Origin of the sequence: Caballeronia sp. LZ033 (assembly GCF_031451265.1) — a bacterium.
Classification (GTDB): Bacteria; Pseudomonadota; Gammaproteobacteria; order Burkholderiales; family Burkholderiaceae; genus Caballeronia.
This window is the reverse complement of record NZ_JARUXQ010000002.1, coordinates 749,958-806,535: the sequence shown is the minus strand read 5'-3', so window position 1 is coordinate 806,535 and position 56,578 is coordinate 749,958. Positions and strand designations below refer to the sequence as shown.

At 63.8% G+C, this 56,578-nt stretch carries 51 protein-coding genes and 2 pseudogenes (1 of these 53 running past the window's edge); 21 read left to right on the top strand and 32 right to left on the bottom strand.

What is annotated here, in order from left to right; translation table 11 throughout:
- Window positions 1-66 (bottom strand): annotated as a pseudogene (locus QCE62_RS19205) (cupin domain-containing protein); its annotated part reaches 167 nt to the left of the window's first position; the annotation flags it as partial.
- Between the two features lies 1 nt (window position 67).
- Here QCE62_RS19205 and QCE62_RS19200 point away from each other — a divergent pair.
- The 3 genes and pseudogenes from QCE62_RS19200 to QCE62_RS19190 all read left to right on the top strand — a co-directional run.
- A pseudogene (locus tag QCE62_RS19200) lies at window positions 68-214 on the top strand (LysR family transcriptional regulator); the annotation flags it as partial.
- A 431-nt stretch (window positions 215-645) separates the two neighbouring features.
- On the top strand, window positions 646-1,629 hold the full coding sequence (locus QCE62_RS19195; protein ID WP_309922897.1) for a DUF1852 domain-containing protein: 984 nt from the start codon (window positions 646-648) through the stop codon (window positions 1,627-1,629).
- 26 nt (window positions 1,630-1,655) lie between these two features.
- Window positions 1,656-2,684: a methionine synthase gene (locus QCE62_RS19190; RefSeq protein ID WP_309921784.1), complete on the top strand. Its 1,029-nt coding sequence runs from the start codon at window positions 1,656-1,658 to the stop codon at window positions 2,682-2,684.
- A gap of 42 nt (window positions 2,685-2,726) precedes the next feature.
- Here QCE62_RS19190 and QCE62_RS19185 read toward each other — a convergent pair whose 3' ends face one another.
- The 8 genes from QCE62_RS19185 to QCE62_RS19150 form a co-directional block, all read right to left on the bottom strand.
- Window positions 2,727-3,560: a hypothetical protein gene (locus QCE62_RS19185; protein ID WP_309921781.1), complete on the bottom strand. Its 834-nt coding sequence runs from the start codon at window positions 3,558-3,560 to the stop codon at window positions 2,727-2,729.
- A gap of 52 nt (window positions 3,561-3,612) precedes the next feature.
- Window positions 3,613-4,710, bottom strand: a complete 1,098-nt coding sequence (locus tag QCE62_RS19180) for a redoxin domain-containing protein (RefSeq protein ID WP_309921779.1) — start codon at window positions 4,708-4,710, stop codon at window positions 3,613-3,615.
- A gap of 212 nt (window positions 4,711-4,922) precedes the next feature.
- Entirely contained in the window at window positions 4,923-6,407 is a 1,485-nt protein-coding gene (locus tag QCE62_RS19175; RefSeq protein WP_309921776.1) for an FAD-dependent monooxygenase, read from the bottom strand.
- A gap of 101 nt (window positions 6,408-6,508) precedes the next feature.
- On the bottom strand, window positions 6,509-7,534 hold the full coding sequence (locus QCE62_RS19170) for a fatty acid desaturase (protein WP_309921774.1): 1,026 nt from the start codon (window positions 7,532-7,534) through the stop codon (window positions 6,509-6,511).
- Window positions 7,535-7,710: 176 nt separating this feature from the next.
- Window positions 7,711-9,042 (bottom strand): LLM class flavin-dependent oxidoreductase, encoded by a 1,332-nt coding sequence (locus QCE62_RS19165; RefSeq protein ID WP_309921772.1) that lies wholly within the window; start codon window positions 9,040-9,042, stop codon window positions 7,711-7,713.
- A gap of 120 nt (window positions 9,043-9,162) precedes the next feature.
- Window positions 9,163-9,771, bottom strand: coding sequence for a cytochrome c (locus tag QCE62_RS19160; RefSeq protein WP_309921769.1), 609 nt, complete (start codon window positions 9,769-9,771; stop codon window positions 9,163-9,165).
- Complete coding sequence (gene soxC, locus QCE62_RS19155; RefSeq protein WP_309921766.1) at window positions 9,764-11,080, bottom strand: sulfite dehydrogenase; 1,317 nt, start codon at window positions 11,078-11,080, stop codon at window positions 9,764-9,766. Before soxC ends, QCE62_RS19160 begins: the two co-directional genes overlap by 8 nt.
- 163 nt (window positions 11,081-11,243) lie before the next feature.
- Complete coding sequence (locus tag QCE62_RS19150) at window positions 11,244-12,602, bottom strand: LLM class flavin-dependent oxidoreductase (protein WP_309921762.1); 1,359 nt, start codon at window positions 12,600-12,602, stop codon at window positions 11,244-11,246.
- Between the two features lie 226 nt (window positions 12,603-12,828).
- On the opposite strand from QCE62_RS19150, the gene QCE62_RS19145 reads away from it, so the two are divergent.
- Window positions 12,829-13,656 (top strand): MetQ/NlpA family lipoprotein, encoded by an 828-nt coding sequence (locus QCE62_RS19145; protein ID WP_309921760.1) that lies wholly within the window; start codon window positions 12,829-12,831, stop codon window positions 13,654-13,656.
- A gap of 47 nt (window positions 13,657-13,703) precedes the next feature.
- On the opposite strand, the gene QCE62_RS19140 is transcribed toward QCE62_RS19145, so the two are convergent.
- From QCE62_RS19140 to QCE62_RS19130, 3 genes are all read right to left on the bottom strand, one after another.
- Window positions 13,704-15,152 (bottom strand): aldehyde dehydrogenase family protein, encoded by a 1,449-nt coding sequence (locus QCE62_RS19140; RefSeq protein WP_309921757.1) that lies wholly within the window; start codon window positions 15,150-15,152, stop codon window positions 13,704-13,706.
- Between the two features lie 18 nt (window positions 15,153-15,170).
- Window positions 15,171-16,262 carry a tartrate dehydrogenase gene (locus QCE62_RS19135; protein ID WP_309921754.1) on the bottom strand — a complete coding sequence of 364 codons (1,092 nt, stop codon included), beginning with the start codon at window positions 16,260-16,262 and terminating at the stop codon, window positions 15,171-15,173.
- Between the two features lie 95 nt (window positions 16,263-16,357).
- On the bottom strand, window positions 16,358-17,293 hold the full coding sequence (locus tag QCE62_RS19130) for a LysR family transcriptional regulator (protein WP_309921752.1): 936 nt from the start codon (window positions 17,291-17,293) through the stop codon (window positions 16,358-16,360).
- A 153-nt stretch (window positions 17,294-17,446) separates the two neighbouring features.
- On the opposite strand from QCE62_RS19130, the gene QCE62_RS19125 reads away from it, so the two are divergent.
- Window positions 17,447-18,331 (top strand): NAD(P)-dependent oxidoreductase, encoded by an 885-nt coding sequence (locus tag QCE62_RS19125; protein ID WP_309921749.1) that lies wholly within the window; start codon window positions 17,447-17,449, stop codon window positions 18,329-18,331.
- 14 nt (window positions 18,332-18,345) lie between these two features.
- Here the strand turns inward: QCE62_RS19125 and QCE62_RS19120 are convergent, their stop codons facing one another.
- From QCE62_RS19120 to QCE62_RS19105, 4 genes are all read right to left on the bottom strand, one after another.
- Window positions 18,346-19,329 (bottom strand): SMP-30/gluconolactonase/LRE family protein, encoded by a 984-nt coding sequence (locus tag QCE62_RS19120; protein ID WP_309921746.1) that lies wholly within the window; start codon window positions 19,327-19,329, stop codon window positions 18,346-18,348.
- Window positions 19,330-19,363: 34 nt separating this feature from the next.
- Entirely contained in the window at window positions 19,364-20,659 is a 1,296-nt protein-coding gene (locus tag QCE62_RS19115; RefSeq protein ID WP_309921744.1) for an MFS transporter, read from the bottom strand.
- 78 nt (window positions 20,660-20,737) lie between these two features.
- Window positions 20,738-21,694 carry a hydroxymethylglutaryl-CoA lyase gene (locus QCE62_RS19110; protein ID WP_309921742.1) on the bottom strand — a complete coding sequence of 319 codons (957 nt, stop codon included), beginning with the start codon at window positions 21,692-21,694 and terminating at the stop codon, window positions 20,738-20,740.
- A gap of 116 nt (window positions 21,695-21,810) precedes the next feature.
- On the bottom strand, window positions 21,811-22,944 hold the full coding sequence (locus tag QCE62_RS19105) for a LysR family transcriptional regulator (RefSeq protein WP_309921740.1): 1,134 nt from the start codon (window positions 22,942-22,944) through the stop codon (window positions 21,811-21,813).
- A gap of 10 nt (window positions 22,945-22,954) precedes the next feature.
- On the opposite strand from QCE62_RS19105, the gene QCE62_RS19100 reads away from it, so the two are divergent.
- The 6 genes from QCE62_RS19100 (at window position 22,955) to QCE62_RS19075 (ending at window position 27,824) form a co-directional block, all read left to right on the top strand.
- The gene (locus QCE62_RS19100; protein WP_309921737.1) at window positions 22,955-24,109 is read left to right on the top strand and encodes a CoA transferase; all 1,155 of its coding nucleotides are present in this window, start codon (window positions 22,955-22,957) and stop codon (window positions 24,107-24,109) included.
- Entirely contained in the window at window positions 24,106-25,011 is a 906-nt protein-coding gene (locus tag QCE62_RS19095; protein WP_309921734.1) for a DUF2520 domain-containing protein, read from the top strand. Before QCE62_RS19100 ends, QCE62_RS19095 begins: the two co-directional genes overlap by 4 nt.
- Window positions 25,012-25,245: 234 nt before the next feature.
- Window positions 25,246-26,199 (top strand): SMP-30/gluconolactonase/LRE family protein, encoded by a 954-nt coding sequence (locus QCE62_RS19090; protein WP_309921731.1) that lies wholly within the window; start codon window positions 25,246-25,248, stop codon window positions 26,197-26,199.
- Between the two features lie 34 nt (window positions 26,200-26,233).
- Window positions 26,234-27,181 carry an MFS transporter gene (locus QCE62_RS19085; protein WP_309921728.1) on the top strand — a complete coding sequence of 316 codons (948 nt, stop codon included), beginning with the start codon at window positions 26,234-26,236 and terminating at the stop codon, window positions 27,179-27,181.
- A 6-nt stretch (window positions 27,182-27,187) separates the two neighbouring features.
- Window positions 27,188-27,556, top strand: a complete 369-nt coding sequence (locus QCE62_RS19080) for a hypothetical protein (protein ID WP_309921725.1) — start codon at window positions 27,188-27,190, stop codon at window positions 27,554-27,556.
- A 133-nt stretch (window positions 27,557-27,689) separates the two neighbouring features.
- The gene (locus QCE62_RS19075) at window positions 27,690-27,824 is read left to right on the top strand and encodes a hypothetical protein (RefSeq protein ID WP_309921722.1); all 135 of its coding nucleotides are present in this window, start codon (window positions 27,690-27,692) and stop codon (window positions 27,822-27,824) included.
- A 153-nt stretch (window positions 27,825-27,977) separates the two neighbouring features.
- On the opposite strand, the gene QCE62_RS19070 is transcribed toward QCE62_RS19075, so the two are convergent.
- Complete coding sequence (locus tag QCE62_RS19070; RefSeq protein WP_309921719.1) at window positions 27,978-28,922, bottom strand: LysR family transcriptional regulator; 945 nt, start codon at window positions 28,920-28,922, stop codon at window positions 27,978-27,980.
- 103 nt (window positions 28,923-29,025) lie between these two features.
- Between QCE62_RS19070 and QCE62_RS19065 the strand changes: the two genes are divergently transcribed.
- The 3 genes from QCE62_RS19065 to QCE62_RS19055 all read left to right on the top strand — a co-directional run bounded on the left by QCE62_RS19065 (window position 29,026) and on the right by QCE62_RS19055 (window position 30,826).
- Window positions 29,026-29,760 carry an SDR family oxidoreductase gene (locus tag QCE62_RS19065; RefSeq protein ID WP_309921716.1) on the top strand — a complete coding sequence of 245 codons (735 nt, stop codon included), beginning with the start codon at window positions 29,026-29,028 and terminating at the stop codon, window positions 29,758-29,760.
- A gap of 8 nt (window positions 29,761-29,768) precedes the next feature.
- Window positions 29,769-30,386: an NADPH-dependent F420 reductase gene (locus QCE62_RS19060; protein ID WP_404987407.1), complete on the top strand. Its 618-nt coding sequence runs from the start codon at window positions 29,769-29,771 to the stop codon at window positions 30,384-30,386.
- A 215-nt stretch (window positions 30,387-30,601) separates the two neighbouring features.
- The gene (locus tag QCE62_RS19055) at window positions 30,602-30,826 is read left to right on the top strand and encodes a hypothetical protein (RefSeq protein ID WP_309921713.1); all 225 of its coding nucleotides are present in this window, start codon (window positions 30,602-30,604) and stop codon (window positions 30,824-30,826) included.
- 258 nt (window positions 30,827-31,084) lie between these two features.
- Here QCE62_RS19055 and QCE62_RS19050 read toward each other — a convergent pair whose 3' ends face one another.
- The 4 genes from QCE62_RS19050 to QCE62_RS19035 form a co-directional block, all read right to left on the bottom strand.
- Window positions 31,085-31,735 (bottom strand): TetR family transcriptional regulator, encoded by a 651-nt coding sequence (locus QCE62_RS19050; protein ID WP_309921710.1) that lies wholly within the window; start codon window positions 31,733-31,735, stop codon window positions 31,085-31,087.
- Between the two features lie 29 nt (window positions 31,736-31,764).
- A complete protein-coding gene (locus tag QCE62_RS19045; RefSeq protein ID WP_309921707.1) occupies window positions 31,765-35,055 on the bottom strand; it encodes an efflux RND transporter permease subunit in 3,291 nt (1,096 codons plus the stop codon).
- 10 nt (window positions 35,056-35,065) lie between these two features.
- Window positions 35,066-36,247, bottom strand: coding sequence for an efflux RND transporter periplasmic adaptor subunit (locus QCE62_RS19040; RefSeq protein WP_309921705.1), 1,182 nt, complete (start codon window positions 36,245-36,247; stop codon window positions 35,066-35,068).
- A 77-nt stretch (window positions 36,248-36,324) separates the two neighbouring features.
- A complete protein-coding gene (locus QCE62_RS19035; protein WP_309921702.1) occupies window positions 36,325-37,884 on the bottom strand; it encodes an efflux transporter outer membrane subunit in 1,560 nt (519 codons plus the stop codon).
- Window positions 37,885-38,303: 419 nt separating this feature from the next.
- Here QCE62_RS19035 and QCE62_RS19030 point away from each other — a divergent pair, with 419 nt between their 5' ends.
- On the top strand, window positions 38,304-38,636 hold the full coding sequence (locus QCE62_RS19030) for an HdeA/HdeB family chaperone (RefSeq protein WP_309921700.1): 333 nt from the start codon (window positions 38,304-38,306) through the stop codon (window positions 38,634-38,636).
- A 31-nt stretch (window positions 38,637-38,667) separates the two neighbouring features.
- Window positions 38,668-39,144, top strand: coding sequence for a cupin domain-containing protein (locus QCE62_RS19025; protein WP_309921697.1), 477 nt, complete (start codon window positions 38,668-38,670; stop codon window positions 39,142-39,144).
- A 57-nt stretch (window positions 39,145-39,201) separates the two neighbouring features.
- Here the strand turns inward: QCE62_RS19025 and QCE62_RS19020 are convergent, their stop codons facing one another.
- Both QCE62_RS19020 and QCE62_RS19015 read right to left on the bottom strand, forming a co-directional pair.
- Window positions 39,202-40,638 (bottom strand): MFS transporter, encoded by a 1,437-nt coding sequence (locus QCE62_RS19020; protein ID WP_309921695.1) that lies wholly within the window; start codon window positions 40,636-40,638, stop codon window positions 39,202-39,204.
- 231 nt (window positions 40,639-40,869) lie between these two features.
- Complete coding sequence (locus tag QCE62_RS19015; RefSeq protein ID WP_309813674.1) at window positions 40,870-41,766, bottom strand: LysR family transcriptional regulator; 897 nt, start codon at window positions 41,764-41,766, stop codon at window positions 40,870-40,872.
- A 105-nt stretch (window positions 41,767-41,871) separates the two neighbouring features.
- Here QCE62_RS19015 and QCE62_RS19010 point away from each other — a divergent pair, with 105 nt between their 5' ends.
- Both QCE62_RS19010 and QCE62_RS19005 read left to right on the top strand, forming a co-directional pair.
- Window positions 41,872-43,017 (top strand): TauD/TfdA family dioxygenase, encoded by a 1,146-nt coding sequence (locus tag QCE62_RS19010; protein ID WP_309921693.1) that lies wholly within the window; start codon window positions 41,872-41,874, stop codon window positions 43,015-43,017.
- On the top strand, window positions 43,004-43,888 hold the full coding sequence (locus tag QCE62_RS19005; protein ID WP_309921690.1) for an isocitrate lyase/phosphoenolpyruvate mutase family protein: 885 nt from the start codon (window positions 43,004-43,006) through the stop codon (window positions 43,886-43,888). The genes QCE62_RS19010 and QCE62_RS19005 overlap by 14 nt, the downstream gene beginning before the upstream one ends.
- A gap of 36 nt (window positions 43,889-43,924) precedes the next feature.
- On the opposite strand, the gene QCE62_RS19000 is transcribed toward QCE62_RS19005, so the two are convergent.
- From QCE62_RS19000 to QCE62_RS18970, 7 genes are all read right to left on the bottom strand, one after another.
- Window positions 43,925-44,338: a VOC family protein gene (locus QCE62_RS19000; RefSeq protein ID WP_309921687.1), complete on the bottom strand. Its 414-nt coding sequence runs from the start codon at window positions 44,336-44,338 to the stop codon at window positions 43,925-43,927.
- 28 nt (window positions 44,339-44,366) lie between these two features.
- A complete protein-coding gene (locus QCE62_RS18995; protein WP_309921684.1) occupies window positions 44,367-45,689 on the bottom strand; it encodes a dihydroorotase family protein in 1,323 nt (440 codons plus the stop codon).
- 2 nt (window positions 45,690-45,691) lie between these two features.
- Entirely contained in the window at window positions 45,692-46,732 is a 1,041-nt protein-coding gene (locus QCE62_RS18990) for an alpha-hydroxy acid oxidase (RefSeq protein WP_309921681.1), read from the bottom strand.
- Entirely contained in the window at window positions 46,729-48,276 is a 1,548-nt protein-coding gene (locus QCE62_RS18985; RefSeq protein WP_309921679.1) for an amino acid ABC transporter permease/ATP-binding protein, read from the bottom strand. The genes QCE62_RS18990 and QCE62_RS18985 overlap by 4 nt, the downstream gene beginning before the upstream one ends.
- A gap of 78 nt (window positions 48,277-48,354) precedes the next feature.
- On the bottom strand, window positions 48,355-49,239 hold the full coding sequence (locus QCE62_RS18980; protein WP_309921676.1) for a transporter substrate-binding domain-containing protein: 885 nt from the start codon (window positions 49,237-49,239) through the stop codon (window positions 48,355-48,357).
- A 2-nt stretch (window positions 49,240-49,241) separates the two neighbouring features.
- On the bottom strand, window positions 49,242-50,351 hold the full coding sequence (locus tag QCE62_RS18975) for a hypothetical protein (protein WP_309921673.1): 1,110 nt from the start codon (window positions 50,349-50,351) through the stop codon (window positions 49,242-49,244).
- Window positions 50,352-50,417: 66 nt separating this feature from the next.
- Window positions 50,418-51,563, bottom strand: a complete 1,146-nt coding sequence (locus tag QCE62_RS18970) for a porin (protein ID WP_309921671.1) — start codon at window positions 51,561-51,563, stop codon at window positions 50,418-50,420.
- Window positions 51,564-51,791: 228 nt separating this feature from the next.
- Between QCE62_RS18970 and QCE62_RS18965 the strand changes: the two genes are divergently transcribed.
- Window positions 51,792-52,721 (top strand): glyoxylate/hydroxypyruvate reductase A, encoded by a 930-nt coding sequence (locus QCE62_RS18965; RefSeq protein WP_309921668.1) that lies wholly within the window; start codon window positions 51,792-51,794, stop codon window positions 52,719-52,721.
- Between the two features lie 5 nt (window positions 52,722-52,726).
- Here the strand turns inward: QCE62_RS18965 and QCE62_RS18960 are convergent, their stop codons facing one another.
- Window positions 52,727-53,491, bottom strand: coding sequence for an alpha/beta hydrolase (locus QCE62_RS18960; protein ID WP_309921666.1), 765 nt, complete (start codon window positions 53,489-53,491; stop codon window positions 52,727-52,729).
- A 197-nt stretch (window positions 53,492-53,688) separates the two neighbouring features.
- On the opposite strand from QCE62_RS18960, the gene QCE62_RS18955 reads away from it, so the two are divergent.
- Together QCE62_RS18955 and QCE62_RS18950 are read left to right on the top strand one after the other, a co-directional pair.
- Window positions 53,689-54,513 carry an aspartate dehydrogenase gene (locus QCE62_RS18955; RefSeq protein ID WP_309921663.1) on the top strand — a complete coding sequence of 275 codons (825 nt, stop codon included), beginning with the start codon at window positions 53,689-53,691 and terminating at the stop codon, window positions 54,511-54,513.
- A gap of 25 nt (window positions 54,514-54,538) precedes the next feature.
- Window positions 54,539-55,486, top strand: coding sequence for a VOC family protein (locus tag QCE62_RS18950; RefSeq protein ID WP_309921660.1), 948 nt, complete (start codon window positions 54,539-54,541; stop codon window positions 55,484-55,486).
- A gap of 8 nt (window positions 55,487-55,494) precedes the next feature.
- Here the strand turns inward: QCE62_RS18950 and QCE62_RS18945 are convergent, their stop codons facing one another.
- Window positions 55,495-56,487, bottom strand: coding sequence for a LysR substrate-binding domain-containing protein (locus QCE62_RS18945; RefSeq protein WP_309921658.1), 993 nt, complete (start codon window positions 56,485-56,487; stop codon window positions 55,495-55,497).
- Between the last annotated feature and the right edge of the window lie 91 nt (window positions 56,488-56,578).

Here is a 56,578-nt window from a genome sequence, read left to right as displayed (position 1 = left end):
CCGGAGGACACCAGATCACGTCGCCCGCGCGCATCTCCACAATGGACCGCCTTCACATTGCGTCCAGCGCCTCGAAGAGATCGAGAGTGAACTTGCCGCAGTGATCGAAACGCGCGACAAGCCCGCCGGGACCATTCGCATCACCGCCACCGACTATGCAATCGATACGATTCTCTGGCCGCGCATCGCTCGCGTGTTGCCGGACTATCCCGACGCTCACGGCTGCATCGTTCACTGCAAGCCGGTTCAGCGGGTGGATGTGATTGAGTCCGTTACGTGCGCGCGGGCCGAGCAGACCTCGGCCTGTCGCATTGAGATGTGCGGGCACCCGATCGCCGGTCGCCAGCACGCACTTCTGGATGGTCGGGACGCCCACGCTCTCGATGAGCCTGATCGTTGCAGAAAGCTCGCGCGCCCGTACCAGCCTACCGGGCTGCTGCTCCAGCTTCTCGACCGCGTGACGAATCCACCACGCCCCCATCCATGAACAAATTTGATGCTTGCATGAAATAAATCCATTTTTATTCATGCGTCTTAAACTATATCATCGCTGCCAGTCAGTTCCCTTCTGAAGAGATGCGCGAAGCATTGAACCAGCAACGGACAGATGCGGGTTTCAAATCAGAAATCAGGGTGCAGGTCACGATGAGTAAAGAGATCAAATTTGCCATAAACAGCATCCGCTTCGATGAAGACTATCATCCTGCGGACAATACGCGAATCACGACCAATTTTGCCAACCTGGCGAGAGGAACGAGTCGCCAGGATAACTTGCGCAATACGTTCACGATGATCGACAATCGTTTCAATGCACTGGCGCATTGGGACAATCCTGAAGGTGATCGGTATTCCGTCAAGCTGGATATCATTTCCGTGGAGATGGACCTTGGCGGTGAAAGCAGGTCGAATGCGCTGCCTTTGATCGAAATACTGAAAACGAGCATTCTCGACCGGAAGACCCATAAGATCATCGAAGGCATCGCGGGCAATAATTTTTCGTCTTATGTGCGGGATTATGACTTCAGCGTGGTATTGCTGGAACATAACAAGAGCCGGACTGGCTTCAGCACGCCCGACAATTTCGGCGACCTGCATGGGAACCTGTTCAAGAGTTTCATCAATTCACGCGCTTACAAGGAGCACTTCGCCAAGCCGCCCGTGATATGCCTCAGTGTTTCGAGCAGCAAGACGTATCGGCGGACTGCGAACCGGCACCCTGTACTGGGCGTCGAATATCAGCAGGATGCCTACTCCCTGACGGACGAATATTTCGAAAAGATGGGCTTGAAGGTTCGCTATTTCATGCCCGCGAACAGCGTTGCGCCTCTGGCCTTCTACTTCACTGGCGATCTGCCTTCTGATTACACCAACCTCGAACTGATCAGCACCATCAGCACGATGGATAGCTTCCAGAAGATCTATCGGCCCGAGATCTACAACGCGAATTCTCCGGCAGGAAAATCCTATCAGCCCAGCTTGAAACACCAGGATTTTTCCTTGACTCGAATTGTCTACGATCGGGAAGAACGTAGCCGGCTGGCTATCGAGCAGGGACGGTTTGTTGAAGAGCAATTCATCAAACCTTACCAGGCCGTCCTCGAGCAGTGGTCCGCTGACTACGCTCTTTGAATAACAACAACGCAAGATCGTCTACCGTGAAAAAACTGCTACCCACCTCCACTGCCGGCAGCTTGCCCAAACCCTCCTGGCTTGCAGAACCCGAGAAACTCTGGTCACCCTGGAAATTGCAGGAACAAGGCTTGATTGAAGGCAAACAGGATGCCTTGCGTTTGTCGTTGCAGGAACAGCAACATGCGGGCATCGATATCGTCAGTGATGGCGAGCAAACGCGCCAGCATTTCGTGACCACGTTTATCGAGCACCTCAGCGGCGTCGATTTTGAAAATCGCAAGACCGTCCGCATTCGTGATCGCTATGATGCCAGCGTGCCGACGGTCGTTGATGCAGTCGCCCGGCAAAAGCCGGTTTTCGTTGACGATGCCAGGTTCCTGCGCCAGCAGACCATGCAGCCCATCAAATGGGCGTTGCCAGGCCCGATGACCATGATCGATACGCTTTACGACGATCATTACAAGAGTCGCGAAAAGCTCGCCTGGGAGTTCGCCAAGATACTGAACGAGGAAGCCAAAGAGTTGGAGGCCGCCGGCGTCGACATCATCCAGTTCGACGAACCCGCCTTCAATGTGTTCTTCGATGAGGTGAATGAATGGGGCGTCGCCACGCTGGAGCGGGCGATCGAAGGTCTCAAGTGCGAGACCGCCGTGCATATTTGCTATGGCTATGGCATCAAGGCCAATACGGACTGGAAGAAGACACTGGGATCGGAGTGGCGGCAATACGAGGAAGCCTTCCCGAAGCTGCAGAAGTCCAGTATCGACATGGTTTCGCTGGAGTGTCACAACTCGCACGTTCCCATGGAGTTGATCGAGCTCATTCGGGGGAAGAAGGTGATGGTGGGCGCCATCGATGTGGCAAGCGATACCATCGAAACCGCCGAAGAAGTCGCCAGCACGTTGCGCAAGGCGCTGCAGTTCGTGGATGCCGACAAGCTCTATCCCTGCACTAACTGCGGCATGGCGCCATTGTCGCGTGCCATCGCGAGAGGCAAGCTGAGTGCCTTGAGTGCGGGCGCGGAAATCGTTCGAAAAGAACTCACGAACTAAGCGAAGGCCACAGCACGAAAGGCACCCTTCGCAAGGCTGCCGCTATGGAAGACACATGTTGAAGTGCGCAGGTGCGCGGTTCAACACGAAGGCGCCAATTTCGTACGAGCCTGCAGGTGCGCCTTCGTAGATGATCGTACCGTTGTCCCCGCTGGCGCCGGCGCTCGTGCAATTCTCGAAGAAGGAGACTTGGCACGGGTAGGGGCCGAAGATCTGGTGGCCTACCTTGGCCGCCTGGCCTGAAGCGCCGCTCGCAATCGGACAGGAACACACGATCTGGTCCTGTCCGAGCCGGCCGAGGCCCGGGAACGATTGGCCTCGTGTGCTCGCGAAACAGATGCCGCCATCGCATGAGGCATAGGCGCCGGACTTTGACGATGGAGGGCAGAAGTAGAGCGCTCGGGTTCCGGAGGGCCCTACGCTTGCCGGGGGAACGCTGAACGTGCTCACGACGAAACCGTTGCTGGAACCCTCGGCATTCACATTGCAAACGTCCCCGCCGGAATAGGACAAGCGGCGGCTCACGCTGTCGCCATACAACACGTTGCAGCGGCAATAGGCCACGCTGTTGTACACGAAGCATTGGACACCCGCGCATAACGCGTACTCCTGGTTGCGGCAGATCGCAAGCCCATTGTTCGCCAAAGCAGCCGCGATGTTATCGGCGGCGCCGGCAGTGAGCGAGGCGCTGGAAGCAGCGGCGGCAGTACTGCTTGCAGCCCGGCTTCTCGACCCGAGCGAAGTCAGGAACGCCCCAAACAAACCACCGCCTATCAGTTGCAAGGTTCTGCGCCGGGCCGGCTTGCGCGCCACGGCCTTGGTCCAGGCATCGAATCGATGGTCCGTTGCATTTGAATTGGCGGGGCGGGTTTTCATGGCGGCGTCCTGGAATCGGTAGGCATTGCGTTCCGAGAATTCAATCGCTCAATCACAAAAGACTTTCAGCGCGGTTTGAAAGCGCGCTCTGGCTGTCTGCCAGGGCCAATATGGCATCGGATCCTTCCGCGACATCTGATTCGAGTACTCCACGCTCATCGATGAGATAGCCCACCGGCGTAGCGAAGGTCGCGTACTGGAGCGAGACCTCCCAGTTTCTCTGCAGCACCACCAGGAACGTCAATCCCAGCTTGGCCACCTTCTGGCGGTTGGTTTCTGCGTCCTGCCGGCTCACCATGAGCACCAGCACGTCTTTTTGCTCCCGATGCACGCGTTCCAGATGCGGCGCCAGACGCTCGCATGGGCCACAAGCCGGGTCGGTGAAGACCAGCAACACGCGCCTGCCCCGGAAATCCTCAAGGGCTCGCTCCTCTCCATCGAGGCTCGGCAAGCGGAAATTCGGCGCAGGCGTTCCGGCTTTGAGGCCGCTGCGGTTGAGCCGGCTTTTCTCCAGGGGCTTGTTTCCCCGAGCGGCCGGATGCCCGCTGTCCGGTTCCTCAACGGCTTGAGGGGTCGCTAACGCCAGCAAGGCTGCCGCGCCCATGGCCAATTCGCTGGCGACGCTTCCCGCCTCGTCGATCAGGTAGCCCACCGGCGTACCGTGCGCGCGATACTGCGCGGCCACTTCCATTTGTTCTTGCAGCAGCACCGGGCCTTCGAAGCCGTGGGTCCGGAAGATCTGACGGTTGACCTCGGCTTCTCCTGTGGTTATCACCAGCGGCATTGGCTTGCTGCCTTCGCCCTCACGCGCGAAGGCACTCAGCTCCGGCATCATGCTCGTGCAGAAACTGCAGGCCGGATTGAAGAAGATGAGCAGGACAGGACGGCCTCGAAACGCCGAGAGCCGGTGAAGCGTTCCGGAAAGATCAGGCAATTCGAAATCCGGAGCGATGGAGCCCGACGAGAGGCCGTTCAGTGCAGCCGATGCGGGACCGGGCGGCTCAGCGAGTCCGCCCTGAAAGCCCTTCTCGAGCGCTTCCAGGCTCAGCAAGATTCGTCCGTGTTGACGCAGCAGCTGATAGCCAAACCAGCAGCCAAAGACGATGAGCAACCAGGGCAAGACTACAGCGAAGACCAGGAGTGTCGTCATGGGAAACTCATTCGAGGCTTCGGCTACAAGAACCGGCTTGGATGAGATGGTAATAGTCCCACGAGGCGACGTCTGTCAAGCCTTATCGGCCGTCTTTGAAGTCCACTCACAAGCGTCTTGCCCCACAACTATTCGAATTGAATCGCGGTTCGCTATCGCCGGATTGGTCGAAGGAATTTTTTGTCCATCCTGACCGGTCGATGCCCTGAATACTAGGAAGCGCGCATTCGAGATGATCCTTCGATTCGACGAAGATAAGCCGCAATCTCGCCAGTGTCCTGAGACGAGCACGCCAGATAACCATCCGGGCGCACGAGCGAGATCGTATCGGCGTGCAGCGGCGGCTTGATAGTTGCGTCGAGCAGGCCAGGAAATGTGTTCACGAGACTTTCGACCTGACTGCTTTCCATTCCACACAGAACGAACACAGGCCGTGACCCCGAGCCAGCCGCAGCCTGCCCTTCGACTGGCGCCACTCTCTGTCCAGACTTCAGACTGCCATGATGCGGGCCATTGAGCGGACTATCGGCGTAGTGAATGTCGACCTCCGACATCGTTTCGGCAACGCCGCTGGAAAAGTGCGTCAGTCCCAACGCAAAATGCGCGGCGAGATTGCGAAGCTGCTGTGCCACCGGATTACGAATCGTGGCGACGGCGGTCAGCCGTTCAGCCGCCTTGAGTACCGTATCTCCCACTGAACTCCGTTCGGGACTATAGCTGTCGAGCAGGGATTCGTCGGCATCACCTCTTATGACCAGGGCAAGCTTCCAGCCGAGATTCATGGCATCCTGCATGCCCGTGTTCATGCCCTGTCCGCCTGCAGGACTGTGAATATGAGCAGCGTCTCCGGCAAGGAACGTGCGCCTCTGTCGATAGCTTGCGACTTTGCGGCCGTTTATCCGGAAACCGGACAGCCACATCGCGCCGTTCAAGCGGGTTCCGGCGGGGCCACGCTGATCCACGAGATGCTGCACCTGATCGAGCGTCGGTGTCGGCGGAGTGGCTCCTTCAGTGGCTGGCAGATCGCCGATGATTCTGTAACGCCCTGGCTGGATCGGGAAGATAAGCAGGACGCCGTCCTTATGCCAATGAATGGAAGCGTCAGTGTCCGGCCGAGGGTAGCCGCTCATGTGTACGTCTGCGAGGAACCAGTCGCTCAACAGCGTCTCCCCCGCGAAAGGAACGCTCATGGCATGGCGTACTGTGCTGTGCGCACCATCGCACCCGATCATCCAGTCAACGCGCACGGTTTCCTTTCGACCATCACCATGGACCAGCACCGTGTCCGCTCCTGAATCGTCAGGCGCGATCATCGTCGCCTCGACGTCGCGCTCGACGCGGACTCCCTGCTTGACCAGCCGCTCCTCCAGCAGTCGCTCCGTCTCTGACTGTGGCAGCGCCAGCGCGTAGTTGTGCAAGCTCGGAATCGAATCCATGGCGACTCGACCCACGACTCGATCGCTCGCAATGAATGTCACGCCCTCGAGTTTGAAGCCGGCATCGACGAACGGCGCCGCGCCGCCAACGCCCCGGTCAAGCAGCTCCAGCGTCCTGCTCCAGAGCACCATGGCCTTGGATTTGTCGGTTCGGCGCGGCGCCTTGTCAACGATACGAACAGGAATGCCGTAGCGATCCAGTTCGGATGCCAGCGTCATCCCCACGGGGCCGGCGCCAACAATGAGCACAGGAATCTTCATACACGTATCGTCCCAGGCAAAGTAATCGAGGTGAGACTCTCAGGGTAGGCCAATGCTATGGCAGAAGCCAGACAGCAACCAAGCAGTAAGCAATAGTATCCTCACGCAACCACCTGCTCATCCTCAACGCGTTTTTCCGCAGCAGGTCCTTGAATCGCACAACAGTCCCCCGCACTCGCGAACCCCGGGTGCACAGGCGCATCAGTCTCGTTCCACGCATAGCGTTTCAGCAACTCCCAATACCCGCCATGGATCACGAACGCGCCGTTTCTCGCAGCGTAAGCATTGCGGCGCATCCGGTACACGCGCGGCAGGTGATACCACGGCAAATGCGGAAGATCGTGATGCACGAGATGATAGTTGTTGTTCAGATAGAGCAGCCGCATGACCCATCCCGCTTCGTTGATGGCGATGCGGTGTTTCGGCTCCGGGTCCGCACGGTGCTCATAGAGCGACCGGATCATGGCCAGGGAAAGCGCAGGCCATGTCACGACCAGCAGGTAATACCACCATGCGATGCCTTCGAACCGTTGCAGCCAGAAGAGCAGCGCCGCCACGACGACGGCATGCACCGCCCAGACCCGTGCGTAACGCCATTCGCCGTGGCGCCAGTCATCGAACGTTGCCTTCAGCATCGAGAAGACACTGAGCGGCGGCCCGACCAGAAGCCGGCCGATAAAAGTCTTCCGTGCCCGCCACAAATCGCGTTGCAGCGGCGACGCCGCGCCCCATTGTTCGCGCAGCACGTAATTGCTTTCCGGATCGAGACCGGGCGCGGTCAGCCGGGCATCGCGATGATGCGCAAGATGCGTGTCGCGATAGATCCGGTAGGGATACCAGACCGACAAGGGAACACTGCCGAGCAACTGGTTGATGCGTACGGAGCGCGTCGGATGTCCATGCAGCAGTTCATGCTGGAGCGACATATGCCACGCACAAAGCAGGATCAGCAACGGCGTGCCCACGACCAGCGGCAAGCGCCCTGCGTGCACCGCGAGAACGACCGCGAGCCAGCCGCCGTGGATGACCGCGATCAGAATCCAGGTCGGCCACTCCGTGCGTTCGGTAAAGGTCCTGCTCAGCGCGGCCACTTCCTTGACTTGCGTCTTGTCGATATAGGCGGTCATTTCGCTCGTCCGCAATGCTTTGATCACGGGACGTAATCTAGGCCGCGACAATGAGCGAAGAGTTACGACAGGATTTGCCGCGCCAGGACGACGTAATTCACCGCTAAGTGGCGCGGATCACACTCCTCTCATACGGCGGGCTGGCCGCCGTGAGTGTCTCGCAGGACGCGAAGAACTTACTCGCGCTCGAAGAAGCGGTTGCCCGGCCTCGGCAAGCCGAGATGCTCCCGCAACGTCGTGCCTTCGTAGACGCGTCGGAAGAGGCCGCGCCGTTGCAACTCGGGCACCACCTTCCCGACGAAATCATCGAGCCCTTCGGGCAGGAACGGGAACATCACATTGAATCCGTCGCTGCCCTCCTCGACGAGCCATTGCTCCATCTCGTCGGCGATCTCCTGCGCGGTTCCCACCATCTGCAAGCCGGAATAGCCGCCGACACGCTGCGCCAGTTGCCGGACGGTAAGTCCTTCCGTGCGCGCCATCTCGATCACGCGTTCACGCGCGCTCTTGCTCGCGTTGGTCTCGGGAATGTCGGGCAGCGGGCCATCGGGATCGAAGGACGAGACATCGTGGCCTAGCGCAATCGACAATGAAGCGAAGCCGCTGTCGTCGTGCACGAAGGTGTCGAGCAAGGCGCGCTTCTCCTGCGCTTCGTCGCGTGAATCGCCCACGACGACGAACGCGCCGGGCAATATCTTCAGATGCTCGCGCGCGCGGCCGGCGCGTTCCATGCGGCCTTTGACATCGGCATAGAAGCGCCTGGCCGCTGCGAGATTCGGCTGCGCGGTAAACACCGCATCCGCCGTTTCGGCGGCAAGCTGCCTGCCCGCCTCCGACGACCCCGCCTGCACCACCACCGGCCAGCCCTGCACCGGCCGCGCGATGTTCAACGGCCCGCGCACCGACAGATACGGCCCCTTGTGGTCGAGCACGTGCAGCTTGTCCGGATCGAAGAAGAGGCCGCTGGCGGTGTCGCGCACGAAGGCGTCGTCGGCCCAGCTGTCCCACAAACCCGTCACGACATCGTAGAACTCGCGCGCGCGTCGGTAGCGCTCGTCGTGCTCCATGTGGTCTTCGCGGCCGAAGTTTCGTGCGGCATCCGGATTCGACGTGGTGACGAGGTTCCACCCCGCGCGCCCCTCGCTCAGATGATCCAGCGACGCAAAACGCCGTGCAATGTGATACGGCTCGTCGAAGGTGGTCGACGCCGTCGCCACCAGCCCGATGCGTTCCGTCACCGAGGCGAGCGCGGACAGCAACGTGAAGGGCTCGAACGATGTCGCGGTGTGGCTGCGCTTGAGCGCATTCACGGACATGTTGAGCACCGCGAGATGATCGGCCATGAAGAACGCATCGAAGCAGGCTTGCTCGAGCTTCTGGACGAACTGCTTCAGATGCCGGAAGTTGAAGTTGGCATCGGGGTACGCGCCGGGATAGCGCCACGCGCCGGTGTGCAGGCTGACCGGACGCATGAACGCGCCGAGATGAAGTTGGCGGGAGTGTGGCATCGCGTGGATGAATGAAGGAGTGAGGTATCGCGCCAAGTTACTTCAAGTCGCGGAAACACGCTCGATCGCGCCGGGCTTCATGAACCATCGGCGTTCAGGCGCAAGCCGCCGGCATCCTGATCAAAGCCGTCCCGGCCGCGGGTCCGGAACGAATCCATCCCGATTCGGCATGCGGATGGCAGCCAGCGAATGGGCATCGAGACGAGCATCGTCGGGAACGATGCCGTTCTGGTTCAGGATCCACGCGCTCAGCGCATACACCTCGTCCGCGCTCAACGACTGCGGCGCGTTATACGGCATCGCGCGGCGGATGTAGTCGAAGAGGGTCGTCGCGTACGGCCAGTAGCTGCCGACCGTGCGCACCGGCTTCGCACTCGCGAGCGTGCCGCGGCCACCGACCAGCTGGTCGCCAAGCACGCCCTCGCCCTTCGCACCATGGCACGCGGCGCACTTCGTCGCGAAGATCCGGGCGCCGGTCGCCACGTCGCCGCTGCCCGCAGGCAGGCCGTGGCCGTCGGGTGCGACGTCGATGTTCCACGCGGCGATGTCCGCGGCGCTCACCGGGGTGCCGATGGCCTCGATGGCGGCGCGCGGCGTCGCATCGGCCGCCGTGCCATGCGAAGCACGTCCGTCTCGCGACGGACCTGAGCAGGCGGCCAGACAGAGCGCAGTCAGGCCCACCATCATCGGGCGCAAGGAACGCCGGTTTCGAGCGATGTCGCTATGCATTTTTCACGCTGCCATCGGCGCCGATGCGCCATTGCTGGATGCCGTTGTAGTGGTAGTTCGAGTTCAACCCGCGCGCGGCGACCAGCGCCTCGCGGGTGGGCTGCACATACCCGGTCGAATCCGTCGCCCGCGAAAGTATCGCGGCCGGCTCGCCGTTCCACACCCAGCCGAAATGAAAGCGGGTGAGCGCACGATCGCGCACCGGGCCATCGAGCCGCGCCGCTTGCCAGGATCGCCCGCCATCGACGGACACGTCGACCCCGCGGATAGCGCCGCGTCCCGACCACGCCAGTCCTGTGATCGGGTAATAGCCGTGAGTCGTCAGCGCGTGCCCGGGCGATGGCCGTGTGATGACGGATTTCGCGTCCATCTCGAACACGAACTGACGCGCGCGGCCATCGGCCAGCAGGTTCGTGTATTTCGACGTCTCCTCGCGCGTTTCGAGCGGCGCATCGACGAGCTTCAGCCTGCGCAGCCACTTGACGTGCGTGTTGCCTTCGAAGCCCGGGATCAGAAGCCGCAGCGGATAGCCGTTCTCCGGCCGCAGGCGTTCGCCGTTTTGCGCGTACACGACCAGCGCATGATCGAGCACGCGGTCGAGCGGCAGGCTGCGCGTCATGGCCGCAGCATCCGAGCCTTCCGCGAGAATCCAGCGCGGTTCCTGACCATCGTTCGTCACGAGGCCGCCGGCGGCCTCGATCAACGTCGAAAGCCGGACGCCGGTCCACTCGCAGCACGACAGAAGACCATGCGTGAGCTGCACGGGCAAGCCGCTCGGCCCTTTCCATTCGCTCGCGGTGTTGCCCGAACATTCGAGAAAGTGCACGCGAGATTCGGAAGGCAGGCGCAGCACGTCGTCCATCGTGAACAGCTTCGGCTCACGCACGAGACCATGGATCACGAGCCGGTGCTGATCCGGATCGATATCCGGTACGCCGGCATGATGGCGCTCATAGACGAGTCCGTTCGGCGTGATCGCGCCATGCAGATCGGCCAGCGGCGTCAGCGACGAAGCCGCGCCCGGCACCGGCCATGCACGCGCCGCGCGGCGCACGACGCCTGATTCGTGCGGCGACGGCTGGCCATACGGATGGTCGAGAATCGGAGCGCCGGGTACGCGCGTCCAGGGCTCGACGCCGAGCGGCTGCAAGAGTGTGGAAGCGGCCTTCGCGTGCGGCGTCACGACTGCCGACAGCGCGAGACCGCCCAGCAGCCGTCGTCGCGGCGAAGCAGGCGATTGCGGGTTGGCCTTCGCGGAGTCGCGCGACCGGTTTGCGGAGAACGATGAGAAACGCGGGATTTTCGGCATGCTCGATCAGTCAGATGTCCGGTCATGCGTCGCTTTTTCACGAGGCACGATCGGGATTGCAACTATGCTGACGACGGCGATTGCGCAGGGGTCCTGGCGCCGCAAGAGCCGCGTCGAAATGCGTCGCACGATGTGCCATGACCGCCTGGAAACGCTCGCCGATTCAGCGGAAGCTCGCGCCCACATGCGGCGCTTGCAGACAAGGGCCCGCGCCCAGCAGCTTCTCGCGCAGCGTGCCTTCGGAATAGGCGGTCTTGTAAGCCCCGCGCCGCTGAAGCTCGGGCACGAGATACTCGACGACATCGTGGAAGGTGCGCGGCGACTCCACCCACGCGAGATTGAACCCATCGATTCCGGTGTCTTCCATCAGCGACTGCAATTCATCGGCGACTTGCGCGGCGTCGCCGACCACCACGGCGCCTCTTCCGCCGATGCTCACGAACTCCACGGCATCGCGCACGGTCCATTCGCGTTCCGGATCGAGCTTGCTGAAGGAAGCAAGCGCCGACTGGCCGGCGTCCGTATCGACATAGCTCAGGGTGTCGTCCGGCCGGTAGCGCGACAGGTCGATCCCCGTCCAGCCCGAAAGCAACGCGATCGCCCCGTCATAGCTCGCCCGTTGCCGGTACGCTTCGTAGCGTTCCTGCGCCCGCTCGGCGGTCTCGTCGACGATCACGGTCAGCATCGCGAAAAGCTGCGCGCTGTGGGGCGCGCGTCCTGCCTGTTCCAGCGCCGCACGCATCGCGCGGGCCGAAGTGCGCAGGCCATTGCGCGTCGGCGCCCCGAGAAAGATGCACTCGGCGTGGCGTGCGGCGAAGCGCGTGCCGCGCGCCGAGCCACCGGCCTGGAACAGCAAGGGCGTGCGTTGCGGCGACGGTTCGCACTGGAAGATCCCTTCGCTCTCGAAGTAACGGCCCTTGTGCGCGATCGGGCGCACCCGTTCGGGATCGGCATACACACCGCGTTGCCGGTCGCGCCTGAGCGCGCCCTCCTGCCAGCTTCCTTCCCAAAGCTGATAGCAAACCTCCAGGAACTCGTCGGCGCGATCGTAGCGCTCATCGTGGGCGCGCAGTTCCGTCTGACCGAGACTGCGCGCGCCGCTTTGCAGGTAAGACGTCACGACGTTCCAGGCCACCCTGCCGCGAGTCAGATGATCGAGCGTCGTGAAGCGCCGCGCGAGCAGATAGGGCGTCTCGTAAGCGACGGACACCGTGACGCCGAAGCCGAGATGTCGCGTTGCGTGCGCCATCAGCGGAATCAGTGGAACGGGATCGTTCATCGGCACTTGCGCGGCGGTACGGAGCGCCGCCGCGGGGCTGGCGCCGAACACGTCGTAGATGCCGGTGACGTCGCCGAGGAACAGACCGTCGAACAGGCCCTGCTCGAGCACCTTCGCGAGATCGACCCAGTAGTCCGTGTCGAGATAGCCGACCGAGCGGTCGTCGGGCGCCGTCCACTGACCGGGCGCGAGATGCCCGACGCAATTCATCATGAAGGCATTCAGGCGGATGTGGCGAGGCATGGCGGAGCGGATGGCTTGACGTGACAACCTGCGATTCTAGAGTTCGCCACGCGCGCTCTTAAACGCGCATTTGTCACACGCTTTTCAGGGCGCACATGGAAAGGAAAGCACGAGCGCCGATATAGCCCGCCGCGCGTGATGCGCGATATCCATAGCGCTCGAAGTTATTTGCGACCCCCTGCGCGCCGCACTAGGATCACGTCTTTTCCACTGACTACGCTCCGCTATGAAGATCACCCCGCCGATGAAGTCCGCCTTGCTCCCGATTCTCCTTGCCTGGGGCGTGGCCTGTGTACAGCCGGTGCAGGCAGCGGGCCAGACGGTTCGAGTCGGCATCATGTCGGGCGAGGACGAAGACGTCTGGCGCACGGTCGCGGCCAATGCGGCAAAGCAAGGCATCACGGTGAAGATCACGACCTTTGCCGACTACACCCAGCCCAACGAGGCGCTCGCCCAGCACGACCTCGACGCCAATTCATTCCAGCACAAGCCGTATCTCGATGCGCAGATCCAGGCGCGCCACTACGACATCGTGCCGGTCGGATTCACCTATGTGCAGCCGATCGGACTCTATTCGCGCAAGGTGAAATCGGTGGCGGAGCTGCCGCAGAACGCAGCCATCGGCGTGCCGAACGACCCGAGCAATGAAGGCCGCGCGCTGTTGCTGTTGCAGGCCAATGGCGTCATCAAGCTGCGTGACAAAGTCGGCCTGCTGCCGACCGCACGCGATATCGCCAGCAATCCGAAGCACGTGCAGATCAAGGAGCTCGACGCAGGCATCGTCGGACGCGCCATCGGCGACCTCGATGCCGCCGTGGTCAACACCGACTGGGCCATCAAGGCCGGCATCAGGATTCCGCAGGAACGTATTGCGCAGGAGAGCGTGCCGGGCAATCCGTATCGCAATTTCATTGCCGTGAACGCGAAGGATGCGAAGGCGCCGTGGGTGAAAACGGTGGTGGACAGCTATCAGCAAGCCGATGTCGCCTCGACCATTCTGAAGGTCTATCACGGGGCCACGCTGCCTGCGTGGGAGGGCGCGCCGCAGAAGTGAGGCTGCGAGGGCGCGCGGTCGACCTCGCGCTAAAGGTTACGCGCTCTTCACCCGTGCCTGATCGCCACCGTTTTCAGGTTGGTGAACCCGAACAGCGCCTCGAAGCCCTTCTCGCGCCCATGCCCGCTCGATTTCACGCCGCCGAACGGCAATTCCACGCCGCCGCCTGCGCCATAGTTGTTGATGAACACCTGTCCCGCCTGCAGCTTCCGCGCGAGACGCAGGCCACGTGAGGCGTCCTGCGTCCATACGCCCGCGACCAGACCGTATTCGGTGCCATTGGCCAGCCGCACGGCATCGGCTTCGGTATCGAAAGGCATGGCGGCGAGCACCGGGCCGAAGACTTCTTCCTGTGCGAGACGGCTGTCCGGCGGGACGTCGCGGAACAACACCGCCGGCTGATAGAAGCCGTCATGCGATGCCTCCGCCGCAATCCTGCCGCGCGCGGCGACGCGAATCCCCTCGGCCTCCGCGGCCTCGACGAAGGCACGCACACGCGCATGCTGCTTCGCGTTGACGAGCGGCCCCATGTCGAGGTCCATCGAGGGCGGACCGGCGCGCATCGCGGAGAAGCGTTCGCTCAGTCGTTCGATCACTTGCTCATAGACGCCGCGCTGAACCAGCAGACGGCTCCCCGCCGAACAGGTCTGCCCCGCGTTCTGCACGATCGCGTTCAGGATGACAGGCAGTGCCGCATCGAGATCGGCGTCGTCGAAGACGAGTTGCGGCGACTTGCCGCCGAGCTCCAGCACGACCGGACAATGACGCGCCGCCGCCGCTTGTGCAACGAGCGCGCCGGTCACCGTCGAACCGGTGAACGAGATATGGCGGATCCCCGGATGCGCCGATAACGCCGCCCCCGCTTCGCTGCCGAGCCCCGTCACCACGTTGACCGCACCCGCCGGCAGTCCGGCCTCGGCGGCGATTTCGGCGAGACGCAGGATCGACAGGCTCGCGTCCTCGGCGGGCTTGACCACGCAGGCATTGCCCGCCGCCAGCGAGGCGCCCACGCTGCGCCCGAAAATCTGCATCGGGTAATTCCACGGAATGATGTGGCCCGTCACGCCGATCGGCTCGCGCACCGTCAGCACCGTGAAGCCGGTGGTGTACGGCAGGGTTTCGCCGTGCAGCTTGTCGACGCAACCCGCGTAGTAACGCAGATAGCGCACCAGCACGGCGGCGTCGCTGCGCGCGGTCTTGCGCGCCTTGCCGGTGTCGCGCGCTTCGAGCTGCGCGAGTTCATCGGCGTGCCGGGCGACGGCGTCCGCATAGGCGAACAGCAGGTCGCTGCGTTCGACCGGCGACAGCCGCGACCACGGGCCGTCGAGCGCGTCGCCCATGGCGTATTGCGCAGCGGCGACCGCGCGTTCGATGTCGTGCGCATCGCCGCGTGCGATGGCGGCGAATGCTTCACCCGTGCTCGGATCGATCACGTCGAGCGTTGCGCCGGTTTCCGGCATGACGGGTGTGTTGCCGATGTAGTGCCGATATTCCATGACCTGGCTCCAGTTCGCTCAAGCCTTGCCGACCGCTTCCGCGACGGCGCTGCCCAGTTGCACGGTGGTCGAAGCGCCGCCCATGTCGGGCGTGCGCGGACCGGCTTCGAGAACGCTTTCGATGGCGCTGACGATGGCCTGCGCCGCCTGTTCATGACGCGCGTCGCCGCGGCCGAGGTGTTGCAGCATCAGCGCGGCCGACCAGATCTGCCCGATCGGATTGGCGATGCCGCGCCCCGCGATATCCGGCGCGGAACCATGCACCGGCTCGAACAGCGAAGGAAAGCGCCGCTCGGGGTTCAGGTTCGCGGACGGCGCGATGCCGATGGTGCCCGTACACGCCGGCCCGAGATCCGAAAGAATGTCGCCGAACAGGTTGGAAGCCACGACCACGTCGAAACGATCGGGATGCTGCACGAAGTGCGCGCACAGAATGTCGATGTGAAACTTGTTGGTCTTGATATCCGGATAGCGCTTCGACGCTTCCGCCAGGCGTTCGTCCCAGTACGGCATGGTGATCGAGATGCCGTTCGACTTGGTGGCTGCCGTGAGCTGCTTGCGCGGCCGGGTGCGCGCGAGTTCGAACGCATAGTTGAGGATGCGGTCCACGCCGGTGCGCGTGAACACGGATTCCTGCACCGCGAATTCGCGTTCGGTGCCGGGAAACATGCGTCCGCCGACGGACGAATACTCGCCTTCGGTGTTCTCGCGCACGACCAGGAAGTCGATGTCGCCGGGTTTGCGGCCCGCGAGCGGCGCGGGGATGCCGGGCATCAGCCGCACGGGGCGCAGGTTCACGTATTGATCGAATTCACGGCGGATCTTGATGACCGATTCCCACACCGCGGTATGGTCGGGTACGACATCGGGCGTGCCTACCGCGCCGAAGAAAATCGCGTCGTGCCGGCCGACCTGCTTGTCCCAGTCGGCGGGCATCATCGTGCCGTGGCGCAGGTAGTGTTCGGTGCACCAGTCGCCGAACTCTTCGAACTTGAGCGCGATGTCGAAGCGGTCCGCCGCCGCGCGCAGCACGCGCAATCCTTCGGGCATCACCTCCTTGCCGATCCCGTCGCCCGCGATGACCGCTATGTTGTGTACGGCGTTCGCCATCTTTCCTGTCTCCTGTCGATCGTGTCCGGTGTCCGCCAATCTACCGAAGGGCCGCCAACGGCGGAAGTGCGAATGCCGGAACGGGCCCTTCGAATTCATGCAAGATGCAGCGCGTCGTCACGGGACATCTCCGGCATGACCGACACCGGCTTCGAGGCGAACGCACTCAGGAAGTCGAAGAGCTTTTGCGTCGGCAGCGGCGCGGCGCCGGCGCGCATCGCGACCGACATCATGCGCGCCGCCCACGGATGATTCAGGCGCACAGAGCGCAGGCGCATCGGTTCGAGAAACAGGCCGACCGCGCCTTCCGGCAGAATGCCGATGCCCTGCCCGCTCGCGATCAGCCGGCACATCGCCTCGAAACTCTGCACCTGCACGCGAAAGCGGATCGACCTGCCGAGTGCAGCGGCTTCGCGCACCAATGAACGCGTGATCTCGGACTTGTCATCGAGGGCGACGAGATCGTGATCGAACAACGCAGCGAAGTCCACCGACGGCCCGCGCAGCGCGTGATCCTGCGGCACCAGCACGCTGATGCGATCGCTGCAATATGGCGCGAGCCGGAGCCCTTCGACAGGCTGCTGCGTCGTCACCACGCCGATATCGGCGCGGCCATCGCGCAGCGCCTGCAGGATATCGACGCTGCGCATCTCGCTGATATGCAGGCCGATGTCGCCGTAGCGCCCGGAGAATGCACGCAGTTGCTCGGGCAACTGCTGGGCGATCGCCGAGATATTCGCGTACACGCGCACGCGTCCGACCGCGCCGAGCGCATAGTCGGCCATTTCGCTGTGGATCGCATCGGTGCGGACCAGCAGATCGGTGGCATGGCGCGCCAGCGCTTCACCCGCCGGCGTGGGCTCGACGCCCGCCGACGAGCGGTTCAGCAGCGTCACCCGGAAATGATGTTCCAGCAAGGCGATGCGCCGGCTCGCCGTGGACAGCGACATATGCGACTGCTGCGCGGCGCGCGACAGGCTTCCGGTTGCCACTGCGCGCCCGAACAGCGCGAGTGAGGTGAGATCGAACATGCCGGGGCTTCCAGGAAAGAGGATGGTTTCGAGTTCTTCGAAGAGACGATTTCATGAATTCGCATTCACAGCATCGCCGCGGGGCGTTAGATTGCACACTATCGCGCGCGTGACAGGCAAGCGCGCGCGGCCACTCCATGCAACGGGACAGACATGAAACAACGAATCGGCATGATCGGCATTGGTTTGATGGGCCACGGCATTGCTCGCAACATCATCAGGCATGGCTATCCGCTGACGGTGGTGGAGCATCCGGGCAACCAGCCGCTCGATGAACTGATCGCGGGCGGCGCGAAGACCATCGGTTCGGGCGCGGCGCTGGCGGAGCAGGCCGACATCGTCATCCTGTGCGTTACCGGCTCGCCCGAAGTCGAAGCCGTTCTGACGGGCCCGGACGGCGTGCTGGCAGGGCTCAGGCGCGGCGCCATCGTGATCGACTGTTCCACCGCGGTGCCCGGCTCCACGCTGCGCATGGCCGCGCAGGTCGCGGAAGCGGGCGGCCTGCTCGTCGATGCCCCGATGACGCGCAGCGTCAAGGAAGCCCACGATGGCCGCCTGAATCTGCTGGTCGGTGCGGATGCCGCGACGTTTGAAACGATCCGCCCGCTGCTGGCGTGCTTTGCGGAGAACATCGCGCATGTGGGCGGCACGGGCGCGGGCCACACCATGAAGCTGCTGCACAACTACGTGTCGCTCGGATCGGTTGCGCTGATTTCGGAAGCGGCGGCGTGCGCGAAACGCGCGGGCGTCGCGCCCGAGGTCTTCGCCGATGTGCTCGCCAAAGGCGGCGGAGGCGGCGCGGCGCTGGAACGCGTCAGGCCGTTCCTGCAAAGCGGCGAGACCTCCGGTTTGACCTTTCATATGTCGAATGCGCTGAAGGACCTGAGTTACTACGTCGATATGACGAAGGACATGACCGCCACGCACGCCATTGCCGACTCGGTGAAAGCGACCTATGCGAAAGGCGTCGAACTGGGCGGCGCGCATTGCCCGGTGCTGCGCCTGTCAGACCTGATGGGTGGAGACTCGTTCCTGTAACGCCGGCCGGCCGCTCAGCCGCGCGCCGCGGCGCCAATCAGACCGTCTACCGAAAACTGGTAGACGGCATCGCTGTTGAGCGAACCGAGGTAGGCCGTGCGCTGATCGCCCGAGAACGTGAGGCTCGTCAGGTGCTTGAGGAAGTTGGCCTTCGAGCGATAGAAATGCGTGCGATGAAACGCATCGCGCTGAAAGGCTTCTTCGGCGGTGCGCAGCGATTCCTCGTCGTAGTCTTCGAGAATCACGCGATAGCGGCCCGTCGCCGTGAAGACCTGCACGACGCGGTTCGAGATCGGCGAGGTGATCCATGCGTCACCGGCCGCGTCGAGTTCGAGTCCGTCGGGCCAGATGCCCGACTCGAATTCCGCGACCGTCTGCCGGTTCGACAACTCCAGCCGCTCGTTCACATCGAAGCGGATCATGCGCCGTCCGATGGTCTCGTTCACGTACAGCACGGTGCCCGTCGGATCGAGCCGGCACTCGTTGGTCCAGCCGATATGATCCGCGACGATGCGGCTCGACCCGTCCGTGTCCACCACGGCGATGTAGCCCGTCGCTTCGGCGCGATCGAAGTGATAGCCGGGCGCACTGCAACCGGGCGTCGTGCTGCTCACGCAGATCCAGATGCGGCCGGCTTCATCGAGCAGGACGAAGTTGGTGCTGGGAAGATCGCGGCCATCGACCGAACGGACCAGCGGCTGCACGCGACCGGTGGTATCGACCGACCACACGCCGCCCTCCTCGCCCAGGTTCGCGAAGATGAACGAGCCGTCCGGACGTCGCGCGATGCCGTTCGGGCGCACGCCGTCCGGCAACGCGCCGGGCAGGCCGAGCAGACGGGTGGCGCCGTCCGCGCGCACGTGCGCGATCGCGCCCTTGGCGTCGCTGGTGTAGAGATCGCCTTCATGCCACCACACGCTTTCCGGTCGCGTGAGACCGGAGCCGGACGTGGTGACGGCATCGAGAGACAGTACGGTTTCCTGGCTGAGCGTGTGCATCGTTGCGCCTGAAAAGAATGAGAGATAGTCGGCGTCACTCGGTGACGGGACCGGCATGACCGCGCGACATGCGCCTGCCGAAGAGCATCGCGGCGAGCAGCAGGCCCGACAGCGCGCCGAGCACCGCAAGCACTTGCAGACCGCCATCGAATGTGCCGGTGAGATCCTTGATCTTGCCGATCACATAAGGGTCGATGAAACCGGACAGGTTGCCGACGCAGTTCACCATCGCCATGCTGGCGGCGGCCGCCGTTGCCGGCACCATGTCCGAGACCAGCGCCCAGAACACGACGATCGAGCAGAACGCGCCCGCGCAGGCGGCGGTGATGAGCAGCAGCTTCAGCGTGGCGGTCGCGGCGAGCGTCGAACCGCCCAGACCGATCACGGCGATGGCGAGCGGCGCCAGCACATGGAACGCGCGCTCCTTGCGCACGTCCGAGCGGCGGCCCCATAGCGGCATCGCGATGGCGGCGGCGAGGAACGGCAGCGCGCTCACCACGCCGGTCATTTGCAGGCTCAAGTGAAACGCGTGCACGATCTGCGGCAGGAAGAAACTCATGCCGTAGTTCAATCCGACGATGCCGAAGAACGCCAGACCGAGCGCCCACAGATACGGCGCGACGAGCACGCGGGCATTGCCGTGGCTCGCGACCAGGCGGTTCGAACGCTCGGCCGCGAGCGTGTCGATCAGCCAGCGTTTTTCCTGTGCGCCGAGCCAGGTGGCCTGGTCAGGATTGTCGGTGAAGACGCGCCAGATCACGCAGCCGAGCACCACGGAAGGAATCGCCTCGATCAGGAACATCAGCTGCCAGCCCTTGAGTCCGAACAGTCCGTGCAGCCCGATCAGATACCCCGACACCGGTGCGCCGATGACGCTGGCGACGGGCATCGACACGAGGAAAAACGCCAGCGCCCGCGCCCGATACGCGGCGGGGAACCAGAGCGTCAGGAAGAACATCGCACCGGGACCGAAGCCGGCCTCCGCCGCGCCGAGCAACATGCGCACCGCATAGAAGCTCGTCGGCCCGGTGATGAAGGCCGTCGCGCCCGCGACAATGCCCCACGTGATCATGATGCGCGCGAGCCAGACCCGCGCGCCATAGCGTTCCAGCGCGAGGTTCGACGGAATCTCGAAGAGGAAATACGTCAGGAAGAACAGTCCCGCGCCCAGCCCGAACACGGACGCGGAAAAGCCCAGATCGCGGTTCATCGTGAGCGCGGCAAAGCCGACGTTCACGCGATCCAGAAACGCCGCGACGAAACAGATGAACAGCAGCGGCATGAAACGGCGCGTCACCTTATGCATGGTTGCGCGTTCGAGCGTGTCCATCGCGGTCTCCTGTGCGGACGCACGCGGGCGAACGCCTGCGTGCTGGAAGAGCTTCGGAAAGCGGGAATGGAGGCGCGCTCAGCCCACCGCCGCGCACTGCGCTTCGGTCGAATAGCGGCGCAGACGGTCGCCGGACTTCATCACCTGACCGGGCAGCGTGCGGCCCAGCACGGCTTCGAGCCGGTGCGCGGCGTCGAGCAGCCGATCGAGATCGATACCCGTGCGGATCCCCAGGTGATGCGCCATGTGAACGGCGTCTTCGGTACTGACATTGCCCGTCGCGCCGGGTGCGAACGGACATCCGCCGATCCCGCCCAGCGACGATTCGAACGACGTCACGCCGACGTTCAGCGCTTCCAGCATGTTGGCAAGCGCCATGCCGCGCGTGTTGTGGAGATGCGCGGTGAGCGGAACGGGACCGAAGGCCTGACGCAGACGCAGGATCGTGTCGCGCACGATGGGCGGCGTCGCCATGCCGGTGGTGTCGCCGAGCGTGATGCCCTGGCAGCCCAGTTCGAGGTAATGTCCGGCGATACGCAGGATGGTGTCGCCATCGACTTCGCCTTCGAACGGACAACCGAACGCGACGGCGATCGCGCCTTGCATCGGCATGCCGGCATCGCGCGCGAGTTGCGCCGCCTCGCCGATATTGCCGAGCGACTGCGTGATATCGCAGTTCAGGTTCTTGCCGTTATGGCTTTCCGAGGCCGACACGAAGAACACGACGGAGTCGATCTTGCAGTCGATGGCTCGCTGCACGCCGCGTCGGTTCGGCGTCAGGGCGGCGAGATGCACGCCACGGTCACGCGGGATGGCGTTCACGAGCGCTTCGGCGTCGCGCAGTTGCGGTACTGCACGTGGCGATACGAACGAGGTGATTTCCAGATGGCGCACGCCGGCGTCGATCAGCGCGTTGGCCAGTTCGAGCTTGGTTTCGGTCGGCACGAAGGCCGCTTCGTTCTGCAGGCCGTCGCGCAGGCCGACTTCGGTCATGCGGATGCTTTCGGGATACGGCTGGGATTGCGGGGCGGGCATGCTGTCTCCATCGTCGTCTCTGTCTTTGTGAAGAGCTTAGACGCGCGACGATCGGGCACACGATCTATTTGGCGATTGAGACATGGCGAAACGCGATGGCTGATGCTTCAGCCGCTTCACGTCCCCGCCACCCGCGGCAGCCACGCCTGCGCCGGCGCATCCTGCTCCGCTTCGCCCCGCAGATGTTCCAGCAACTTCCGGCAGGCCGGCGACAGCGCCTCGACTGAACGCACGCACAGGCACAACTGCCGCGCGGCCCATTCGTCCTTGAGCTGGATCACGGCCAGCCCTTCCGATGCATACAGCTTGACCGACTGGTTCGGCATCATCCCGACGCCCAGGCCGGCCTTGATCATCGCGATCATCGCGTCATAGGACGTACACTGAAAACGCAGATTGATCTGCTCATGCGCCTCACGCGCCACTTTGCGCAGCAGCGTATTGGCTGCGCTGCCCGGATGCATGCCCACCTGTTCGTAAGGCAGCGTCTCGGTGAAATACACGCTGCGCTGCTGCGCCAGCGGATGCCCGACCGGCGCGACCAGCACCATCCGGTCCGTGCGATAGGGAAACGTCTCCAGCCCCGCGTCATTTTCCGCCGTGTTGTAGATGCCGATATCCGCCTCATTCGTGCTGACGCGCCGCACCACTTCGGTACTTACGAACTCGTCGAGATCCACGCGCACGAACGGATGCGCCTCGCCGAACGCGCTGAGATCGCGCGGCAGGAACTGCGTGATCGACGACAGGTTTGCTGCAACGCGGACCTGCCCGGACAGCCCGGCCGCAAAGTGCGAGATCTCTTCGGCAAGGTCGTTCGCGTTGCGCAGCAGCAGACGCGCGCCGCGTGCGAGCACGACGCCCGCCGCCGTCGGTTCGACGCCGCGCGCCTTGCGCAGCAGCAGCGGCGTGCCCAGTGCCTGTTCGAGCTCGGAAATACGCTTGCTGAGCGCGGACGTCGCGATGTGCTCGCGCTGCGCCGCTTCGGCGATGGTTCCGGCATCGACCACCGAAACGAACACCTGCAATGAGTAGAGACTCAGACGCATCGTCATATGAGGGAGGATCGAGGGGTCCGCCCATGCTAGGGAGCGCCGCGCAGGCTGTCCAGACGAGATGGCGAGTAAGCAGAAACCCTGATGCTTCACCCGGCATCCACGCGCGGCGTCGCAAAGCGCGATGGAACCGCGAGAAATGGTGATGTCTGAGTCCGCGTCGAATACCGCATCATGAGCGCTCGACGTGAACACGGAGCTTCACATGCAACTCGACGGTGTACGCGTGATCGATCTCACCCGCGTGATTTCGGGTCCGTTCTGCACGATGCTGCTGGCCGACCTGGGCGCCGACGTCGTCAAGATCGAAACGCCCGACGGCGATCCGGTGCGTCAGCAAGGAGCGATCGTCAACGGCATGAGCTGGTATTTCGCGGCCTTCAATCGCAACAAGCGTTCTATCGAACTCGACTTGCGCTCGGAACAGGGCAAGGCGACCTTGCGTGAATTGCTGCGCGATGCCGACGTCGTCGTGGAGAACTTCCGGCCCGGCGTGATGGAGCAGATGGGTCTGGGCTGGGACGCGTTGCAGGAGATCGCGCCGGGCATCATCCATACGAGCATCAACGGCTTCGGCACGACCGGGCCGTACGTCAAGCGGCCCGCCTTCGATTTCATCACGCAGGCGATGAGCGGCTTCATGAGCATGAACGGCACCGCCGAAACCGGCCCGCTGCGCACCGCCCTGCCGATCAGCGATCTCATCGCCGGCAACTACGCGGCGCTCGGCACGGTCGCGGCGCTGTACCGGCGCAAGGAGACCGGACGCGGCGAGCAGGTCTGCGCGTCGCTGCTCAGTTCGATGATCAGCCTCGGCGCGTTCGTGAGCGCGGACTATCTGGCCACCGGCGAGCAGATGCCGCAGACGGGCAATGACCATCCGCTGGTCGCGCCTTACGGGCTGTTCACGGCATCGGACGGCGATATTGCCGTGGCGCCGTCGAACGACGCGATGCTGCGGCGGCTGTTGCAGGCGCTCGGCCTGCTGCATCTGATGGACGATCCGCGCTTCTCCAGCAATGCGCAGCGCGTGGCGCGGCGCGCGGAGATCAACGCGCTCATCAACGCGGTGATGTCGAAACAGACGCGCGAACACTGGATCGGCGTCATCAACGAAGCCGGCGTGCCCTGCGGTCTCGTGATGGATCTCGCCGATGTCTACCGCGACCCGCAAGTGCGCGACCAGGAGATGCTGCTGGAGGTCGAGCATCCGGGTCACGGCGCGGTGCGCATGACGGGCTTTCCGATCAAGTTCCGCAACGAACCCTGCGCGCTGCGTCATCCCGCGCCCGAACGTGGCGGCAATACCGACGAGATTCTGGAGGAGGTGGCGTCGAAACTCGCCGCCACGGGCGAATGATGCTGCCGGGTTTGCCGGGCCTTTCCGATCTGAGGATCGGCTTTATCGGCGGCGGCCGGCTGGCGCTGGCGCTGGCCATCGCGTGCCGGAGCGCCGGCTTGCGCGTCGCGTCAGTCGCGAGCCGGCGGCGCGAATCGGCGGCGGCGTTTTGCGGGCAGGTCGAAGGATGCCGCGCGTCCGATGCCCAGGCGGTCTCCGCTACCTGCGATCTCGTGTTCATCACCACGCGCGATGACATGATCGAATCCATCGCCGCCTCGGTACGCTGGCGCCCGGGCATGGCGGTCGTGCATTGCAGCGGCGCAACGAGCCTGTCGGCGCTCGACAGCGCCGTGCGCGACGGAGCGCTGACCGGCGGCTTCCATCCGATGCAGTCGTTCGGCGACCCGCTCGCGGCGGTGCGCTCGCTGCCGGGTTGCGTGATTTCCGCCGAAGCGCCCGATGCGGAGCTTGCCCGCGTGCTCGGCGAACTGATCGAGCGGCTCGGCTGCCACGCCAACTGGCTGCCGCCGGGCGTGCGGGCGCGCTATCACGCGGCGGCGGGCTATCCGTCGCAGTTCATCAATGTGCTGCTCAGGGAAGCCGTATCGATCTGGAGCACATGGGGCGTGGCGCCCGAAGTCGCGCTCAAGGCCTTCTTGCCGATGGCACGCGGCACGCTCGATTCGATCGAAGCGCGCGGCCTTGCCGACAGCATGCCGGGACCGGTGTCGCGTGGCGACGCGAAGACTGTCGCTGCGCACGTCGCCGCGCTGGATGCGCTCGGCCCGGCGCATCGCGCGTTCTACACGAGCTTGTGCGGCCGGACCGTCGATCTCGCGATGGAGCGCGCGCAAGGACTGGATGACGACGCCTGCAGGACGATCCGCGCGACGCTCGCAGAAGAGTCGTCGAGCGGCTGATCGAGCCATCGTGTTTCGGCATGGGAGACTCGTCAAATGCGCCGGATGCACGCGGCGCAAGTGATTAAGCTGGATCGAATATAAAAAATAGCGGAGACACTTCATGAAGCCCTCTTTCGGCCGTATGGCATCCGGCTAGGTCCCGCGTCCGCTTCCCTTCGCATTTCTGCGCCTGATTTCCGGCGATGCCGCCGTGCATCGCGTATTCACGCTCATTCGAGGAGACGCACCGACATGACCCCTGTTGCCGCCCTGAACATCGATTCCGTCTCGACCCTGGGTTCCGGCCTCACCCGCCCCGAGAGCGTGCGTTGCTGGAACGGCCGCCTGTATTCGTGCGATGCCGTCGGCACCGTGGCCGTCACCACGCTCGACGGCGCGACGCGCTTTCTCTGTCAACCGGAAGCGCTGCCCGAAGGCGTGCGTCCGAACGGCATTTCGATACGGCGCGACGGCAGCATCGTGTTCGCCAATGTCGGCCATGCGGGCGGCGTGTGGCGGATCGATGGCGAAGGCCAGGTGCGGCCGCTGATCGAGGAAATCGACGGCGTGCGCCTGCCGAGCACGAATTTTGCATACGCCGATCGCGATGACCGCCTGTGGATCTGCGTCAGCAGCACGGCGGCCGATTGCCACGATCCGGAGTTCCGCTTCGATCGTCACCGACCGTCCGGCTTTGTCGCGATGGTCGATCAGAAAGGACAAGGCCGCATCGTCGCCGATGGTATTTCGTGGACCAACGAATGCCGCATCGATGCGACGGGCCGCGCGTTCTACGTCAACGAAACCATTGGCCGCCGTCTGTTGCGCTTCGATCTCGCGGGCGACGGCACGCTGTCGAACCGCACCGCCGTGACCGCATTCGGCGACGGCTCCTGGCCCGACGGCATGGAGATCGACCCGTCCGGCGCGATCTGGATCACCTCGCCGATCTCGAACCGTGTGATCAAGGTGCTGGCGAGCGGCGAGCAGGTTCCGGTGCTCGAGGATGCGGACGAAAAGTCGATCGAGATCACCGAAGCCGCCTACCGCGCCAACGATTTCCGTCGCTCGCACTTCTATCAGGTCGCGTCGAAGAACCTGCGCCATGTGACCAGCATCACGTTTTCGCTCGAGCACGAACTGGCCTTCCTCGGCTCATTGCGCAACGACGCGCTCTACCGCTTTTCGACCGCCGGACTGATGTAAGCGCGCAAGCTCCGCCTACCGACTGGAGATCACCGTGAACCCGTCAGCACAAGACCACGATACCGACCGGCTGATGTCCCGCGCGATGTGGCGGCTCGTCCCGTTCCTCTGCCTTTTGTACTTCGTGTCCTATCTCGATCGCGTCAACATCAGCTTCGCCGCGTTGACGATGAACGAAGACCTGAAATTTTCATCCGCGGTGTACGGCGCGGGGGCGAGCATTTTCTTCGTGGGCTATCTGCTCTTCGAAGTGCCGAGCAACCTGATGCTGGCGCGCTTCGGCGCGCGCCGCTGGATCGCGCGGATCCTCGTGACGTGGGGCGCGTTGTCGGCGTGCATGGCCTTCGTGTCGGGGCCGACGAGCTTCTATGTCATGCGCTTCCTGCTGGGCGTCGCGGAAGCAGGCTTTTTCCCGGGCGTGATCTACTACATCAGCAAGTGGTTCACCCAGCATCACAAGGGCCGCATCACCGGGGCATTCTTCGTGTCGCTGCCGCTGTCGAGCGTGATCGGCGCGCCGGTGTCCACGTTCATCCTCGCGCACATGAACACGGGCAGCCTCGCGGGCTGGCAGTGGATGTTCATACTCGAAGGCATTCCCGCCGTGATCCTCGGGCTGCTGTGCCTTCGCCTGCTTCCCGATCGCCCCGCGGAGGCGCGCTGGCTCAGTGCGGACGAAGCGCAGCTGATCGAGACCACGCTCGAACGCGAACGCGAGAACGTCAGGACACGCACCGGAACGGACGCGCCGATGCGCAGCTGGCAGGCGGTCGGCATTCTCAGCATGGTGCTGTTGCTGCTCGCCTCCGGCATCTACGGACTGGGCTTCTGGATGCCACAGCTCCTCAAGCTCAAGTTCCCCGACAATACGACCGTCGGCTGGCTCACCTCCGCGATCTATCTCGTGGGCGCGACCGGCATGAGGGGCTGGGCGCGCTTCTCGGATCGCGGCGGCCAGCGCCATGTGCACCTGGCGATTTAGAGTCTCGTGGGCGCGTTCGGGCTCATGCTGTGCGGCGCGTACAGCGGCTCTTCTTCGCTCACCGTGATCGGTCTCGCGCTCGGTGCGGCGGGCATTCTCGGCTCGCTCGTCGTGTTGTGGACCATTCCCGGCCTGTACCTGACCGGCACCGCGCTCGCCACGGGCGTCGCTGTCATCAACAGCGTGGCGCAGTTCTCGGGGATCATCGTGCCGTGGGTGATCGGCATCGCGCGCAAGTCGGGGTACGACTTTTCGATCGTGCTATACGGGCTGGGCGGCTTGCTGGTGCTCGCGGCGATATTGGCGCGGTTCGCGCTCGCCGCGCAGAGGCAGACGGCCGAGATACGCTCCGCACAAGCCGATCAGGTGACTTAGCCGACGTCGGGCGACCCGTCGGGCGACCGCTACGCAGGGAGCCCGCCGCAAAAAATCACCTGATGCTGTCGGTCTCCTGTCACAAAGCTTTCGTAGTCTCTCTGCTTCGACGACAACGAGTGGAGAACCTGGAATGACGACGGAACGCAACGCGCTGCTGGCTGTGGCCCTGACCTCGACGGCCCTGCTTGCCGCCTGCGGCAGCAATGACGACAACAGCCCGCCCGCCACGCCCGCCGTCGACGACGGCAAGAACAGTCGGCGTTGACAGGCGGACCGAAGTGCATGGCCAACGTGTGAACGTCGACGCCCCGCACGCGCGACAAGCCGCGTGGCATGTGCACCAGCGCGGCTGACAGCGCATTCCATCCTCGATCCGCGCTTGACTGAATGACTTTGGGCAGGGGCTGCAGTGTGGACTTCATGCTTTACCTCTGCGTGAAACGGCGCGCGGTCGGGCCACCTTCGGCAACCGCCGAGCATCGCCAAGACTCTCGACCAGCCGGATCTCGCATTCGGAAAGCGAGTATCCGCGCCGCTGCGAGACCATGAAAGTGAGCGGACGCATATGCCATGCACGCCGTTGAAGTTCGACGAGTGTTCCATTCGCGAGATCGTCTGCGACCATATGATGCGGCATGTGCCCCCAGCATAAACTGCCCCGCAGCAGATCGTGCTTCGCGCCGAGATCGTTCACCCACCACTGGCGCACGCTCGCGACCCCTTGCTGGCTCTTTTCCGCATCGGGCTGATTGTCGGTGACGACGAGCTGGATGTGCCGGCCGAATTCCTCGCGTGGAATCAATCCCGCGATGGCGGCCAGCGGATGCGACGGCGCACAGACGGTCACCATCTGCGTTTCGCATAAGTGCTGCCTTTCGATGGTGTCCGGGCTCAGCTCCGGCACATCCGCGATCGTCACCGCCAGCCCGCACGTCCCTTCGAGAACCATACGCTCGCCGCCCTGCATGGTGGTCATGCGCAGATTGATGGCGATGGTTGGAAAGTTCGTCTGCAGGGTGCGCAGGCAGTTGATCAGGTGCGTACGCGGAAAGTAGGTATCGACGGCAATCGAGACCTGCGGGATCCCTGCTTGAGCAATTGAAGCAGCGCGCATCTTCATCTCCTCGGTGCGCGAGATCACTGCACGAGCGTCAGGCAGGAGGCTGCGGCCCGCCGCCGTGAGCGTCGCCTTGCGAGCATTGCGCTCGAACAGCACGCAGTCGAAGGCACTCTCGAGCGCGCTGATCGCGTGGCTGATCGCCGACTGCGCACGCCTCAGCTCCCGCGCAGCGCCGGAAAAGCTTCCGTGGTCACACACGGCGACGAAGGTCCGCAGCTGGTTGATGGTGACGTTGTCGAGCATACGTATCCAAAGAGTAGATGGGAATTATAGATATTTAGTGAATTGGCTTCATGCACCGGACGCTCCAGAATGGCGTGGTCGCTTTTCATTGAGAACGCATGACATGAACAGACTGAAAGGAAAGACCGCCGTGATCACCGGCGGTGCGACCGGCATCGGCCGCGCCGCAGCACAGCGATTCATCGACGAAGGCGCCTTCGTCTTCATCTTCGGCCGCCGGCAGGAAGCGCTCGACGCAGCGGTGGCCGACCTCGGGCCCTCTGCCCACGCAGTGCGGGGCTCGGTCTCCGATCCGGCCGACCTCGACCGCCTCTACGCTGCGGTGAAGGCCGAGCGCGGAACACTCGACATCGTCTTTGCCAATGCCGGGACGGGCAGCCCGCTTCCGCTCGGCGAGATCACGACCCGGCACATCGACGACACGTTCGACACCAATGTGAAAGGGACCATCCTGACGGTCCAGAAGGCGCTGCCGCTGATGCGCGACGGCGGCTCGATCATCCTCACCGGATCGAGTGCGGGCACCACGGGCGCTCCCGCAATGAGCGCCTACAGCGCGAGCAAGGCGGCCGTGCGCAACCTCGCGCGGAGCTGGGCGGAGGACCTGAAGGGCACCGGCATCCGGATCAACGTGCTGTCTCCCGGCGCGACGGCGACCGAACTCGCGAAGCAGGCGCTGGGCGAGGAAGGCCAGAAGGTCTTTGCCTCGATGACGCCGCTCCAACGTATGGCTGATCCGGCGGAGATTGCCGCTGCGGCGGCCTTTCTCGCGTCGCCGGACAGCAGTTTCATGACTGCCAGCGAAGTCGCCGTCGACGGCGGCCTGGCGCAACTCTGACGCGCAATATCGAAGGAAAAAACATGAGCTATGCAATTGTTGGATTCGGCAAGATCGGCCAGGCCCTCGCCAGGGCGTTCGCCCGAAGCGGCATCGATGTATCCGTTGCAACCACACGCGACCCGGCGAGCTTCGCAGCGGATGCCGCCGCGATCGGACCCGGGATCGTTCCCAGGACGCTGGCGGAAGCCGTCAAGGCGGACATCATTTTTCTGGCGGTCCCTTTCGGCTTGCACGCCGATGTCGCGAAAGCGCTTTCCAACTGGCAAGGGAAGACCATCGTCGATGTCACCAATGCCTATGGCGTGCCTCCCGAGGCACTGGGAGGACTGCCTCCTTCCAGGTTCGTTGCACAGGCCTTCACGGGCGGACGACTCGTCAAGGGCTTCAACCACTTGGGGGCTTCGGTCCTTGCACAGGATCCGGCTGTCCACGGTGGAAGAAGAGTCGTGTTCCTGGCAAGCGACGATGACGGCGCCGCGGCGGACATAGCCGCGCTTGCGGAGCGCCTCGGCTTTGCGCCGGTCGAACTCGGCGGGCTTGCAGAAGGCGGATTGCTGGTCCAGGGGCTCGGAGACAGCTGGGGTCCACTGATCTTCAAGGACTTGCACAAGTTCGATCGATGAACATTGAACAGACCGCAAGGTCGATACATCCGGATCTCTCATGACTCCGCGACCGAGTAATCTGGCAGCGCCACGGCGATCGGCAATGCGCAAATCCAGTCGATCAAATGACGCGACGAAGCCGAACTCGATGCCATGAAAGACGAGTTCGGGCTCCAAGAACTGGCTGTGGAAGACGTGCGAACGCATCATCAGGCCGCAAGCCATGCGAAGGCATGACGACCTGCTTCAAGGCGGTGTACTTCCATCTGGAACGCATCGTGAGCGGCATCGGGGGACGGCGCGAGATGGTCATCACCGCGGTCCAGGTCAGTCTGAGCATGATCGCTGGGATCCACGACGCCTCGCTCACTGCAAGATCGTTGAGCTGCCCCGGCTTTCCCCATCCCGATGACAACCGCTCGATCAGCTTGTCACGATCGCCCTTGCCGCCCGGCTAAAAGAATTCAGCCGAGGTGTCGAAGACTTGACAGGGCGACGGAACACGGCCCCTCGCCTCTCACATTTTGCTGAACGATTTATGTCAGGCGCATCAATTTGGGGGCCCGTCGTTCGATAATCATCCGGGGGAGCTACACGCTTCGATCCATGAGGAAGCCCGCGCGCATCCGGATGGGAAGTGGCTGACGATTCCGATGCTGTCCGCTGAGGACCGGGATGAGGTGACGGAGTTGATGAGCTTGGAGCGCCCAGCCCTTTCACGTCGTTGACGTGCGTCGCAACGAAGGTGAATCTCGCAGCATCCCGATGCACACGTCGCTCAGATATTCTGCATCGCGCGGCAGCTCGATGGAATCCTGATCCATCAGCCAGTCGCGCAGCACACCGCCCAGAAACGCATGCACGACGCTTGAAGCGCGCGCGGTATCGAGTTCGAGCGGCAACTGTCCGCGCGCGATGGCATTGATGAGCCCCCGCTCCAGTTGTTTGCGGCCCCTGCGGGCGGCATCGCGCTGACGCTCGAACACGATATCCATATCGCCCATGTTGTGCGCGTGCTCGTAATTCGTGAACAGCACTTCGAACACATGGCGGCTGTGCGGTTCGATCGCCACCGTGCCCAGGCAATACACGAGCAGCGCGCGTATCTTGCCGAGCGGGTCCGGTTCGGCTGCATCGACGGCGGCTGCGACGAGCAACTCCATCGGCAAGCTCACGCGGTTCGTCACCGCGACGAACAGATCACCCTTGTTGCGGAAATGCCCATAGACCGCGCCGCGCGTAAAGCCCGCGCGCAGCGCAACCGCCTCCAGCGTCGCATGAAACACGCCGCGCTCCGCGAACACGCGCTCGGCCGCATCGAGGATCTGGTCGCGCGTACTCTGGGCCTGTTGCCGCGTTCTCTTCATCCGCCGCGTCCCCGCTGCTGGTGTCGCCATTACACCGGCTTGTCCTCGCCTGTACCTTCAGGAGGTCCGCTGGCATCATGGCCGCCGTTCTGTCCGTGATGCGGCATCTTGCGCGATACCTCGTCGAGCTTGTCGCCGAGCAACTGGCGCACCACGACATAGAACACCGGAATCAGCAGCAGGCCGAGGAAGGTCGCGAACAACATCCCGCCGATCACGCCAGTCCCGATCTCATGGCGCGAAGCCGCGCCCGCGCCCGACGAGATCACGAGCGGGAACACGCCGAGAATGAACGCCATCGACGTCATCAGGATCGGCCGCAATCGCAGTCGCGCCGCGGTCAGCACGGCATCGCGCAGCGTCATGCCCTTTTGCTGCCCCTCCACGGCGAACTCGACGATCAGGATCGCATTCTTCGCCGCCAGCCCGATCACGGTAACAAGACCGATCTTGAAGTAGATATCGTTCGGCACGCTGAAGCCGAGACAGAACACCAGCATGCCGAGCATGCCGAGCGGCACGACCAGCAGCACCGAGACCGGAATCGACCAGCTCTCGTAGAGCGCGGCGAGACACAGGAAGACGACGACGATCGACAGCGCCATCAGCGTCGTCGCCGACGAGCCCGACAGCAGTTCCTGGTACGACTGTCCGGTCCAGTCGGCCGCGAAGCCGCGTGGCAACTGGTGGTTGACGATATCGTCGAGCGTGTCGATCGCCTGTCCGGTGGAATAGCCCGGCCCCGAGTTGCCGACGATCTCGATCGCCGAGAAGCCGTTGTAGCGCGGCAGCACCGTCGGCCCGAAGGCCCATTTCGCGTTCACCACGCTCGCCAGCGGCACCATGTTGTAAGGCGCGATCGACGTATTGGCCGGCGACGGATCGACCGGCGTGACGAAGCCATTCGACGCCACCGTCGTGACCGTGCCGCTCTTCGAGGCGGAAGCCGTCGAAGTGAACACGCTCGGCGTGTACAGATGCTGAAGCGCATCGAGACTCATGCGGAACGGCGCATCGGCCTGTACGTAGACACGCTTGACGCGCCCGCCGTAGGTGAACTGGTTGATATAAAACGGCGCGAGCTCCATCTCGAGCGTCTGGTACACATCCGAGAGCGAGAGGCCCATCGCCTGCGCCTGCGTGCGGTCCACGGCGATATCCAGTTGCGGCGCATACGGCAGCGAGTTGGGCCGGATGCCGAACAGCACCGGGCTCTTCGCCGCGCTCCCGAGCAGCACGCCCTGCGCCTGTGCAAGCTCTGCGCGTGACTGTCCCGCGCGTGCCTGCAAGTACATGTCGACACCGCCGAACTGGCTCAGGCCGCGAATGGTCGGCAGGTTCACCACGAAGATCTGCGCATCCGGAATGGAAGACAGAATGCGGTTGAACTGCGGGATCAGCTGCATCGCGGTCTGGGAGCGCTTGTCCCAGTCCGACAGCTTGATGAAGGACATCCCCACGTTCTCGCTCGTACCGACGAAGCTGAAGCCTTCCGGCTGGAAGATGCCGACGATGTCCTTGCCGACCGCGCTGTGCAAAAGCTTCTCGCGCAGTTCGCCCATGACATGATTGGTGCGCTCCAGCGTGGAGCCGGACGGCAGGTTCACGAGCGCGAGGGCGAAGCCTTGATCTTCATCGGGCACGAAGCTGGTGGGCAGCCGGGTGTACAGAAAGCCCGTCAGCACCACGACCAGCACGAAGCCGATCATCCAGCGCGGCGCATGCCGCACTGCCTTGCCCGCATGGCTCAGGTAGTGGGTGGTGGTCCAGTCGAAGGTCCGGTCGAACCAGCGATAGAACGCGTTCTTCCTGACCTGATGCTCGGGCTTGAGGATCGCGGCGCACAGCGAAGGCGTGAAGGACATCGCGAGAAATGCGGAAAAGCCCATCGACACCGCGATGGTCAGCGCGAACTGCGCATAGATGATGCCGGTCGCGCCCGGCTGCAGCGCGGACGGAATGAACACGGCGGACAGCACCACGGTGATCGCGATGATGGCGCCGGTGATCTGCTGCATCGCCTTGCGGGTCGCGGCGCGTGGCTCCAGATTCTCCTCGGTCATGATGCGCTCGACATTCTCGATCACGACGATGGCATCGTCCACCACGATCCCGATCGCCAGCACCATGCCGAACAGCGTCAGCTGGTTCAGCGTGTAGTGCAGCGCCGCGAGACCGATGAAGGTGCCGAGCAGCGCCACCGGAATCACGAGCGTCGGGATGATGGTCGCGCGCAGGTTCTGCAGAAACACCAGCATCACGAAGAACACCAGCACGATCGCCTCGACCAGCGTGCGGATCACATCCGCGATGGAGGCCGTGATGAACGGCGTGGTGTCGTATGGGATGCTCCACGTGACGCCTTCGGGCAAGTCGCGCGCGAGCGTGTCCATCGAGGCCTTGACCGCCTTTTCGACCGTCAGCGCATTCGCGCCCGGCAGCAGGAACACCGCGAGGCCGCCGGCGGGCTTGCCGTTGTAGACCGGCGCCTGGCCATAGGTCTGCGAGCCGAACGAAATGCGCGCGACATCGCTCAGCCTAACTGTGGTGCCGTTATTGTTCGCCACCACGATGATGTCGCGGAACTGCTGCAGCGACGAGAACAGGCTGTCGCCTGACACGGTCGCGGTGAACACCTGCCCCTTGACCGCCGGATCGGCGCCGAGCGAGCCGGCCGCGAACTGCGCGTTCTGTCCGGTGACGGCGTTGAGCACCTGCGTCGTCGAGAGACCGTAGCTCTGCAGCTTGTCCGGGTCGAGCCAGATGCGCACCGCGTATTCCGAACCGAGCAGGGTCGTATTGCCCACGCCGGTCACGCGGCCGATCACCGGCTGGATCTGCGACGCGAGAATGTCGGAGAGCCGGCCTGCATCGATCGCCGCATTCTCGGATTGCAGCGCGATGAACAGCAGGATGTCCGGGCTCGACTTCGCGACGATCACCCCTTGCTGCGTGACCTGCGACGGCAACAGCGGTTCGGCGAGCGTCACCTTGTTCTGCACCTGCACCTGTGCGATATCCGGATTGGTGCCGGTCGCGAAGGTGAGGATGATCTGCGTCTGGCCGTTGGCGCTCGACGTCGAACTGAAGTACAGCAGGTTGTCGATACCGGTGAGCTGCTGTTCGATCACCTGCGTGACGGTCGATTCCATCGTCTGCGCGCTCGCGCCCGGGTATTGCGCGGTGACGGTCACCTGCGGCGGCGCGATATCCGGATACGAGTCGATCCCCATGGTCCGCACCGAGAGAATGCCGAACAGGGACAGCAGGATCGCGATGACCCACGCGAAGACGGGACGGTCGATGAAGAAACTCGGCATGGGCGCTCTCCTACTTCGCCGCGCCGGCCGAAGCCGCGCCCGGTCCCGACGCAGGCGGCTCCCACGCGACCGCCTTCACCGGCGCCCCGACGTGCGCCATCTGCACGCCGATGACGACGATCTCGTCGCCGTCCTTGAGCCCCTTCGTCACGACCCAGTTGTCGCCGAGGCTGTCGGTCGTCTCGACATCGCGCCGCGCCGCCTTGCTGTCCGCGCCGATCGTGAGCACGTAGGCCCCCGTGGTGTCGCGCAGCAGCGCCTGCTGCGGGATCAGGAACACATTGTTCTGGCGGCCGAAGTCCACTGTGAGCGACACGAACATGCCGGGCAGGAGACGCCGGTTCGGGTTCGCGACCAGCGCGCGCAGATTGACCGCACCGGTGGACGAGTTCACGGTCACGTCGGAGAAATCGAGCCGGGCCACGCTGCCGTACGACGCGCCGTTCGGCAACGCGATCCGCACCGTGGTCTGGTTCTGTTGCGACAGTTCGATCCCGCCGCCGTTCTGCGCCTGCTCCAGCGTCGCCAGGTCGGCCGCGCTGATCGTGAAGTTGACGTACATCGGATCGATCTGCTGGATCGTGGTCAGCAAGGTGCCGTTGCCGCCGCTGTCGGCCGTGCTGCTGCCCACCACCGCGCCCGCCGTGACCTGCTGCTGCCCCGCGATGCCGCTGATCGGCGCGGTCACGCGCGTGTAGTCGAGCGACACGCGCGCGCTCTGGACCAGCGCCTCGTCGGCCTTGATCTTGGCGGCCGCGCTGCGCTCGGCGGCATCCGAATTGTCGACCGTCTGCTGCGACACCGATCCCACGGGCAACAGCTTGCGATTGCGCAAGGCGGTCACATGATCGTTCGTGTAAGTGGCCTGGTCCTCGGCCAGCACCGCGAGGTCGTTGTTGAGTTGCGCGCGATAAAAGGTCGGATCGATCTCGAACAGCAACTGGCCCGCATGGACCTGCGAGCCTTCCACGTAGTTCCGCTTGAGCAGCACGCCGGACACGCGCGCGGTGACGTTCGCGCTGTAGTACGGCGACAGCCGGCCGACGAAGCGGCGTTCGAGCGGCACCGTCTGCGCGTGCACCTTCGTCGTCGAGACCTGCGGCGGTGGCGGCGGCGGCGTGCTCTTGTGGCAGGCGGCAAGGACGATCAGACACAAATACGAGAGCGAGACGCGCCAGGGACGTGACTTCATGAGAGCTCCGTTTTTGCTTGCAACCGGCTCGCGCGCAGCCGGGTTTCAGGCGTGGCGCGTCATACAGCGTGCGACTGTCAATCCGATGAAGCGACGGGCCGTTGCGCGGCCACGCCCGGTGCCGATGCCGCCGACGCCATGTCGGCGTCAGCGCGCTGCCAGCCGCCGCCGAGATTCTTCACGAGCAACACGTGGCTTTGCGCGAGCAGCGCCTGCGTGTCGCGCAGACTCTGTTGCGCCTGGATCAGCGTGAGGCGCTGGGTCAGCACGCTTTGCTGGCTGGCCGCGCCCGCCTTGAACTGCGCCTCCTGACTCGCGAAGATGCGGCTGTTGCTGTCCAGCACCTTCGCGTACGCGCCTTCCTGTGCGCGCAGATGATTCATCGAGGACAGACTGTCATCGACACTCTGGAACGCCGTCAGCACCGTGTTGCGATAGTTGGCGACGTTCTCGTCGTAGTTCGCGCGGGCCTCGTGCATTGCGGCCGTGCGCGCGCCGCCGTCGAAGATGGTTTGCGCGATGTCCGGCCCCAAGGTCCAGAAGCGGTTCGGCACCGTGAACAGATGCGCGATGGTGTTGTGCGCGAAGCCGCCTTCCGCCGAGAGCGAGACGGTCGGAAAGAACGCGGCTTCGGCCACGCCGATGCTCGCATTGGCCGCCGCCGCCGAGCGCTCGGCGCTGACGACGTCATAGCGCCGCTCGAGCAGTTCCGACGGCAGCGAGGAAGGCAGCGCAGGGGCGATGAAATGGTAGTCGGGGTCCGGAGCGATGCTGAGCGACGCGGGCGGCACGCCGGTCAGCACGGCGATCGCATGCTCGTCCTGCTCGCGCCGCGTGGCGACCGTCTGCAACTGGGCAATCACCGTGTCCAGTTCCTGATACGACAACAGCAGGTCGTCGTTCGACGCCTGGCCCGCCTGATAGGCGGCCTGGGTCATCGCGAGGAGGCGCGTGTCGATGTCCTGCTGCTCCTGCAGCGCCCGGACATCGAAATCGGCCTGACGCAGTTCGAAGTAGTCGGTGGCGACGCTTGCCGCGATCGACAGGCGCTCACCGGCCAGCTGTGCGTCCGATGCCTGCGCATTGGCCTTCGCCTGCTCGATCTGCCTGCGCACGCTGCCCCACAGATCGAGTTCCCAGCTGACTGAACCCAGCGCCACCACGCTGTTGCCCGGCGCGGCGATGGTCGATGAACCCGCGCTGCGGCCCGCGCTCGCCGACTGGATCGCGCCGCCCGAACGCGCGCCCGACAGCCCCGCCGTGACGATCGGGAACAGCCCCGCCCGGTTGCTCTCCACGGTCGCGAGCGCGACGCGATAGGCCGCCTCCGCCACCGCGATCGATTGATTCGCCTGTAGCGCCTGCTCGACGAGGCCGTTGAGCGTGTCGTCGTGGTACATGCGCCACCAGGTGCTGTCGATGGCGGCTTGCGGATTGGCGTCTGCGCGCTGCCAGTCGACGCCTTCCTTGAAGCCTTGCGGAATCTGTACTTCGGGCTTGCGGTAGTCGGGGCCCATCATGCATGCCGCAAGCGATACGACGACAACGAACCCTGAAGTGGCGCGCGCGGCATGACGCCATTGCGTGCGCATGCGGCCGGCGCGTGGGGAATCGAAGCTTCGCGAACCTGCGGTCATGCGCATCCTCCCCTACCGAAACAGGATTACGACATGCTTGTTTGGTATTACCTGTTAATTCATGGCTATCGCAAGATAACTACTCTATCTCTTGATCAGGATAACCAGTAAATAAGAATTTTTAATCGTTCCATTACCGCCGCGATCGGTACGGTATGCGGAATATTTCGTGTCAATCGTGACGTACCGGATAGCTGAAGATATCTTGACGACGCTCTTACAAATTGCTTGTGCTTCGATTGATCTCGCGGCTTGCGTCGGTGCGCCCGTCGCCTCCGGGTCAAGCTCGTCGGAAATCGGCCCTTGAACTCATCTCCACAGGCATCCTTCCTTGATGGTAATTCCGGGCTAAGTCTGCGCCGATACGATGCGCAGGCAGTCTCGAACTTCACCTCTTCACCACCATCAAGGATGTCCAAATGAACCTCGCAAAAAGCCTCGCAGCCGCCCTGTGCGTCCTCACCGTCGGCGTGTCCGGCATGGCCCACGCAGCTGAAAAGATTGCTCCCGCCAAGATGACGTGCGCCGACTTCGTTCAGGTTGACGACGCATACAAGCCGGCGCTGGTTTACTGGGTGGCGGGCGTCGACAAGCTCGGCGTGTCGGGCACCGAAACCACGGTCGTCGATACCATGCAGCCGGTCGCCGCGACCGTCGCGCAGGAATGCCAGAAAGACCCGCAGACCAAGTTCATGACCAAGGTCCGCTCGATGATCAAGTCGAAGCAGATTGCCCTGTTCGACCATCATTGAACGCATGCGCTATCGACGAAGGACCGACATCATGAAGCCGCACCTCATCGACGATTATCCGATCGCGGATAGCGCCATTCACATCCCTGCGATCGGGCTGGATCTGTCGGTCTGCATCGAGCCTTCGGAAACGGAGGGGCGCGCGACGCTCATCGAAACACGCGATGCACCGGGCTTCGGCCCGCCGCTGCATCGGCACCGGAACGAAACTGAAATCTTCCATGTGCTGCAAGGACGCTATCTCTTCGAAGTGGATGGCGTGCTGCGCATCCTGCAGGCAGGCGAGACGCTGACGGCGCGGGCCGGCACCACGCATCGCTTCATCAATATCAGCGAAGGCACGTCGCACATGCTGGTGCTGATCTCGCCAGGATTCGACGCCACCCGTTTCTTCAGCGAACTGCGCGACGTCATGGCGCGCGGCATTCCGGCCCCGGACACGCTTGCGAGGCTGGGTGCGAAGTGGGACATCGAGTTTCTCGGACCGCCGTTGACGGTCGAGCCATGATCCGCTGGACGTGGTGTTGGGGAGATGCGCCATCATCGTGATGGCGCATCTCTCTTTTCAATCGGCTTGAGACAGGCTCGCGCCGCGGCCATGCAAGGCCGACGCCGGTTCCGCGTGAGGCGCATCCTTCGGCTCGATGTCCTCCAGCGTTTGGGCTCGCGTGTTCACACCGAGCGCGAGCAACGCGAGTACCTGCAGCACGATCAGACCGATCAGGAAATTGGTCACGCCGAAGATCCCGCCCATGCCGAAAATCATCACGATGCCGCCCTGCGCACCCGCCGATGCAAGACGTCCCACGGCGGCGGACAGCGATGACCCGCGCATCCGCAACTCGGTCGGAAAGAGTTCCGGGATATAGACCGCGAACGCCAGCGACGTGATGCAGGACGAACACATCATGATGACGGCGCCCGTCGCCATCAGTTCGGCCGGCGAGTGAACCATCGGATAGAGCGCCGTGGCCACTGCTTCGAGCACCAGCACGCAGACAATGCTCACGCGGCGTCCGATGCGGTCCGTCAGCGCCATGCCGATCAGGCAGCCAACCGGCGTGCCGATGCCCATGACCGCCGTGTAGCCGAGCGTCGACGTGACCGCGATGCCCTGCTTGACGAGAAAGGTCGGGAACCAGGCGATCAGTCCGTAGAGCACCGACATGTTCACCGCCGACATGATCATCGTCAGCACGGTCCGCGACAGCAGCGGCTGGCGGAACAGTTCGCGATAGCCGGGTTTTGCCGCGACCGGCGCGGCCTCGCTCGCTGCCGCCGTCACGGAAAACGACACGCTGTCCCACGCCGGAAGTTCCGGAAAACGCGCTTCAATGGACCGCAACAACGCGTCCGCTTCTTCGTGTCGACCTTGCGCCTCGAGCCAGCGCGGCGATTCGGGCATCGACTTGCGCATGAACCAGATGCCGATGGCGCCCAGGCCGACGAGCGCGAACATCGAGCGCCAGCCGAGCGCGGGAATGGCCCAGTAGCCGATGATCCCGGTGGCCGTCACGGACAGGTTGGTGAGCAAGGCGAGGATGGCGCCGAAACGCCCGCGCGCGAGACTCGGCACGAATTCGCCGAGCGTCGCATAGCCGATGATCAGCTCGGCGCCAAGGCCGACGCCCATCACGAAGCGCAGCGCGATCAGCACCGTCATGTTCGGCGCGAACACGGCGGCGATCGAGGCCAGCCCGAAGACCGCGAGATTGAACTGGTAGGCCATGCGCCGCCCATAGCGGTCGCCGATATAGCCGCCGATCAGCGATCCCAGCCACATGCCGATCAAGGTACTGGAGATGAAGGCCGCGTTGCTTTGCAGCGTCGACCAGCCGCCCTTGACGAGCGTCGCCAGCACGCCGCTTTGCAGGTAGATATCGAACGCGTCGAGAAACAGGCCAGCCCCGATCATGCCCACGAGATTCCAATGGAACCGGCCGATCGGCAGCCGGTCGAGGCGAGCGCCGGAATGGGCGCGCAGCGTAGGGGATTGGCTCAAGAAACGTCTCCTTTTTTGGCCGTCGGAACCTGGCGGGCGTTCTCGTGGAATCGCTCTCTGTGTCGCTCATCATTGCTACCGTTCAAGACAAACGGCGATGACGGGCGCCCCACCCGGTCCGCTTGCGAGGCTTTCACGCCATATTAAGGTGCTCCCGCAAAAACTTTTATTGAATAATCGTTAGATTTCACGTCAATTTTTTTGACTTAGCGACGGCGCCTGCAGAGAGGCTCAAGGCTTGTCCGAGGCGGCATCCCTGTCAGCGGCGCGCGTGGCGGCCAGCAGGATTTCCTGCAGTGCGATCAACTGCCGGCTCTCGACGTCCGTCTTGCGCGTGACCAGCGAGAACTGGAGCACAGGCGCATCGCGCAACGCGATGACCGTGACGGGATAGAGCGTGCAGATGGCCGGCTCCATCAGCGGCACAAGGGAAATCCCTAGCCCCGCGCTGACCAGCGGCGCAATCGCACGGACGCTGTCGAACTCCAGATCTCCCGCCGGCTTGCCGCCGAAGCGCTGCTGGATATACTTGGCGGCCATCGCGCCGGAGATGGTGTTGCGGTCGTAGCGGATCCACTCGTAGCGTTTGAGCAGTGCGCCCAGCGAGCGCTCGCGTTCCTGCGGCGGCACCATCAGGGTCAGCCCGCGTTTGATCAGCGGCTGCCAGTGCAGCCGAGACAAGCCGCGCTCGGGCTGCGCGACTACTGCTGCATCGAGATCGCCTGCCTTGACTGCATTGGTCAGCTCGATGCTTTTGCCGCGCCTCGTCTGAAGATGCAGAAGCGGATAGCGTGTCTTCAGCCGCTTGAGCAGTTCGGGCAGCACGACGGGCAGCATCGATTCGAGCATGCCGAGCTGCACATGGCCTTCAACCTGAAAGCTGGGCTGACGGCGGAACGCATCGAGCCGCGACAGCATGCCGTGCAGCAACTCCGACAACTCGTACGCAGCAGGCAGCGGGCGCACTTCCAGCCCCGACCGATCGAACAGCTGACGGCCCACGTAGGCCTCCAGCTGCTTCATCTGCATGCTGACCGCGCTCGGTGTCAGATGCAGGTTCTTGGCCGCGCCCGCGAGCGACCCGACGTCCAGCACAGCCTGCAGGGTATTGAAGATTTCGATCTTCATCAGATTTTTTGTCGAGTTTCGTCAGCAAAACTCCATTTTATCTTACGAAGCGTTGCTCTATCCTTGCAGTCAAAGGGACTCTATCCCTGCGACAAGGAGATAAGCATGAGCGAAGCATCGGTGAAGCCAAAAATCTGGTACAGCGCGGACCTCGAACGCGACACGTCGTGGACCCTGCGCATGAGCGACGAAGCCGCGGAGGGCTTCGACCGTGCCATGCGTCATGCCAAAGCGCTCGGCAAGCCGCTGCTCGACATGACATCGGAAGACTTTCCGCTCGAACCCGCATCCGCCGAGATTCTGCATCGCGCGTTCCGTGCCACGCAGCAACGCTTCGGCATGTGCCTGCTGAAAGGCTTCCCGGTCCACAAGTGGTCCGTGGAAGAAGCCAAGCTCGCTTATTGGGGACTCGGCTTGCACGTCGGCGTCGCGCGCACGCAGAATCGCGCCAGCGAGATCATGAACGATGTCCGCGATTCGGGCGCGACCTACAAGTCGAAGAACGGCCGTGGCTACAACACCAACGCGGCGCTCGACTTCCACGCGGACTCATGCGATGTCGTCGCCCTGCTCTGTCTTCATGAGGCCAAGTCGGGCGGGCAGAGCAAGATCACGAGTTCGTTCGCATTGGTCGAGGAGATCCGCAAGCGCCGGCCGGAATTGATCGATGCATTGAAGGGACCTGTCTATCACAGCTATCAGGGCACGCAGGCGCCCGGCCGGCCGGGTTTCTACAACTGCCCGGTGATCGGTTCGCTGACGGATCACTTCGCGTTGCGCGCCAATCGGAAGAACACCAACGCGGCGCAGGCGGATTTTCCGGAAGTGCCGCGCCTCACGCCCAAACTGACCGAGGCGCTCGACTTGCTGGATGAGCTTGCCGCCGATCCGCGCCTGTGCTTTTCCATGTGGCTCGAACAGGGCGATCTGCAATTGCTGAACAACTACGTGATGCTGCATTCGCGCACGGAGTTCGAGGACTTCGAAGACGAGGCGCGGCGTCGCCATTTGCTGCGCCTGTGGATGTCGGTGCCCGATTCCGCGCCGCTGCCGCCCGAATGGGAGTATTACTTCGGCGACGCGCGTCCCGGTTCGGTGCGCGGCGGCGTCCGTGGCAGCTATATCACCGAGGCTTTCGTCCGCTTCGAGAAACGCCAGGCCGAACGCATGCACATGCTGCTCAAGCCCGGTCTCGACGGATCCGTGCCAGACACGTCGACAGCGGAGGGAGATGCCCATGTCGCCGCATGAGGACGCGTCGCCGTCCGGTGCCTTGAAGCGCCGTCTCGCTGCGGGCGAAACCGTGCTCGCACCCGGCATCTACGATGCGCTTACCGCGCTCATCGCGGAACAGGCCGGATTTCAGGCGCTGTATCTGTCGGGCGGAGCGGTCGCGTATACTTCGCTCGGGCGCTCTGATGTCGGCCTCACGACGGCCAAGGAAGCAGTCGACACGCTGTGGCGCATCACCGACCGGGTGCGCACGCCGGTCATCGTCGATGGCGATACGGGCTTCGGCAACGCGCTGAACACGCAGCGCACCGTGCGCGACTTCGAGCGTGCGGGCGCGGCCATGATCCAGCTCGAAGACCAGGGCTTTCCCAAGCGCTGCGGTCACCTGGCGGACAAGACCCTGGTGTCGTCGGCCGAGATGTGCGGCAAGCTGCGCGCCGCGCTCGATGCGCGCCACTCATCGGACACGCTGATCCTCGCACGCACCGACGCCATCGCGGTCGAAGGCTTCGACGCGGCCATGGAGCGCGCCGAGGCTTATCTTGAGTGCGGCGTCGATGCGCTGTTCGTCGAAGCCGTTCATACGGTGGAGCAGATGGACATCGTGTGCCGGCGCTTCGGCGAAAGGGTGCCGCTGCTGGCGAACATGGTGGAAGGCGGCAAGACGCCGGTGCGAAGCGTCGAGGAATTGCGGCAGCGGGGCTATCGCATCGTCATCTTTCCGGGCGGTACGGCCCGCTTCGTGGCGCACGGGCTGCAAGGGTACTACGCGAGTCTGCTGAAGCACGGAACGACTGAACCGATGTGGCCGGAGATGCTGACGTTCGACCAGTTGAACGAGCTGATCGGCACGCCGGAGCTGCTCGCGGCGGGGAAGCGGTACGTTTGAGCCCGCGCGGTCTTCAGCACGCTGAAAAGAACGCCATTACCTGGCGTAGAGACTGTCGAGGCTCCTGAACCCCTTCACCTCGATCGGATTGCCGCTCGGATCGAGGAAGAACATCGTGGCCTGTTCGCCGGGCTGGCCTTCGAATCGCAGTGTCGGGGCGATCACGAAGTCCACTCCGCCGGCGCGCAGACGGTCGGCGAGCGTACGCCAGTCGGGCATTTCAAGTACGAGTCCGAGATGCGGCATCGGCACCATGTGGTCGCCCACACGGCCCGTGTTGGTGACCGGGAAGGGTTCGCCCAGATGCAGCGAAATCTGATGCCCGAAGAAATCGAAGTCGACCCATGTATCTGTGCTGCGGCCTTCCTCGCAACCGAGCAATCCACCGTAGAATGCGCGCGCATTGTCGAGATCGCGCACGTGATAAGCCATGTGAAAAGCACTTCGCATCGTTTGTTCCAGTCTGTTCAGGTAAGAGTCAGGCGCTCGCCGTCACCACCACGCCACGCGCTGCACCTGTTTCCTCCAGCAGCGCGCCCCGCAGATACACCGCCTTCAGCGCCCAGGACACGTGCAAGCCATCGAACGGGGTGTAGCGCGCTTTTGAGCGCTGGTCACCGTCACGCAAGGTCATCGAGCCCTTCGGGTCGAGCAGCAGGAGGTCCGCATCATATCCCGGCGCGAGCAGGCCCTTCGTCTTCGCAAGACCGAACCGTTGTGCCGGATTGCAGGCGCAGAGCCTCGCCAGGTCGCGCAAGGTCAGATCGCCCTTGTCAACGAGATGCAGCATCGTCGCAACAAAGGTCTGCACGCCCGGCATGCCACTCGGAACGTCGCGAAAATCGTCGTAATGCGCGGCTTTCTCCGCATGGGCATGCGGCGCGTGATCGGTCACGATCATGTCGATCAGCCCTTCCCGCACCGCCTCCAGCAACGCCGCGCGGTCGCCTTCCGGTCGCAGCGGCGGCAGTGCCTTGAAGAAGTTGCGCCGTTCATTGTAGGCGTCTTCGGTGAGCAGCAAGGCTTGCGGCGTCGTTTCGATGCTGACATCCGCAAGATCACGCAAGCGCCGCCATGTGTCGATGCCGAGCTTCGAATTCCCCTGCCGCAGATGCACGCGCGTGCCGGTCGCCGCAGACGCCAGGACCGCATGGGCGATTCCCGCCGCTTCCGCGACGGGCGGACGGCTTGCGAGCAACGCATCGAGGCCGGCTCTGCCGGTGTGCGTTTGCGGCGCGCTTTGTAACGCTTGATCGCCCGGGGAAATACACGCCAGCGTGTTCAGCGGTTTCAGCGCCGTGAGCGAATCGACGAGCGTCTTCTGCGTGTCATGCCGATACGCTTCCGGCACGCCCGTCATGAACAGTTCGAACGACACGGGGTCGAGCGCGCGCACGTCGTCGAGTGCCGGGTGATCGCGCAGCTTCGCAACCTGGAAGCCTACATCGACATGAATACGGCCGCTCGCCAGCGCCATCTTCTCGCGCAGTTCGGCGGCGTGCGTCGTGATCGGCGAGTCTGTCGGCATGTCGAGCAGCGTCGTCACACCGCCAAGCGCGGCTGCGCGCGTGCCCGACTCGAAGTCCTCCTTGTGCGTGTAGCCGGGATCGCACAGGTGGACATGGGTATCGACGAAACCGGGCAGCACCACGAGTCCGTGCACGTCGCGGGTTACATGCGTCTCGGCCGGCGTATCCGGTGCGAGCAACGCGGCGATCCTGTGACCGACGATGGCAATGTCCGCATAACGCTCGCCGTTGGCATCGACGAGCATCGCGCCGCGCAGAATGAGATCGAACATGGTCAGTCCATTCGAATGAGTTGATCGCGTGCGATAGCGCCGGGCGACGCCGCTCCCATCCACGCGCAAATGGCCTGCACCTCGCCGATGAGACCGCGCAGCAGCGCGTGCACCGCCTCTTCGCCGCCCGCCGCGAGCGCATGCACGACCGGCCGCACGATGACCGAGAGATGCGCGCCGAGCACGCGCGCGGCGATGATATCGGCGGCCTGGCGGATCCCGCCGTCGACGAGCAGCGCCATGCCGTCATCAAGCACCTCGCCGATGCCTTCGAGTTGCCCCGCCACCGGCGCCCAGCGGTACGACTGGCGCACGCCGATGTTCGACACCATCACGCCGTCGCAACCCGCGGCCTGGGCGGCACGCGCATCGTCGGCATGCATGACGCCCTTGAGCACGAGCCGCATGCCGAGCGCATGCACGGCAGTCAGCAGTTCGCGCATTTCGCTCGAGCCCCACGACGGAAAAGCCGGCAGTTTCGCTACGCCCTCGCTCGCGCCAATGGTGGCCCAGCCGCGTTGCGCGACCTGCGCGGCGACATCGACGCCGCCCGGATGCAGCCCCGGCGCCGGATGCACCGGCGCGAGCACCGTCAGCACGATGCCCTGGCAGCCCGCCTGCGCCGCCTCCTGCGTCAGGCGGATCGCACGTTCGAGCGGTCCCGCAGCACGCAGTTGCAGCCAGCAATCGGCATGCGTCGCAGTGATCTGGCCGAGCGGCGTCACCGCTTCTTCCGATACCACGAGCGGCAGGCCAAGCGTCGCGCAGACACGCGCAATGGCGGTCACGCCCTCTTCGCCAAACAGACGATCCGCCGCGAACGCGCCTACGCCGATCGGCGCGGCATAGTCTTGACCGAACAGCCGGCAAGCGACATCGACATGATCGTGACCCTGCAGCACGCGCGGCACCAGCCGGTAACGCGACCACGCGAGTTCGTTGGGATCGGCGTCGTCGGGACGCATGTCATGCGGACGGCCCACGAGATAGCCGTATAGCTCCGCGCCGAGTGCGGCGCACGAGGCATCGCGAAAGTCTTTCATCGCGCGGCCTCGAGCATGGCCGGGGGCAACGGCTTCGCATCGGCGGCCTCATCTTCCGGATGACGCAGGAACGCTGCGAATTCCGGTGTCTTCGGCGCACGCAGGATATCGGGCGTGCCTTGTTCGATGATCCGTCCGTCGTGCAGGAACACGATGCGGTCCGCGACGCTCGCCGCGAAATCGATATCGTGCGTCGAGAGCAGCATCGTGATGCCGGTGCGCGCGAGACGCCGGATGGTTTCATCGACCTCGCCGACGAGTTCGGGATCGAGCGCGGACGTGGGCTCGTCGAAGAGAATCACACGCGGATCGCTCGCCAGTGCGCGCGCGATGCCCACGCGCTGCTGCTGCCCGCCCGACAACTCGTGCGGCATGTGTCCCGCGAAGTCCTTCAGGCCGACCTTCAACAGCGCGATGCGCGCTCTGCGCGAGGCCTCGATGCGCGGCACGTGCTGCACGCGCACGGGAATCGACGCGGCGTTATCGAGCGCGCTCAGATGGTCGAACAACGCGAAGTTCTGGAACACCATGCCGATGCGCGCATCGGCACGCGCTTTCGCCAGACGTCGGCGGGGCATGGGCGATCCTGTCGCAGTCGAGGTCAGCGAACGGCCCTCGATGCGGATGCTGCCCGCTTCGAGCGGATTGAGCGCCAGGATGGTCTTGAGCAAGGTGCTCTTGCCCGATCCCGACTTGCCGAGCAACGCGACCACTTCACCCGGGGCCACCGACAGCGACACATCCTTCAACACCTGCTTGCTGCCGTAGCTGACGCGGACCTTGTCGATCTCGAGTTGCGGCATGGTCAAATCGCCCTTCGTTTCGACCGGCGCCATGCGCGCGACCGGGCCAGGATCCTCGAGACCATGCTCCGCATGCGCACCGCGACGCACGCGGCGTCCCGTTCCGACATTGCGCTCGCACCAGTTCTGAATCGCCGCGATCACCGCTGAAAGCACGATATACATCACACCCGACGCGAGCAGCACGGGCAGGAACTCGAAGTTCTGCGACACGATGGTCTGGCTGCGCAAGGTCAGTTCGCTGACGCCGACGACCGAGGCCAGCGACGTCGACTTGAGCAGGCCCACCGCTTCATTGCCGAGCGCCGGAATGATCGCGCGCAGGCCTTGCGGCACGACGACATACCCGAGTTCCGTCAAAGCGGAGAAGCCGAACGCCTGCGCCGCGATGCGCTGATCGCGGTTCACCGAACGAATGCCGCCACGAATGATTTCCGCGCAGAACGCAGTCTCGTTGATGGTCAGCGCCAGCAGCGCGCTCACGAAGGGCGCCAGCGTAATGCCGGCCTGCGGCAGCACGTTGAACAGCAGGATCAGTTGCAGCAGCTGCGGCGTGCCGCGTATCACGTAGATGTAGGCGCGCACCGGATAGCGCAGCCAGAACCAGCGCGCATCGGCGGCGAGCGCAAGCACGAAGCCGATCAGGAGCCCGCCCGCCAGCGCGCCGAACAACAGTCCGAGCGCGGTGATGCAGCCTTGCAGCAGATAAGGGAAAGTCAGGTAATGCAGAAAGTTTTGCATGTCGGGCACGCTTCGTTCACGTCGAAAACAACCAGCGGTGCGGACGCCTTCCGGGCCGCGAAGGCATCCGCTGCGCCATTACTCCGCGTCGGCGGCCGTGCGCTGGGACGCTGCATCTTGTCCCCACTTGTCGAGCAGCGACTTCTCGATGCCCTTGTCCTGGATCACTTTCATCGAGGCCAGCACGGCGCCGCGCAGCGTCGTGTTCTCCTTGGCGATCGGGAAACCGTTGAGAATCGGCAGGTCGATGGTGAAGCCGCTTTCCAGCCCCGGCACCGAAGCCGCCAGCGCCTTCGCATCCGAATGCGCCGTGAGGTAGATGTCCGCGCGGCCGCTCACCACGGCCTGCACGCTCGCGTCCGTTGCTTGCAGAAGCAGCAGGTTCACGTCCGGCTTGTTCGCGGCCTTGCACTTCTCGGTAGCCTGCGGCACGAGCGTTACCGCTTCATACGTGCCTGCCGCGGCCGCGACGGTCGCGCCGCACAAGGTGTCGAGGGAAGTCAGCTTCTTCGGATTGCCCTTCTTGATGACCGATCCGTCGATCACCGCGAACGACGACACGAACGCAACCTGCTTGCGCCGGACCTCGGTGACATAGAGATTCGGGCCCATGTCGAAGCGCTTGCCGGTGATGCCCGTGAGCAGCACGTTGAAGGCCACGTTCTGGAATTCGTGCGTGTAGCCGAGGCACGCGCCCATATACGCGATCAGATCGGGATCGAGTCCCTCGATCTTCGACGGATCATCCTTCGCGGGCGCTTCGAAGCCGGCCGTATAGCCGCCGAGGCCGACCTTCAGATGCTGACCGACGAGCGTCGGATACTGCTTGCGCAGCGCGACGCATTCGGCGCTCTTGCCGAATGCTTCATAGGTCGGCAGACTGGCCGCATGGGCCGGCGCGGAAGAAAGCGCGAAGCACGCGGACGCCAGGGATGCCACAGTCATGAATACAGGACGAAACATGCTTACTCCGGATTGAATGAGTCGATGAGGTGACGTGTCGGCCACAACGTATCGCCGTGGACGATCGCCATGACACGTGGCTTGAAAGACGCGGCACTGAACGGATCGCGCTCGGCATCGATGCCGCGCATGACGCCGCCGTGCGGTGAATCGGTTGAGACGAGGGCGACGGCCCAGTCGGTCGGGTCCTGGCCGAACAGCATCGCCGGACGGCTCGATGCACGGCCGAGCACCGCTTGAGCGGGAACGCCCAGCGACTCGGCCAGCGTCAGCAGCGCGGGCAGGAAGTGATGTTGCGATTGCAGTCCCGGACCCGTGGTCGAGCCGTGCGCGACGTGATCGGTGGCGATCAGGTCGATCTCGTCGAAGCGGGCAAGCAGCGCATTGCGCGTGGTGTCGTCGGACACCGGCGGACGCACGCTCAGCGACGCGCGCCGCGAAGCGTCCACCGGCAGCAGATACTGCGGCGAACTCGCGACCCAGCGCGACACGTCGAGCGCGGCATCCGCGTGCATGGCATCGAGATCGGCTGCGCTGGCGGCGTGACGGAACACGACCGCGGACTGCCGCTCCACCGCCTGCGCCAGCACCGCGCGAGGGTCGGCGGTAAAGACGACCGGCAGCCAGCCCGCATTCCACACGGCGTCGAGGTTGCGCTGGAAGTGCGGCTCGCGTCCGTACAGCTTGCAGGCGCGTAACAGCGTGCCGTCTTCCGTCGGCGCATGCGGTGCGAAGTCCGCGAACCACGCGGCAAAGCCCGCGGTATCGTGGTCCGGCATGACCGACAGCAGCAGACGCACGCGCGGCATCACGCTGTCCTTCGCCATGCGCAGCAGCGCCGCCGCATCTTCGCGATCCGACATGCGCTGCCAGCCGATGCTCGCATTCAGCCGCGCCACCCCGCCCGCCAGTGCAATCTCGCGGTCGTTCTCGTCGAGACGGGCATCGCGCAACGCGAGCAGCGTATCGGCGTCGTACAGCGCCGGGTGCAACTGCCAGTGCGCGGCATCCAGCGTGCGCAGGTTCGCCGGCAATGTGCGCGGCACACGAAACACGCGCCGCGCGCCGAGCAGACCGGCGCTGTCGTTCAGATTGTCGAGGACAAGCTGCATGCTGATTCTGAAGCCTTCAAAGTCCAATTAGACCAAGCCAAATTTCGGCTTACCCGTGATCAAAAATCAGAACTTGTGGCGGATGCCGACTACGCCCAGCACCTGTTTGCCGTTCGACGATGCGTTGTTGTAGTCGCCCACGTTCGCGGTGGCGGCAACCACCGACGTGCCGTCGGCGGACAGCGTCGAGCCGTTTGCCTTGGTGTAGCCGGCGATTGCATAGACGTCGGTGCGCTTCGAGAGGAAGTAATCGACGCCTGCCGATACCTGGTTGTAGTTCGCGGACTGCGCGCCGCTTGCCTTCGTGTAGCCGTAGTTGACGGCGGCCATCAGCGCCGGCGTGAACTGGTAGGCCACATAGCCGCTGACCACGTTGAATTTCTCCGTGTCGTTGAAGACGGCGGTCTGCATGTAGGTCTTGTATTGCGAGTTCGAATAGCGCGCCCCGACCGTGAACTTGTTGAACGCGTACGAAATGGCCGCATGCGCCGTCTGGAACGAACCGGGCGCGACTCCGTAGCCCGCGGTAACGAGGCTGCCGTCGTTGATGAAGCCGCCCGACGATGCATTCGCGAGCGTGTCGTTCTTCGTGTACAGGTAACCGCCCGCGATATTCAGGCCGCCGTTGCTCCAGGCAAGCGCGGCGCCGATCGAATTGCCGCTGGAGATGCTGCCCGCCGTGCCGCCGAAACCGTACATGGCTTCGAACGTGAAGCCCGCGAGCGTCGGGCTCGTGTACTTGACCGAGTTGTTGACGCGGATGCTGTTGTCGTTGTTGTCGGCGTCGCCGGGCGTGGTGAAGAACGCGCCGAACACGCCGTCGCCGGTGATGCCTTGCACGAGATCCACGGTCGGATCATATTGACGGCCGAGCGTGATGGAACCGAGGCGCGCATCCGTGAGCCCGACATAGGCCTTGCGGCCGAACATGCGGCCGCCCTGTCCGAGTTTGCCGGTGGAGAGATCGTAGCCGTTCTCGAGGTTGAACACCGCCTTCAGGCCGCTGCCCAGGTCTTCCTCGCCGCGCAGGCCGAAGCGGCTGCCCGACATGGTGCCGCTCGCCGCCGCCCATTGCGCGCCGCCGCCGACGTTGTTGCCATAGGTGATGCCTTCATCGGCCACGCCGTACAAGGTGACGGTGCTCTGCGCAAACGCCTGCGACGAAGCGGTGGCCAGCAGTGAAGCGAACAGCGGCAGTGCGAGACGGTTCATGTTTTCGTTCCTTGTGAATGCGCTTTCGATGGGCATGTGGGTTAAGTCGAGGCCATCATAGGAAGGCGAAAAAATGACAACAAACGAGATTTTCGCGAGCATGCGATGAGTTGAGGTCATGCGTCGAGGCATGACCTCAACTCATGCGCGACGGCAAATTTATTCGTTTGATATCCGTATCAGCAGGCTCTATCGTGCGAGGTTTTCATCGACGAACAGGGCTGATTCATGGATATCCTGGTAGCGGTCGGCACCCCTCAGGCCGCGCGCTGGATGCAGGCGATACGGAGCGTTCTGCCCGGGGCGAATGTGCGCGAATGGACCGACGGCGATGCCAGCCCTGCCGACTACGCGCTCGTCTGGAAATGCGGCGCAGAGGCATTGCGGCCGCGTGCCTGCCTCAAAGGCGTCTTCAATCTGGGCGCGGGCGTGGATGCGCTGCTTGCCATGCTCGACGAATCGCCTATCGATGCGCCGATCTATCGCCTCGAAGATGCCGGCATGGCGCAGCAAATGGCGGATTACGCGCGTTATGGCGTGCTGCATCACATGCGGCGCTTCGAGGCGTATCGGCAGCAGGCCGCGCGGGGAGAATGGCGGCCGCTGGAGGCGCTGCATCGGCGGGACATGCGTGTCGGCGTACTGGGACTCGGAAGCCTGGGCGAGCACGTGGCGCGCACGCTGGCGTCGGACGGATTCATCGTGCGCGGCCATAGCCGTTCAAAAAAAACCATCGATGCGGTCGAAACGTTTGCCTCAAGCGATGGAATCGATGCCTTTCTCGATGGCCTTCATGTGCTCATCAATCTGCTGCCCGCCACGGCCGATACGCAGGGCATCATCGATCGCCGGACCCTGGCTTGTCTCGCGGATCACGCCTGCGTCATCAATCTCGCACGCGGCGTCCATGTGAACGAAGACGATCTGCTCGAAGCCCTCGACGCGGGCAGGCTCGCCTTCGCGATGCTCGACGTCTTCGCGCATGAGCCGCTCGATGCAGCCCATCCGTTCTGGCGGCATCCGCGCGTGATGGTCACGCCGCATATTTCCGCCGCGACCCTGATCGACGATTCCGCCCGGCAGGTCGCGGACAAGATCGTCGCGCTCGAAGCGGGACGTGACGTGTCGGGTCGTGTCGATCCGTCACGCGGTTACTGACGCGATCACGGCTGCGCTTGCAGCCATGCGAAGACCTGCTCATTGAACACGTGCGGGGCTTCGAAGTACGCGGAATGACCGGCGGCATCGATTTCCAGATAATCGGCGTGCGTCATCGTGCGCTGCGCCGCTTCGATTTCCCGCGGAGGGAACAGGACGTCCTCGTTGCCCGCCACGAACAGCACCGGCACGCCGCACGCATCGAGTTCCTCGAGCGAGGTCATCGGCTGGACGCCGCGCAAGGTGCGTACATTGGTGTCGTTGAAGCTCGCGAGCGCCGTGTAGAGATACGACTGCGCAGGCTGAGCACGCATGAACGTGGGCCCGAGCACGCGTTCGAGTTGCGACAGATTCGCGGTGCGTGCGGCAATGGCCTGCATGCGCGCGGCGAGGTCATCGGGCAGCGTCAGGCCGACGAGCGTATCGGCGAGCACCAGCGCGCGCACGCGTTCGGGATGGCGGACGGTGAAAGGAACGGCCGCACCGCCGCCCATCGACTGGGCAATCAGCGCGACACGCGGGAGTTGCAGATGATCCAGCAACGCTTCCAGATCGTTGGCGAAGGCCGCGCGTCCGAGCCCTTCCACATCGCTCGAATTGCCGAAGCCACGCGCGTCGAACGTGATGACCTGCCCCGTGTCGCGCCACGCGACCACCTGATGGAACCAGCTTGCATGATTGCCGCCCACGCCATGCAGCAGCACCAGCGGCGCGCCCTCGCCATGGGTTTCGTAATAGAGGCGGCTCGCGCCACGATCGAGATACGGCATCGACAGATCCTTCTGCAGCGGTAAAGGCCCATTATCGTGAGCCAAAAACGCGCCCGGCAAACGACTTTTGTTGTGCCCTTCGATGAGATCCGATCATGGCGACGCATGACGAGACCTCATCCGTGCGCGCAGAAAATCTCGTTTGTTGCGGGGTTTTGGCGCCCCTAAGATGCGTCCATACCCTGGAGAGACATAGCATGAATCAAAAGCAGGACAAGCAAGCGCTGCGTGTCGGGATTGCCGGCCTGGGCACGGTGGGCAAGTCGATTGCCAAGGCGATCGACACAGGCATCGACGGTCTCGAACTCGCCGCCGTCAGCGTACGCGATGCATCGACCGCCGGCGCCTGGCTCGCGGAACTGAGACACACGCCGCGCATCGTCTCGTTCGACGAGATGCCGCTCCACGCCGATGTCGTCATCGAATGTGCGCCGTCGCAGCTGTTGCCGAAGATCGCCGAACCCATGCTGCGCGCGGGCAAGACCCTGGTGCCGCTGAGCGTCGGCGCCTTGCTCGATCACATGGAACTCGTCGAAATTGCCCGCGAGAACGGCGGCCAGATCAGCGTGCCGACCGGCGCGCTACTCGGCCTCGACGCGGTGACCGCTGCGGCGAAAGGCAGGATTCACTTCGCGCGCATGGTCACGCGCAAGCCGGTGACCGGTCTGCTCGGCGCGCCGTTTCTCGAAGAGAACAACATCCGCATCGACGATATCAAGACGCCCATGCGTATCTTCTCGGGCACGCCGCGTGACGCGGCCAAAGGCTTTCCCGCAAATCTGAACGTGTCCGTGGCGCTGTCGCTCGCGGGCATCGGTCCGGACGACACCCAGCTCGAAATCTGGGCCGACCCCGCACTGACGCGCAATACGCACACCATCGAAATTGACTCGGACTCGGCACGCTTTACGATGACGATCGAAAACATTCCGAGCTCGAATCCGAAGACGGGACTCATCACCGCGTTGAGCGTCATCGCGCTGCTCGAAAAGATGCGCGCGCCGCTGCGCGTGGGCACCTGATGCACTCAATATAAAGGACCTGACCATGACTTCACGCTTCTTTGCCCCGCGCCGGCTCGCCCATGCCAATGTGTTCGTGGGCGACTATCAGCGCGCCAGCGACTATTACCGCGATATCTTCGGTTTCGAAGAGGTCTACAACCAGCCGGACAACAAGGCGAGTTTCATCAGCAACGGCAACACCTATCACGACTTCGCGCTGGTCGATATCGGCAGTCGTTACGCGAAGCCGGGGCAACAGCCGGGACTGAATCACGTTGCCTTCGAAGTGGCAAGCGAAGCGGCGCTCGTACAAGGTTATCGCGCGGCGGTGGCCGCGGGCGTGCTGTATCGCTCGACGGAAGACCACGACGTCGCCCACTCGCTCTATCAGAAAGACCCCGACGGCAACGAAGTCGAGATCTACGCGGACGTCGTGGAGGACTGGCGTTCGGCACGCAAGGGCTCGTTCAGCAAGAAGAAGCCGAAGTGGGTGCCGGGCGAAACCAATGTACCGGTTGCCGAGCAACTCTTCCCCGTCGATCCCGAGATTCGCGTGATCGACGCCGCGCTCGTCCATGGCCGCCGCGTGTCGCACGTTGCGTTGATCGCGCAGGACTTCGGGGCCATGTTCGACTTCTATACGAACATCGTCGGGCTGAATGCGCTTGCCGGCGGCCGCGATCAGCCCTTCGCGCTGCTCGCGGGCACGCATGGCATGGGCGATATCGCGCTGTATCGGAACGATGTGGAGTCGCACATGCCGATGCATCACATCGGCGTGGAAGTCAGCTCCGAAGCGGATCTGGACGCGGCGATCGAAGGCATCGAGCGTTCGGGCGGCAAGCTGATCGCCGCGCACGAGCACGCCGCGCGCCGCGTGGTGTTCGTGCACGATCCGGATGGCCTGCCCATCCAGCTCTACGTGAACCGCGACTGGACCGTGGATACGATCCGCAGCATCGACGCCAGGCTCGCGCCGTTCCTGATCTGATGTAGAGCCTAGAGACCGGCTTCGCTCAAGTCGGTCTCCTTCAGCGCCCGCTCTTCGTCGCGCTGCGCGAACAGCCAGTCGCGAAACGCACGCACTGTCGCGGAATCGGCCTGGTGATCGCGACACAGGATGTGATAGGCGCCCGCGCTTTCATGCTCCAGCGCCAGCGGCACGACAAGGCGGCCTGCCTGGATATCGGGCGCCGCCAGCATGCGCGGCACGAGCGCCACGCCGCGTCCCGCCAGCGCCGCATCCAGCACCATGAAGAAGTGCCCGTAAGCCTGGTTGTGCGCGGCGATATCGTATTCGACGCCGCTCGCGCGGAACCAGTCGGGCCAGGCGTGCACGCGCGTCGCCATGTGCAGCAGCGGCAATTGCAGCAGTTCGCGCGCTTCATGCACTTGCGGCATGCCTTCCATCAGCTCAGGGCTGCACACCGGCACCAGCACATCCGGCATCAGGCGATACGCCCGCACATTGCTCCAGTCATCCGCCATTTGCAGGCTGATGCGCGGACGCGTCTCGGCATCGGGATCCGGATCGCTGTCGGGAATGACGCCGACGCGAATGGCGACATCCAGATCCTCGCGCCAGAAATTGACGGGCCGTATCGACGTGATGAGTCTCACCTCGATATCCGGATGCTCGGTTGCGAAGTGCGGCAGGCGCGGAATGAGCCAGCGCATCGCGAACGTCGGCAGCACGTTGACGTTGAGGATGCGATGACGGTCGCGGTTCACGAGCCGCAGCGTGGCCTGCTCGATGCGGTCGAACGCGTCGCGCACCACGGGCAGGTAATCGCGCCCGTGCTCGGTGAGTTCGATGGTCCGCGTCAGCCGCCTGAACAAGGGCACGCCGAAGGACTCTTCGAGCAGCTTGATCTGCCGGCTGATGGCGCCCTGCGTCACGAAAAGCTCTTCCGCCGCGCGGCTGAAGTTGAGATGCCGCGCCGCCGCTTCGAAGGCGCGCAAGGCGTTCATGCTGGGCAGACGGCGGGACATGGATTCCTCGGCTTCAGTTGCACATGCAAAAGAGGTCATTATTCCGCGCCAAAAATCGTTTCAAAAATCTGCATGGACATGCGTTGACGCA

Bases quoted from the DNA above. Each gene is read 5' to 3' on its own strand.
- QCE62_RS19195 (WP_309922897.1), top strand. From the start codon at position 646: ATGAGTAAAGAGATCAAATTTGCCATAAACAGCATCCGCTTCGATGAA.
- QCE62_RS19185 (WP_309921781.1), bottom strand. From the start codon at position 3,560: ATGAAAACCCGCCCCGCCAATTCAAATGCAACGGACCATCGATTCGAT.
- QCE62_RS19180 (WP_309921779.1), bottom strand. From the start codon at position 4,710: ATGACGACACTCCTGGTCTTCGCTGTAGTCTTGCCCTGGTTGCTCATC.
- QCE62_RS19175 (WP_309921776.1), bottom strand. From the start codon at position 6,407: ATGAAGATTCCTGTGCTCATTGTTGGCGCCGGCCCCGTGGGGATGACG.
- QCE62_RS19170 (WP_309921774.1), bottom strand. From the start codon at position 7,534: ATGACCGCCTATATCGACAAGACGCAAGTCAAGGAAGTGGCCGCGCTG.
- QCE62_RS19165 (WP_309921772.1), bottom strand. From the start codon at position 9,042: ATGCCACACTCCCGCCAACTTCATCTCGGCGCGTTCATGCGTCCGGTC.
- QCE62_RS19160 (WP_309921769.1), bottom strand. From the start codon at position 9,771: ATGCATAGCGACATCGCTCGAAACCGGCGTTCCTTGCGCCCGATGATG.
- soxC (WP_309921766.1), bottom strand. From the start codon at position 11,080: ATGCCGAAAATCCCGCGTTTCTCATCGTTCTCCGCAAACCGGTCGCGC.
- QCE62_RS19150 (WP_309921762.1), bottom strand. From the start codon at position 12,602: ATGCCTCGCCACATCCGCCTGAATGCCTTCATGATGAATTGCGTCGGG.
- QCE62_RS19145 (WP_309921760.1), top strand. From the start codon at position 12,829: ATGAAGATCACCCCGCCGATGAAGTCCGCCTTGCTCCCGATTCTCCTT.
- QCE62_RS19140 (WP_309921757.1), bottom strand. From the start codon at position 15,152: ATGGAATATCGGCACTACATCGGCAACACACCCGTCATGCCGGAAACC.
- QCE62_RS19135 (WP_309921754.1), bottom strand. From the start codon at position 16,262: ATGGCGAACGCCGTACACAACATAGCGGTCATCGCGGGCGACGGGATC.
- QCE62_RS19130 (WP_309921752.1), bottom strand. From the start codon at position 17,293: ATGTTCGATCTCACCTCACTCGCGCTGTTCGGGCGCGCAGTGGCAACC.
- QCE62_RS19125 (WP_309921749.1), top strand. From the start codon at position 17,447: ATGAAACAACGAATCGGCATGATCGGCATTGGTTTGATGGGCCACGGC.
- QCE62_RS19120 (WP_309921746.1), bottom strand. From the start codon at position 19,329: ATGCACACGCTCAGCCAGGAAACCGTACTGTCTCTCGATGCCGTCACC.
- QCE62_RS19115 (WP_309921744.1), bottom strand. From the start codon at position 20,659: ATGGACACGCTCGAACGCGCAACCATGCATAAGGTGACGCGCCGTTTC.
- QCE62_RS19110 (WP_309921742.1), bottom strand. From the start codon at position 21,694: ATGCCCGCCCCGCAATCCCAGCCGTATCCCGAAAGCATCCGCATGACC.
- QCE62_RS19100 (WP_309921737.1), top strand. From the start codon at position 22,955: ATGCAACTCGACGGTGTACGCGTGATCGATCTCACCCGCGTGATTTCG.
- QCE62_RS19095 (WP_309921734.1), top strand. From the start codon at position 24,106: ATGATGCTGCCGGGTTTGCCGGGCCTTTCCGATCTGAGGATCGGCTTT.
- QCE62_RS19090 (WP_309921731.1), top strand. From the start codon at position 25,246: ATGACCCCTGTTGCCGCCCTGAACATCGATTCCGTCTCGACCCTGGGT.
- QCE62_RS19075 (WP_309921722.1), top strand. From the start codon at position 27,690: ATGACGACGGAACGCAACGCGCTGCTGGCTGTGGCCCTGACCTCGACG.
- QCE62_RS19070 (WP_309921719.1), bottom strand. From the start codon at position 28,922: ATGCTCGACAACGTCACCATCAACCAGCTGCGGACCTTCGTCGCCGTG.
- QCE62_RS19065 (WP_309921716.1), top strand. From the start codon at position 29,026: ATGAACAGACTGAAAGGAAAGACCGCCGTGATCACCGGCGGTGCGACC.
- QCE62_RS19055 (WP_309921713.1), top strand. From the start codon at position 30,602: ATGACGACCTGCTTCAAGGCGGTGTACTTCCATCTGGAACGCATCGTG.
- QCE62_RS19050 (WP_309921710.1), bottom strand. From the start codon at position 31,735: ATGAAGAGAACGCGGCAACAGGCCCAGAGTACGCGCGACCAGATCCTC.
- QCE62_RS19045 (WP_309921707.1), bottom strand. From the start codon at position 35,055: ATGCCGAGTTTCTTCATCGACCGTCCCGTCTTCGCGTGGGTCATCGCG.
- QCE62_RS19040 (WP_309921705.1), bottom strand. From the start codon at position 36,247: ATGAAGTCACGTCCCTGGCGCGTCTCGCTCTCGTATTTGTGTCTGATC.
- QCE62_RS19035 (WP_309921702.1), bottom strand. From the start codon at position 37,884: ATGACCGCAGGTTCGCGAAGCTTCGATTCCCCACGCGCCGGCCGCATG.
- QCE62_RS19030 (WP_309921700.1), top strand. From the start codon at position 38,304: ATGAACCTCGCAAAAAGCCTCGCAGCCGCCCTGTGCGTCCTCACCGTC.
- QCE62_RS19025 (WP_309921697.1), top strand. From the start codon at position 38,668: ATGAAGCCGCACCTCATCGACGATTATCCGATCGCGGATAGCGCCATT.
- QCE62_RS19015 (WP_309813674.1), bottom strand. From the start codon at position 41,766: ATGAAGATCGAAATCTTCAATACCCTGCAGGCTGTGCTGGACGTCGGG.
- QCE62_RS19010 (WP_309921693.1), top strand. From the start codon at position 41,872: ATGAGCGAAGCATCGGTGAAGCCAAAAATCTGGTACAGCGCGGACCTC.
- QCE62_RS19005 (WP_309921690.1), top strand. From the start codon at position 43,004: ATGTCGCCGCATGAGGACGCGTCGCCGTCCGGTGCCTTGAAGCGCCGT.
- QCE62_RS19000 (WP_309921687.1), bottom strand. From the start codon at position 44,338: ATGCGAAGTGCTTTTCACATGGCTTATCACGTGCGCGATCTCGACAAT.
- QCE62_RS18995 (WP_309921684.1), bottom strand. From the start codon at position 45,689: ATGTTCGATCTCATTCTGCGCGGCGCGATGCTCGTCGATGCCAACGGC.
- QCE62_RS18990 (WP_309921681.1), bottom strand. From the start codon at position 46,732: ATGAAAGACTTTCGCGATGCCTCGTGCGCCGCACTCGGCGCGGAGCTA.
- QCE62_RS18985 (WP_309921679.1), bottom strand. From the start codon at position 48,276: ATGCAAAACTTTCTGCATTACCTGACTTTCCCTTATCTGCTGCAAGGC.
- QCE62_RS18980 (WP_309921676.1), bottom strand. From the start codon at position 49,239: ATGTTTCGTCCTGTATTCATGACTGTGGCATCCCTGGCGTCCGCGTGC.
- QCE62_RS18975 (WP_309921673.1), bottom strand. From the start codon at position 50,351: ATGCAGCTTGTCCTCGACAATCTGAACGACAGCGCCGGTCTGCTCGGC.
- QCE62_RS18970 (WP_309921671.1), bottom strand. From the start codon at position 51,563: ATGAACCGTCTCGCACTGCCGCTGTTCGCTTCACTGCTGGCCACCGCT.
- QCE62_RS18965 (WP_309921668.1), top strand. From the start codon at position 51,792: ATGGATATCCTGGTAGCGGTCGGCACCCCTCAGGCCGCGCGCTGGATG.
- QCE62_RS18960 (WP_309921666.1), bottom strand. From the start codon at position 53,491: ATGCCGTATCTCGATCGTGGCGCGAGCCGCCTCTATTACGAAACCCAT.
- QCE62_RS18955 (WP_309921663.1), top strand. From the start codon at position 53,689: ATGAATCAAAAGCAGGACAAGCAAGCGCTGCGTGTCGGGATTGCCGGC.
- QCE62_RS18950 (WP_309921660.1), top strand. From the start codon at position 54,539: ATGACTTCACGCTTCTTTGCCCCGCGCCGGCTCGCCCATGCCAATGTG.
- QCE62_RS18945 (WP_309921658.1), bottom strand. From the start codon at position 56,487: ATGTCCCGCCGTCTGCCCAGCATGAACGCCTTGCGCGCCTTCGAAGCG.